This is a genomic window from Acinetobacter sp. XS-4 (assembly GCF_023920705.1).
In the GTDB taxonomy this organism is placed as follows: Bacteria; Pseudomonadota; Gammaproteobacteria; order Pseudomonadales; family Moraxellaceae; genus Acinetobacter.
The window spans coordinates 2017926-2075596 of sequence record NZ_CP094657.1 but is presented as its reverse complement, the minus strand read 5'-3'; the positions used below and the strand labels follow the sequence as shown (position 1 = coordinate 2075596).

48 protein-coding genes (2 of these 48 cut by a window edge) are annotated in these 57671 nt (G+C 38.8%); 26 read left to right on the top strand and 22 right to left on the bottom strand.

Annotated elements, in window-relative coordinates; translation table 11 throughout:
- The 4 genes from MMY79_RS09690 to MMY79_RS09670 all read left to right on the top strand — a co-directional run.
- Positions 1-554, top strand: the final stretch of a protein-coding gene (locus tag MMY79_RS09690; RefSeq protein ID WP_252613499.1) for an ABC transporter ATP-binding protein. It extends 1258 nt beyond the left edge of the window; the window shows 554 of its 1812 coding nt (coding positions 1259-1812); its start codon lies beyond the left edge, outside the window; it ends in the stop codon at positions 552-554.
- Positions 551-2383: an ABC transporter ATP-binding protein gene (locus tag MMY79_RS09685; protein WP_252613375.1), complete on the top strand. Its 1833-nt coding sequence runs from the start codon at positions 551-553 to the stop codon at positions 2381-2383. The genes MMY79_RS09690 and MMY79_RS09685 overlap by 4 nt, the downstream gene beginning before the upstream one ends.
- Positions 2384-2549: 166 nt before the next feature.
- Positions 2550-5042: a TonB-dependent receptor gene (locus tag MMY79_RS09675; protein ID WP_252613371.1), complete on the top strand. Its 2493-nt coding sequence runs from the start codon at positions 2550-2552 to the stop codon at positions 5040-5042.
- Between the two features lie 89 nt (positions 5043-5131).
- Positions 5132-6343, top strand: a complete 1212-nt coding sequence (locus MMY79_RS09670; RefSeq protein ID WP_252613497.1) for a lipase family protein — start codon at positions 5132-5134, stop codon at positions 6341-6343.
- Between the two features lie 94 nt (positions 6344-6437).
- Here MMY79_RS09670 and MMY79_RS09665 read toward each other — a convergent pair whose 3' ends face one another.
- Positions 6438-7526, bottom strand: a complete 1089-nt coding sequence (locus MMY79_RS09665) for an LLM class flavin-dependent oxidoreductase (RefSeq protein WP_252613369.1) — start codon at positions 7524-7526, stop codon at positions 6438-6440.
- A 316-nt stretch (positions 7527-7842) separates the two neighbouring features.
- On the opposite strand from MMY79_RS09665, the gene MMY79_RS09660 reads away from it, so the two are divergent.
- Positions 7843-8919: a sigma-54 dependent transcriptional regulator gene (locus MMY79_RS09660; protein WP_125542525.1), complete on the top strand. Its 1077-nt coding sequence runs from the start codon at positions 7843-7845 to the stop codon at positions 8917-8919.
- A 29-nt stretch (positions 8920-8948) separates the two neighbouring features.
- Here the strand turns inward: MMY79_RS09660 and tatC are convergent, their stop codons facing one another.
- From tatC to MMY79_RS09625, 7 genes are all read right to left on the bottom strand, one after another.
- Positions 8949-9695 (bottom strand): twin-arginine translocase subunit TatC, encoded by a 747-nt coding sequence (tatC, locus tag MMY79_RS09655; protein ID WP_252613367.1) that lies wholly within the window; start codon positions 9693-9695, stop codon positions 8949-8951.
- The gene (gene tatB / locus MMY79_RS09650) at positions 9692-10108 is read right to left on the bottom strand and encodes a Sec-independent protein translocase protein TatB (protein WP_252613365.1); all 417 of its coding nucleotides are present in this window, start codon (positions 10106-10108) and stop codon (positions 9692-9694) included. Before tatB ends, tatC begins: the two co-directional genes overlap by 4 nt.
- A gap of 13 nt (positions 10109-10121) precedes the next feature.
- On the bottom strand, positions 10122-10337 hold the full coding sequence (locus MMY79_RS09645) for a Sec-independent protein translocase subunit TatA (RefSeq protein WP_057076283.1): 216 nt from the start codon (positions 10335-10337) through the stop codon (positions 10122-10124).
- Positions 10338-10433: 96 nt separating this feature from the next.
- Positions 10434-11204: an ABC transporter ATP-binding protein gene (locus MMY79_RS09640; RefSeq protein WP_252613363.1), complete on the bottom strand. Its 771-nt coding sequence runs from the start codon at positions 11202-11204 to the stop codon at positions 10434-10436.
- A gap of 19 nt (positions 11205-11223) precedes the next feature.
- On the bottom strand, positions 11224-12012 hold the full coding sequence (locus MMY79_RS09635) for an ABC transporter permease (RefSeq protein ID WP_032028785.1): 789 nt from the start codon (positions 12010-12012) through the stop codon (positions 11224-11226).
- 3 nt (positions 12013-12015) lie between these two features.
- Positions 12016-12855, bottom strand: coding sequence for an ABC transporter permease (locus MMY79_RS09630; protein WP_252613361.1), 840 nt, complete (start codon positions 12853-12855; stop codon positions 12016-12018).
- A 3-nt stretch (positions 12856-12858) separates the two neighbouring features.
- The gene (locus MMY79_RS09625; RefSeq protein ID WP_252613359.1) at positions 12859-13932 is read right to left on the bottom strand and encodes an ABC transporter substrate-binding protein; all 1074 of its coding nucleotides are present in this window, start codon (positions 13930-13932) and stop codon (positions 12859-12861) included.
- A gap of 315 nt (positions 13933-14247) precedes the next feature.
- On the opposite strand from MMY79_RS09625, the gene MMY79_RS09620 reads away from it, so the two are divergent.
- From MMY79_RS09620 to MMY79_RS09605, 4 genes are all read left to right on the top strand, one after another.
- Positions 14248-15381, top strand: coding sequence for an LLM class flavin-dependent oxidoreductase (locus MMY79_RS09620; RefSeq protein ID WP_252613357.1), 1134 nt, complete (start codon positions 14248-14250; stop codon positions 15379-15381).
- A 190-nt stretch (positions 15382-15571) separates the two neighbouring features.
- Positions 15572-16399 (top strand): energy transducer TonB, encoded by an 828-nt coding sequence (locus tag MMY79_RS09615; protein ID WP_252613355.1) that lies wholly within the window; start codon positions 15572-15574, stop codon positions 16397-16399.
- Between the two features lie 24 nt (positions 16400-16423).
- Positions 16424-17158, top strand: a complete 735-nt coding sequence (locus MMY79_RS09610; RefSeq protein WP_004701581.1) for a MotA/TolQ/ExbB proton channel family protein — start codon at positions 16424-16426, stop codon at positions 17156-17158.
- On the top strand, positions 17158-17562 hold the full coding sequence (locus tag MMY79_RS09605) for a biopolymer transporter ExbD (RefSeq protein ID WP_001018517.1): 405 nt from the start codon (positions 17158-17160) through the stop codon (positions 17560-17562). The genes MMY79_RS09610 and MMY79_RS09605 overlap by 1 nt, the downstream gene beginning before the upstream one ends.
- A 62-nt stretch (positions 17563-17624) precedes the next feature.
- Here MMY79_RS09605 and MMY79_RS09600 read toward each other — a convergent pair whose 3' ends face one another.
- Positions 17625-19208: an ABC transporter substrate-binding protein gene (locus MMY79_RS09600; RefSeq protein ID WP_252613353.1), complete on the bottom strand. Its 1584-nt coding sequence runs from the start codon at positions 19206-19208 to the stop codon at positions 17625-17627.
- Positions 19209-19493: 285 nt separating this feature from the next.
- Here MMY79_RS09600 and MMY79_RS09595 point away from each other — a divergent pair, with 285 nt between their 5' ends.
- The 14 genes from MMY79_RS09595 (at position 19494) to mgrA (ending at position 38540) form a co-directional block, all read left to right on the top strand.
- A complete protein-coding gene (locus tag MMY79_RS09595) occupies positions 19494-22106 on the top strand; it encodes a TonB-dependent receptor plug domain-containing protein (protein ID WP_252613351.1) in 2613 nt (870 codons plus the stop codon).
- Positions 22107-22358: 252 nt separating this feature from the next.
- Positions 22359-24689 carry a TonB-dependent receptor gene (locus MMY79_RS09590; RefSeq protein WP_354669039.1) on the top strand — a complete coding sequence of 777 codons (2331 nt, stop codon included), beginning with the start codon at positions 22359-22361 and terminating at the stop codon, positions 24687-24689.
- A 22-nt stretch (positions 24690-24711) separates the two neighbouring features.
- Entirely contained in the window at positions 24712-25908 is a 1197-nt protein-coding gene (locus tag MMY79_RS09585; RefSeq protein WP_252613349.1) for an LLM class flavin-dependent oxidoreductase, read from the top strand.
- A 318-nt stretch (positions 25909-26226) separates the two neighbouring features.
- The gene (locus MMY79_RS09580; RefSeq protein ID WP_354669038.1) at positions 26227-27852 is read left to right on the top strand and encodes an ABC transporter permease; all 1626 of its coding nucleotides are present in this window, start codon (positions 26227-26229) and stop codon (positions 27850-27852) included.
- A gap of 9 nt (positions 27853-27861) precedes the next feature.
- Positions 27862-28677 carry an ABC transporter ATP-binding protein gene (locus MMY79_RS09575; RefSeq protein ID WP_200029177.1) on the top strand — a complete coding sequence of 272 codons (816 nt, stop codon included), beginning with the start codon at positions 27862-27864 and terminating at the stop codon, positions 28675-28677.
- 12 nt (positions 28678-28689) lie between these two features.
- On the top strand, positions 28690-29538 hold the full coding sequence (locus MMY79_RS09570; protein WP_252613345.1) for an energy transducer TonB: 849 nt from the start codon (positions 28690-28692) through the stop codon (positions 29536-29538).
- 36 nt (positions 29539-29574) lie between these two features.
- A complete protein-coding gene (locus MMY79_RS09565; protein WP_252613343.1) occupies positions 29575-30309 on the top strand; it encodes a MotA/TolQ/ExbB proton channel family protein in 735 nt (244 codons plus the stop codon).
- Positions 30309-30716: a biopolymer transporter ExbD gene (locus MMY79_RS09560; RefSeq protein ID WP_086223723.1), complete on the top strand. Its 408-nt coding sequence runs from the start codon at positions 30309-30311 to the stop codon at positions 30714-30716. The genes MMY79_RS09565 and MMY79_RS09560 overlap by 1 nt, the downstream gene beginning before the upstream one ends.
- Positions 30717-30872: 156 nt before the next feature.
- Positions 30873-31670 (top strand): Crp/Fnr family transcriptional regulator, encoded by a 798-nt coding sequence (locus MMY79_RS09555; RefSeq protein ID WP_252613341.1) that lies wholly within the window; start codon positions 30873-30875, stop codon positions 31668-31670.
- Between the two features lie 119 nt (positions 31671-31789).
- Entirely contained in the window at positions 31790-32698 is a 909-nt protein-coding gene (locus MMY79_RS09550; RefSeq protein ID WP_252613340.1) for a TauD/TfdA family dioxygenase, read from the top strand.
- Positions 32699-32748: 50 nt separating this feature from the next.
- Positions 32749-33816 carry an ABC transporter substrate-binding protein gene (locus tag MMY79_RS09545; protein ID WP_252613339.1) on the top strand — a complete coding sequence of 356 codons (1068 nt, stop codon included), beginning with the start codon at positions 32749-32751 and terminating at the stop codon, positions 33814-33816.
- 128 nt (positions 33817-33944) lie between these two features.
- On the top strand, positions 33945-36140 hold the full coding sequence (locus tag MMY79_RS09540; protein ID WP_252613493.1) for a TonB-dependent receptor: 2196 nt from the start codon (positions 33945-33947) through the stop codon (positions 36138-36140).
- A gap of 61 nt (positions 36141-36201) precedes the next feature.
- Positions 36202-37530 carry an LLM class flavin-dependent oxidoreductase gene (locus MMY79_RS09535; RefSeq protein ID WP_252613338.1) on the top strand — a complete coding sequence of 443 codons (1329 nt, stop codon included), beginning with the start codon at positions 36202-36204 and terminating at the stop codon, positions 37528-37530.
- Between the two features lie 11 nt (positions 37531-37541).
- Positions 37542-38540 carry an L-glyceraldehyde 3-phosphate reductase gene (gene mgrA, locus MMY79_RS09530; protein ID WP_252613337.1) on the top strand — a complete coding sequence of 333 codons (999 nt, stop codon included), beginning with the start codon at positions 37542-37544 and terminating at the stop codon, positions 38538-38540.
- Between the two features lie 66 nt (positions 38541-38606).
- Here mgrA and MMY79_RS09525 read toward each other — a convergent pair whose 3' ends face one another.
- The 3 genes from MMY79_RS09525 to MMY79_RS09515 form a co-directional block, all read right to left on the bottom strand.
- The gene (locus tag MMY79_RS09525; protein WP_252613336.1) at positions 38607-41096 is read right to left on the bottom strand and encodes a TonB-dependent receptor; all 2490 of its coding nucleotides are present in this window, start codon (positions 41094-41096) and stop codon (positions 38607-38609) included.
- A 209-nt stretch (positions 41097-41305) separates the two neighbouring features.
- Positions 41306-42970, bottom strand: coding sequence for an arylsulfatase (locus tag MMY79_RS09520; protein ID WP_252613335.1), 1665 nt, complete (start codon positions 42968-42970; stop codon positions 41306-41308).
- 117 nt (positions 42971-43087) lie between these two features.
- Positions 43088-43909 carry a Crp/Fnr family transcriptional regulator gene (locus tag MMY79_RS09515; protein ID WP_199988069.1) on the bottom strand — a complete coding sequence of 274 codons (822 nt, stop codon included), beginning with the start codon at positions 43907-43909 and terminating at the stop codon, positions 43088-43090.
- 221 nt (positions 43910-44130) lie between these two features.
- On the opposite strand from MMY79_RS09515, the gene MMY79_RS09510 reads away from it, so the two are divergent.
- The gene (locus MMY79_RS09510; protein ID WP_252613334.1) at positions 44131-45084 is read left to right on the top strand and encodes a TauD/TfdA family dioxygenase; all 954 of its coding nucleotides are present in this window, start codon (positions 44131-44133) and stop codon (positions 45082-45084) included.
- Between the two features lie 72 nt (positions 45085-45156).
- Positions 45157-46257, top strand: coding sequence for an ABC transporter substrate-binding protein (locus tag MMY79_RS09505; protein ID WP_252613332.1), 1101 nt, complete (start codon positions 45157-45159; stop codon positions 46255-46257).
- A gap of 692 nt (positions 46258-46949) precedes the next feature.
- Here the strand turns inward: MMY79_RS09505 and MMY79_RS09500 are convergent.
- The 10 genes from MMY79_RS09500 to MMY79_RS09455 all read right to left on the bottom strand — a co-directional run bounded on the left by MMY79_RS09500 (position 46950) and on the right by MMY79_RS09455 (position 57071).
- A complete protein-coding gene (locus MMY79_RS09500) occupies positions 46950-47504 on the bottom strand; it encodes a TetR/AcrR family transcriptional regulator (protein ID WP_252613330.1) in 555 nt (184 codons plus the stop codon).
- 730 nt (positions 47505-48234) lie between these two features.
- On the bottom strand, positions 48235-48849 hold the full coding sequence (locus MMY79_RS09495) for a TetR/AcrR family transcriptional regulator (protein WP_252613328.1): 615 nt from the start codon (positions 48847-48849) through the stop codon (positions 48235-48237).
- A 66-nt stretch (positions 48850-48915) separates the two neighbouring features.
- A complete protein-coding gene (locus tag MMY79_RS09490) occupies positions 48916-49743 on the bottom strand; it encodes a lysophospholipid acyltransferase family protein (protein WP_252613326.1) in 828 nt (275 codons plus the stop codon).
- Positions 49744-49793: 50 nt separating this feature from the next.
- Positions 49794-50642: an SDR family oxidoreductase gene (locus tag MMY79_RS09485; RefSeq protein ID WP_252613324.1), complete on the bottom strand. Its 849-nt coding sequence runs from the start codon at positions 50640-50642 to the stop codon at positions 49794-49796.
- 4 nt (positions 50643-50646) lie between these two features.
- Positions 50647-51675 (bottom strand): 4-hydroxy-2-oxovalerate aldolase, encoded by a 1029-nt coding sequence (gene dmpG / locus MMY79_RS09480; RefSeq protein ID WP_252613322.1) that lies wholly within the window; start codon positions 51673-51675, stop codon positions 50647-50649.
- A 1-nt stretch (position 51676) separates the two neighbouring features.
- Positions 51677-52645, bottom strand: coding sequence for an acetaldehyde dehydrogenase (acetylating) (locus MMY79_RS09475; protein ID WP_252613320.1), 969 nt, complete (start codon positions 52643-52645; stop codon positions 51677-51679).
- A gap of 12 nt (positions 52646-52657) precedes the next feature.
- Positions 52658-53449 carry a fumarylacetoacetate hydrolase family protein gene (locus MMY79_RS09470; RefSeq protein ID WP_252613317.1) on the bottom strand — a complete coding sequence of 264 codons (792 nt, stop codon included), beginning with the start codon at positions 53447-53449 and terminating at the stop codon, positions 52658-52660.
- Positions 53446-55194: a bifunctional 3-(3-hydroxy-phenyl)propionate/3-hydroxycinnamic acid hydroxylase gene (locus MMY79_RS09465; RefSeq protein WP_252613315.1), complete on the bottom strand. Its 1749-nt coding sequence runs from the start codon at positions 55192-55194 to the stop codon at positions 53446-53448. Before MMY79_RS09465 ends, MMY79_RS09470 begins: the two co-directional genes overlap by 4 nt.
- Positions 55195-55211: 17 nt before the next feature.
- Positions 55212-56216, bottom strand: a complete 1005-nt coding sequence (locus tag MMY79_RS09460) for a VOC family protein (RefSeq protein WP_042077422.1) — start codon at positions 56214-56216, stop codon at positions 55212-55214.
- A gap of 12 nt (positions 56217-56228) precedes the next feature.
- Complete coding sequence (locus MMY79_RS09455; protein WP_252613313.1) at positions 56229-57071, bottom strand: alpha/beta fold hydrolase; 843 nt, start codon at positions 57069-57071, stop codon at positions 56229-56231.
- 281 nt (positions 57072-57352) lie between these two features.
- Between MMY79_RS09455 and MMY79_RS09450 the strand changes: the two genes are divergently transcribed.
- Positions 57353-57671, top strand: partial view of a DUF1302 family protein gene (locus tag MMY79_RS09450; RefSeq protein WP_252613312.1) — the beginning only. Its footprint extends 926 nt past the window's final position; 319 of the gene's 1245 nt are visible here — the first part of the coding sequence; its start codon is at positions 57353-57355; the stop codon falls past the right edge of the window.

Genomic DNA, 57671 nt, shown 5'->3' with positions numbered 1-57671 from the left:
AAGATTTAAGCCTATTTGAATTACGTCATTTGGTTCAGATCATTCCTCAAGAAAATTTCTTTTTCAGTGGCACACTGGCAGATAATTTAAGAGTTGCTAAGCAAGATGCAACTGAGCAAGAGATGAAAGAGACTTTACATTTAGCTTCTGCATCTGAACTATTACAACGACTTGATCATGGCTTAGACACATTGATTGGGGACAAGGGCGTTACCTTGTCTGGAGGACAAAAACAACGACTTGCTTTGGCCCGTTCTATTTTAAAAAATTCGCCAATTTTAGCGTTAGATGATTCTACCAGTGCTTTAGATGCGACTACAGAAAAACAAGTTTTACAGCGTCTATCAGCACTTTCTGATGATGGAAACCATTTTAAGAAAACAATCATTATTAACTCTAATAAGCAAACCACGATTGCTTTATCTGATCGAGTGATTGTGCTTGATCAGGGTCACATTATTGCCCAAGGCACACATGCTGAATTGGTTCAAGATTGTTTTTTTTATCGAGAGTTGATGGGTTTTCAGTTAGAGCAGCAGGAGATTGATGCATGACTACCAGTGTTAAAAATTTCCGCCCATTAGCAAAATCAGCTGATCTACAAATCGAAGAAAATTTGGCAAATACCTCAATTCATAGAGGAATGCTAAAAAAACTTATTCCTTTAATTTATCCCATCCGTTACTTGCTGCTTGCTTTAATTGCAGTAGAAATTTTACAAGTGATGAGCGTTTTTGTTCGGCCTTGGGTGGTGAAATATATTTTAGATTCGGGCTTTCAACAAATTGCTGGAAAAATGGTATTGAATCAGCCTGTTTTATTCATTGCGATTAGCATTTTAACCCTAAGTTGGATTTGTCGTTTTGCTTTAGCGGGCGTATCAAAATATCTTTCAGGCCGAGCAGCTTTGAAAGTAATTAATGGTTTAAGACGTTCGTTATTTCAGCATATCCAAAGTTTAAATATTGGCTATTTTGATCGTACCAAGGCTGGCAGAATTATTTCGCGGGCTGATCGTGATGTCGAAATACTAGAGCCTGTTTTAATACAAGGGCCACCAGAGTTACTTTCGGCAATTTTGCGTTGTGGATTAGCTTCAGTACTGCTTTGGCATATCTATCCACCTTTCTTTTGGTGCTTATTTGCGACGCTACCCATTTTATTTGGAATGACCGCTATTTTTAAAAAGTCATCACAAAAACATTGGGGACGAGTTGCGGAGGAACGCAGTCGATTTACTGCTCATTTGGTTGAAACAGTAAATGGAGCAAAAATCATTCAGCAGTTAAATTACACTGAAACCAATCAATCTCGTTATCAAAAATTATTAAAAGACTTTAATAACTCTATTATTTATGGCAGCAAGCGGACCAGTTGGTTTGCTCCCTTTACAGGTTTACTTTCAACTCTAGCTACTGCCGGATTCATTGTGATTGGTAGTTATGCTTATAGTGATGGCATGATTAGTATAGGGCAGTTTGCAGAAAGTATTTTCTATGTGTTTTTATTCTTAGCACCCTTACAGGAACTGACCGATTTATTTGAACGTTATGCCAATGGAGTGGCATGTGCACAACGTATATTTCTACTTTTAGACACTCAATCTACGATTCGGGAACAACCGAATGCGGTGAAGCTTGAACACTTGAACGGTTATATTCGATTTCAGTCGGTAGATTTTGCCTATACTCACAAACCTGTTTTACAAAACTTTAATTTGGACATTGAAGCTGGAAAAATAATTGCAATTGTAGGGCCAACGGGACATGGCAAAAGTACCATGGTTCAGTTGCTAACGCGATTTTATGAACCCCAGCAAGGTGGAGTTTTTCTAGACCGTTATCCAATACAAAGTATTCATCTTGCAAGTTTAAGACAGCATGTGAGTATCGTTTTACAAGATAATGTTTTATTTAGTGGATCTATTTTAGATAACTTACGTCTAGTTCAACCTAATGCTACAGACCAGAAACTTATCCAGGTTATTGAAGACTTAGGGGCAGACGAGATATTGCAACAACTGCCGCAAGGCTATTTCACCGAAGTGGGAGCGCTTGGTAAAAATCTTAGTCATGGACAAAGGCAACTTGTTTGTTTAGTTCGTGCTTATTTGGCAAACCCCAAAATATTAATTCTAGATGAAGCCACCTCTGCAATCGATATTTATACCGAGCAAAAAATACAATATGCGCTCAGACGCTTATGCCAAAATAGAACATGTATTGTCATTGCACATCGGCTGAGTACTATTCGTGAGGCCGACAAAATTGTTGTGATTGAAAATGGCCATGTCGTAGAAGAGGGTTCGCATGAGCAGTTAATACAGCAGCAGTCAGCTTACTTTCAGTTATATCAGTCATATTTACAAAACCAACTTGTTTAAACGTTCTGCAAATTTAACAACTGTAGTTTTATAAACATTTTTTTGAATCATTGTTTAAATTTAAACAATGATTCTTTTATTTAATCTTCTTAATACATTGATAACAAATAATAAAATATTTGGCATCGGCTTTGCTATATCGGTCTAGATCGTTAAGGAAGCCAATATGCGTACATATTTTTCTCAATTCATTCTTCACTCCTCAATTTTTGCACTGAGCACACTCACTGCCTCAATTACTTTGGCAAATGATCAAAAGAATTTGCCAGAGAAAGAGGATGCCATCACATTACAATCTGTGGTTGTCACAGGCTCTAGACGGGCAATTAGTAGCTCACTTGATGCACCTGCACCCGTTGATATTTTAACTGCCAAAGAGTTACAAGAGACTGGTGCGACTGATCTTGCAGCAGCGTTAACAAGGTTGTCTCCTTCGGTAACTTTACCGAGTTCTCCCGCAGGTGGGTTTGGGGCATCGGTTCCGCCAAGTATTGCACTTAGAGGATTATCTGCTGATCAAACTCTAATTTTAATTAATGGAAAACGTCGTCATACATCCGCTTATTTCACCCGCCAAGCCTATGCAGGTGGAAGAGGCGCAGCGGTAACTGACCTAAGTTTAATTCCAGTGAGTGCGATTGAGCGTATAGAGATCTTGCGGGATGGTGCTGCCGCACAATATGGGTCAGATGCAATTGCCGGTGTCGTTAATATTATTTTGAAATCACGAGATCATGGAGGTGGCGTAAGCTATCAAACGGGTGGCTATACTCAAGGAGATGGTGAACAACATAAAGTTAATCTTTGGAAAGGTTTTGCGCTCCCTAATGATGGTGCATTGACGGTTGCACTGGATTTAGGCAAACGTGAAGCGGCAAGTAACACAGCACCAGATACGCGAACTTTTTATGATGGTTCAACCAAGGCTCAATATACAGAACAAAATACACCCTATAGAACTTGGAAATTTGGCTCCCCCGAACAAAAAGATCAAATCAATGTGACTGCCAATCTAGATTTACCTTTGACAGATGACGTTGCACTTTATGGTTTTAGTAGCTATGGACACCGTAAAACAATAGGGGAAAATTTTTATGAGCCACCAACAACCAAAACAGTACTGAATCAATCAAGCTATTTTAAAGAACGTTATCCAGATGGACGCTCACCATTAAGCTTAGTCACTGTAGATGATTTTGCAACGACAGTTGGAGTTAAAAAAGGAGAGCAGAAGTCAGGTAAATATGATCTTTATGCGACCTATGGACAAAATAAAGTCAGCACAGAGCAAGGCAACGGCATTAACCCAAGCTACGGGCCAGATTCTCCTTCAAACTATGACTTGGGTGAAAATATTTTTTCGCAATTAAATACAGGGCTAGATTACAGCCGTGATATTGCTATTGACTGGTTCGCAAGCCCACTCACGTTGTCTACAGGGGTTTTATATCGTTGGGAGCAATATAAGCAAAATGCAGGTGATCCAATTGCCTATACCCGCGGCCCATATTTTAATCCAAGCACAACTTTGGGCGTTGGTGTTCCGGGAATATATGCCGGAATTACAGACCAAGATGAACGAAAAATTAGTCGCGATGTTTACGGTATCTATCTAGATTTAGAAGCAGATATTATTAAAGACTTGAATGTCGGAGCAGCAGTCCGGAGTGAAAAATATTCAGACTTTGGTTCGACCACAAACGGAAAATTATTTGCTAAATATGATGTATCACCTAAATTTACGGTACGTGGTTCAGTAAATACAGGCTATAGAGCGCCGTCATTGGCACAGCAGGGCTATTCGGCTTATAGCGTACAAACTGTGCAGACCCCTTCAGGTTGGCAAGATGTTCAACAAAGAACTTTAGTTGCAGGAAGTGAGGCGGCTTTACTCATTGGTGGAACTTCTCTTAAACCAGAGAAATCGACGAATTATTCTTTAGGTTTTGTTTGGAAGCCACTTGTTAATACATCGGCAACTTTAGACCTTTATCAAATCGATATTAAAAATCGTATTTTGCTTTCAGACAATATTACTGGAAGTGTAATTACCAATGCTTTTGCCAATACACCGTATTCAAATATTGCCAATGTGGCGTTCTTTAATAATTTATTAGATACACGTACTCAAGGCTTAGAGCTCGCGCTTAAGCATGATTTAAACCTTGAACAATATGGCAAGTTAAATCTAAACCTAGGTCTGGCATATAACAAAAATGAAATTACCGAAACTCGAGATTCTATTACCGCAAAAGGTGAGCGAATTCCTGTTTCAAGCATTGCAGGACGAAATACACAAAGCCTGATTGAGTCTGCTGCACCGAAAACAAAGCTAACGCTTGGCGCACTTTGGTCAAATCAAGCATGGAGCGTGAATACGGCAGTCCGTCGCTACGATAAGTGGACCACTTTAAATAACACCAATACTGCACTAGACCAAACCTTTGACCCTCAGTGGATTGCAGATTTGGATATTGGCTACAAAGCGGATGCATTTGTGAAAGGCCTGAAATTCAATTTAGGGGCGATCAATTTATTTAATAGCCATCCTGATCAAGCCAAAGATTCTTCGGTCGGCAACATTGTCAAATATAGTTTTAATGCGCCTGAAGGAGCATTTGGAACGTATTTATATGGCCGCGTAAGTTACGAATTTTAAATCAAAAATGATGAGACAGTTTTTTAAGGTAAATAACAATGCAACATACTTTTTTATCAACTTTATGCAAGTTTTCTTTAATCACAACGATGCTAACTTCAAGTTGTTTGGCGACCGCTCAACAAGCTCCAGCGCCAGAAGATAAATATGGAGATGGCCGAGTTTCCGAGTTTTATACATGGAAATCGGCTATTCCTGAACAGGCAGGAAAATTATTAAAAACAGAAGCGATTCATAATCCTTATATTCGTTTGGCAAATGACAGTCAGGCTATTCGGATTCTCTACAGTTCTACGAGTGGTAAAGATAGCAAAACACCTATTGTGGTTTCAGGAAGTATTCACTTACCGAAAGGAACTCCACCAAAAGAAGGTTGGCCAGTGGTGCTATGGGCACATGGTACGGTCGGTTTGGCCGATGCTTGTGCGCCGTCTTGGAGTGGAAGGTCATACCGAGATGTACAATATTTAAATCGTTGGCTTAAAGAAGGATTTGCGGTCGTTGCCACAGATTACGAAGGATTAGGTGTTGCAGGACCGCACTTGTTAATTAATAACCCAATGCTGGCTTATAGTATTTTAGATAGTGGTAGAGCTGCTTTAAAAACCAAGTTGCCACTTGCTAATAAGTTTGTGATTGTTGGTCAATCACAAGGAGGCGCAGGGGCTGTTGCGGCTTCTTCCTACTCGGCAACGTACGCACCTGACTTAAATATTAAAGGTTCAATTGGTACAGGCGTGATTTATCAAGATCCTGAAGCGACGCCTGAAAAAAATCAGTTAAAGTTAAATCCTTACGAAGTCAGCCCATCACTGGCTTATGGCATCTATAGTTTTTTAGTGACACAAAGTTTATATCCAGAAATTAAAACAGAGGATATTTTCACTCTTGAAGCTGCTCCTTTAGTTGAACAAGCAAGAAATGCCTGCTTAACAAGTTTTATGGGAGATATTCAAACCGCCGGGCTTTCGCCAGCACAAGCATATAAACCTAATCCGCCTGCAAGCTATAAAAAGCTGCAAGAGAAACAGTCAAATGATTATGGTTATTACCCTACATTAAAAATCAGTCATCCATTATTTATTGGAACAGGGGCAAATGACCGAACTCCAGATGCTCGTTCTCAAATGAAACTAGTGGCAGATGCTTGTAAAGCAGGTACAGTGGTCGAAGGTCATTTGTATCATGGCTTAGGACATAGCGAAACTGTGAATGCCTCCTTAAAAGATTCAATTCCGTTTGCTAAAAAGGTGATTGCGGGAGAGAAAATTCAGGCTATTTGTAAACCTGACTTGCAATAAAAGATGAACTAAAGATTTTCTCACTGAAGAAAATCTTTATTAAAAAAAGCCGCTCTTCAAAGATATTGAATAAGCGGCTTTTTTCTTTAAATGTTTAAGCGATTTGTTTTAATTTTTTGGCTGCTTCTTTTCGTACAGCGGGGATAATATAACGACCATAATCGACCGTATCATAGATCGGATCGTAGCCCCGATTTAAGAAAGTCGTCACCCCTAAATCTACATAATCAAGTAATGAGGCAATAATGGTGTCTGGCGTACCAACCAGGGCAGTCGTATCGCCATAAGCCCCTACAGCAGTTGCGGTTGGCATCCATAATGCGCGGTCATGTCGATCACCTTGCTGGGCTGCTGCCAATAAGCGCTGTGAACCGATGCCTTTGATTTTATGTCCTGATAATGTGCCGTTATTTTGAAAAGTCGGATTATTTTGAATATCTGCAAGAATCTGTTCTGCTCGTTGCCAAGCAAGTTCTTCAGTTGCACCAATAATAAGACGTACAGATAAGCTAACAGGAGGCTGCGGTTTATTGGCTTTTTCTGCGGCGAGCTTCAATTTAGTAATTTGCTCTTTTACTCCAGCCAGTGGTTCACCCCATAGTGAATAGAGATCTGCATGGCGAACTGCAATATCATAAGCGATGTCTGATGAGCCACCGAATGAAATCGGGATTGTACCGTTGACTGGCTTTAACGGGCAAAAAGCATTATCTAACTTAAAGTATTTACCTTCATAGCTAATCGGTTGATCGCTTTTCCAAAGTTTCTGGATGATATCTAGATATTCACCCGCCCGTTCATAGCGCTGAACTTTATCAACAATATAATCACCTTCTTGAGGCTCCGCTGTAATTCCCGTAATTGCATGTAAACGAATTCTTCCACCACCTGTAGTTTGGTCAAGCGTAGCAAAAGAACGCGCAGCTAGATTTGGAGTGAGGAGTGCAGGACGATGGGCAATCATAAATCCAAGACGTTCTGTATGTTGGGCAAGGTATGCCGCGATTTGTGTACTGTCTGGACTAGTTGGTCCGCTAGCAATTAAGACTTTATCAAAACCCGCATATTCATGTGCCCGTGCGTGGTAACGTAGATATTCGAGGTCAATTTTATGGCCAATTCGCGTTCCTTTTGTTTCAGACCATTGGTTAGGGAAAACCATACCTACAAATTCGATGCTCATTATTAAACCTATTTTATGGATTTTAAATGAATGAGCAAAATAAATGCCAAGCTTTATACCTATATAAATCAAATATAGGAATGGATTATAATTTTTTAGAGTGTTTGTATTTAATCAAAAAGACAACATTGTGTTTGAGAAGCAACATATCATAAAAAAAGAATTGTGTTTATTTTTAATTTATAAGAGAAAATATTTTCAGAATAAAATAGGTGAATTTTGGATTAAATATATTTATTTGTTATTTATTAAAAAACGCACTGAAATGTAATATAGCCTTTTAGAATGCTTATATCATAAGTTTTATGGGGTAATTATGAAGACCTTTTTAGATAATGATTATAAAGTAATTACTTTGCCTGATAATGGTGTTCCTGTAAAACCAATAAGAGCAAAAGCAATTATCTTTTCAGATCAAAACTCCCGTAAATTATTAAATCAAGTTGAAACGATTGCTCCAAGCTCTGCTAGTGTCATCATTCAAGGAGAGTCTGGGACAGGTAAAGAGTTAATTGCACGCGAAATTCATTTGAAAAGTGATCGTAAAAATAAGCCTTTTCTTGCAGTCAATTGTGGTGCTTTGGTCGAGACTCTTGCTGAGTCTGAATTGTTTGGCTATGAAGCTGGCGCTTTTACGGGTGCAAACAAAACTCGAGCTGGTATTTTTGAAACAGCCGATGGTGGTACTTTATTTTTAGATGAAGTAGGTGAGTTGCCTCTATCGTTACAAGTTAAGCTATTAAGGGTGTTGCAAGAAAAAGAAGTCGTACGTGTGGGTGGTCGAAAACCAATTCCCATTAATGTCCGTATTTTGTCGGGGACGCACGTCGATCTACGTAAAGCTGTAGCAGAAAATAAGTTTCGTCTAGATTTATATTATCGCTTGAACGTGGTTGTGCTTAATATTTTGCCACTGCGTGAACGTAAAGGAGATATTTTACCTCTGGTTGATTTCTTCTTAAGTTCATATTCTCAGAAGCTCATTACCACTAAGCCAAATATTAGTGATAGAGCAAGAAATGCGCTGCTGAACTATAGCTGGCCAGGCAACATTCGTGAGCTAGAAAACAATATTCACTATGCTTTGCTGGTGAGTGGCGGTAAAACAATTGATCTTGAGCATTTAAGATTTTCTGAGGAACCGGGTTCTGCCGTGTTACCAGACAATGATCTTATTCAAGAGTTTGAAAGTATCTTGAAGCGTTTGTTTCAAGAATATGATGGGGAAGCATGGCATATTATTGAAGATAAAATAGTAAATACTGCATTTTCAAGTTGCTGGAACAATCAGGTCAAGACAGCAAAAATGTTAGGCCTATCGCGTAATGTTTTACGTAATCTTTTATCAAGATATAACTTACTACCTAATAAGAATGAAAATGAAATTGCTTAAGGGTTTTACATAGAAAAAACATCCATTTTTTAATGGATGTTTTTTTGCGTTGTGAATTTTGTGACCCATAAACCCAATTCAAATAACAACCACATTGGGACTGCAAGAGCAAGCATGCTAAAAACATCAGGAGGGGTAATAAACATTGCAATAAAAAAGAAGAATACAATGATGTGCTTACGATGTGCTTCTAGCTGTTGAATAGAAATAAGACCAATAAAAATAAGAATATAAGTTAAAACTGGAATTTGAAATGCTAGACCAAAAGCAAGAAAAAGCTTTAAACAAAAATCTAGATAGCTATTGATATCCGTCATCGGTAACACATTATCAGGCGATGCCAAGACGAAAAACTTTAAAGCGAGAGGCAAAATTAAAGTGTAGGCAAACACAATTCCTAAATAAAATAGAAGGTTACTCGAAAGCACAAGTGCTATACCGAATCTTTTTTCTTTTTGATAAAGAGCTGGAGCAACAAATTGCCAAAATTGATAAAGAATAAAGGGAATGCTTAATAAAATCGCAAAATAAATATTGAGCTTAAATGGTGCTAAAAATGTACTCATTACATCTGTCGCAATCATGGTGGAATTGCTAGGAAGTAATGAAATTAAAGGATGAGCAAGAAAATAGTAGTTCTTCTGAGCAAGCGGAAGTAATAATAAAAAAATCGCTAAAACAATACTAATGCTATAGATCAGCCGTTTTCTTAATTCTTTTAAATGTTCGCTATATTTCATTTCAGTGAGGCTTTCACTGACAATATGTTCCGTCATGCAGCTTGATCCTCACTGAATTTATTGGCTGTTTTAAAATAAGCTAAAAATGGTGTCTTTAACTCATCTTGTGAACGGGTATAGATATAGTCGTTGATGCGCCGTGCTTTGGTTTTTTGTTCCGTAAAAACAGATGTTTGTACATTTTCAATTTCTTGTTGCATAAGAGCGAGTTGTTGTTTGAGCTGCTCTTCATTTTGTTTTATTTTTTGCAGCTCTTCTTGCATAACTCTCTTAAGTTCGATCAGGTCAAGTTCGTTTTCGATATCATTTTGAATTTTACTAATTTGGTTTTTAACTGCTCTGTATTTGAGGAGGACTGATCTTAACGTGTGAGGAAGTTTTTCAGGTCCTAAAATAATAAGCGCAATAATTGCAAAAGCTAATAACTCTCCAAAGCTGATATTAAACATAATAATAAATCACTCATATTTTATTTTGTTTTTCATTATGTGATTCAACTGGACTAATATCTTTGTATTGTTGGTTTTGCAATAATTTTTGATCTTCAGAATTAACGGAATCTTTAAAATCTTTAATTGCACCACCTAGGTCCTTACCTAGATTTTTTAATTTTGAAGTTCCAAATAATAAAATAACAATCACTGCAAACAGTAAAATATGCCAAATAGATAAACCCATTTTCTCTATCCTATATTAATTAAATGTAAACAACATTAATATCACGATATTATCTGTTTTCTAAATCATATTAATATCGATCAATATTCAAATTAATTATGCTGTGTGATCTAGCATATTAAGTGCCTGATTGCGAAAACCAAATAAAAGTTCACTTTCTTTATGTCGAGGATGTGTCAACGGAACTTGAATAATTTCTTTAATTTTTCCTGGTCGGGCTGACATCACAATGACACGGTCTCCAAGATAGACAGCTTCTTCAATATCATGAGTGACTAAAATCATAGTGATTTTTTCGTGTTGCCAGATACGCTGAAGTTCAGCTTGTAAGTGACCCCGTGTGATGGCATCTAAAGCGCCAAAAGGCTCATCCAAAAGTAAAATATCGGGTTTATTGACGAGTCCACGGGCAATTGCAACACGTTGTGCCATGCCACCAGAAAGCTCATGTGGATACGCCTTTTCAAAACCCTTCAGCCCGACAATTTCTATATGTTCATTTACCCGTAAATTTCTCTCTTCACGGGTGAGTGGAGTCTCCTCAAGTGCTAAATGGATATTTTCAAAAACAGTAAGCCATGGAAGTAATCGGTGTTCTTGAAAGATAAGACCACGTTTTAAATCTGTGCCTTTTATCTGGGTTTGATTCAGTAAAATTTCACCGTCATAGTCTTGATCCAATCCAGCAATAAGACGTAATAGTGTTGATTTTCCACAGCCACTACTACCAACAATCGAGATAAATTCACCTTGCTCAATGTTGAGATTAATACCATCTAAAACGGTCAAAGTATTTTGATCACGTTGAAAAGATTTATTGAGTTTTTTAATAGAAAGTAGTGAGAACGACATATAAATTCCTAACAATATTTTTTAAAAAGACAAATTAGGTACGCCATTGCAGCAGGCGTTTTGAAATAAGATGAATACCTGCTGTCATAAAGGCCCCACAAAGGGTAACCGTTATGGCGCAAACCAACAGAATATCCATTTCGGCATTAATCTCGGCTTTCATCATTAAGTTGCCAAGTCCAGCACCTGCATTGAATAGCAATTCACTTGCTGTAGTGGTGATCCAAGTAAAGGGCACCGCTAAATTTAGACCAGTTAAAATATGGGGTAGGGCTTGGGGAAGGCGTATTTTTTTAAATTTTCGCCAGAATGAAAATTGATAAATACGTGCGATTTCATCGTATTTTGCATCATTGTGGCTAAGGCCCTGAAATGTATTAATCACTAATGGAAAAAACGAGGCAAGCGCGATAATAAAGATTTTTGCTTCTTCTCCATTACCAAACCATAAGGCAATTAAAGGTGTTAAACCCAGTAACGGAACTTGTCGAATACTGTTAAATAGTGGAGAAACTAAAGCATTTAAAACTTTTGAATAGGCAAGCAAAGTACCTAAAATTAATCCGCTTATCGAACCTAAGATAAATCCTATTCCGGCTTTTTTAAGACTTCCCCATGTGTTTAGCCACAATTCACCTGTTTCAAGCAATTTGATAAATGCGAAATAAATGTTTTGCAAAGGAACAAATGCATAGGCATGACTAGCACCTAAGCTTGAGTTGTATTGCCATAAGCCTAATAACAATAATGGCAGTACTAAGCCTTGTACTAAAATAATTGGCCGTTGCCATGATTGTTTTAAAGTAAATGAACGCTGAGACATTATTTATTTCTCCCCCGAACTAAGCGCAGGTGAGATAAAGCGTTGTTCCACTAAACGTAAAACTTTATCTAAACCAAAGCCCACTAGGCCTGTGATAAACACACCAACCATTACAACATCTAAGCGTAACATTTGACGTCCCAGTTCCATCATTTGCCCAATACCCGTTCCAGCTGCCAGTAGTTCAACAGCAACTAAAATCAACCATGCGCGACCAAGTGCAATGCGTAATCCACCAATTAACGGCGGGAGTATGGATGGAAGAATAATAAGCCTGAGCCAAGCACGTGTTTTAAGCTGGTAGATTTGTCCTAGTTCAATATATTTTTTAGGAATATTCTTGACTGCATCGGCCGTTGCTAATGCAATTGGAAAAAAGCAGGCTTTGATAATCAGTAAAATTTTAAATAATTCACCAATCCCAAAAACTAAAATAAAAATAGGAATAAGGACAAAGATTGGAATTTGATAAAAAACGTTAAATAAAATATAGGTATAATTGCGAAATAGAGTATTTGCCCCGTAAGCAATACCAAAAGCAATTGCACTGATTGCTGCAATAGAAAATCCCAAAAACAAACGTGAAAGACTATCTTTGAGATGCATTTGAAGCTCACCGCTTTGTAACAACGCGATGAAAGTATTCCAGACAGTTTTAGGTGGCACCAAAATTTGGGTTGGGAAAATCTGTAAAGAACTAATCAAATGCCAAATGAGTAATACTAATAAGGGTGAAATCACAGAGAGCAGCCCATATACCTTTTTAGAAGAAAATTTCTTACGGAGTGGGGTTTTAAATAAAACGTTATTTTGCTCAATAAGTGGCTTTACTAGTATTTTCATTGTCTAGTTTCCCTGCTTATTTGAGGCATGATTGGCCTGTAAATTTTGAATCGCTTGACGGGTAAACTTCGGATTCAACAGTTCATCTGCTTTGATTGGGGTTTGAATAAGCTGATTTTTCACTGCGTGATTAATGACTTTTGAATAATGCTGTTTCAGAAAGTCGACTTGATAGTCTGGAGACCAGTCTTGTTGCCATGTGCTTGCCGTGTTCTGGCTTTCACGTTGAATCACACTAAGAGGTTGGCCAAACTTGGTTTGACTTTGCTGAAACTCATCTTGATGGTGTGCAATCCAATCCATTGCACGTACTGTCGCATCAGCGAGTAATTGTGTGGTGTCTGGGTGTTGCTCGATATAACTTTTACTGCCCCAGAGTTCAGCACGCATTTTCCAGTCTTGTGGCAAAGATTGTGACGACCAAATGATTTTACCCAGATGGCGATCTTGCAAAGTAAGCGCATCACTTAAGGTAAAAAAGGCATCTACACTTTTGGCAGATAAAGCAGCAGCCCCAGCTTGCGGGTTTAAATTCACAATTTGAAAGTCTTTTAAGCTTAGTCCTTTACTTTGTATGAGTTGCCCAAAGTTAATTTCCCACGGACGGCCACGATGTAATGCAATTTTTTTACCTTTTAATTCCTCAATGGATTTAATAGGTGAATTCGCTGGAACAATAAGGTAGACGTTATTACCTATACCTCCGGGTACAACAATTTGCGTTTTAACGCCTGTTGCATTGAGCACTACAGCAGGAAGGTTTCCGTAAAAAGCAAAATCGATTTTATTATTTATAAAACTTTCATTGACCAGAGTTGCCACGGCAGCAGTCGTCACAGGTTCCCACTTTAATTCAATGTGATTTTGCTTTAAGGCTTTTAGAAAAATTTGATCTTGTGAAATCAGTTGTGGCACACCAATAAAGTCCAAACTACCCGAAGTACCATTGGCAACGACTGCAATTCGGAGTTGTTGCTGTTCAGACTGTTTTTGGGTGGACTCTTCGGTTTTTTGTGCGCCACAAGCAACGAGACCCAAAAAACTGAAACCTAAAAGTAGACGTGGAAAAATACGCATATCATCATAAGAATTAAAAAAATATACTGGTATAGAGCAAGAACTAAGCCAATAAAATAATTACAAATAAATCAATTAATTATAAATTTTTAGAATTATTATTGAAGTTAAATACCATAGTTGTGTTGTGATTGAGACACTCGTTAGTGTTTAAGTGTTGAAATATCAACACAGCATTTAAACCCGATTTTATAATAGTTATATAAAACAGATGCATAGATGGAAATTAATTTAAAAAAATATCGGCATGATTCCTGCTCATAAGACTTTTAACGAATTAAATATCGTCAAATCTTTAAATTATCGAGATTCATTATGTCAGTTGAGTTTTTATGGAGAATCCCTGTTCATGGGGATGGTCGTCGAGCACATCAATTACACACACGCGGTGAATGGAATCAATTAACTCCAGCAGTTCAATCTCCACAACGTGTTGCGCCGCAACATGAGGATCAGTTATTTGCTTACTATGACTATGTCGAGCAAGTGGCGAAAGCAGCCGATATTGTTGGTTTTCATGGTGCACTCATTCCTGCTTTTCCACATACTGAAGAACCATGGGTGTTAGCGTCTGCACTGGCAAGAGAAACTAAAAGACTTCGTTTGCTCATCGCAATTCAGCCTTGGTTTATTCATCCTACTTATGCAAGTCAAATGGCTGCAAGTTTGCAGCGTTTAAGTCAGGGACGAGTAGAGTGGAATGTAATTTCAGGTGGAGGCGGTGCGCAGCAACGCGCATATGGGGACTTTATTGAACATGATCAACGCTATGCACGGACCAATGAGTTTTTAGAATTTGTGAAAGGTTATTCACACCATGCACCTTTCAATTACGATGGAAAGTTTTTCCATGTTGAACAAGGTGGCCTGAAATACCCAATGAATCAATATGACGTTCCACGTTTATGGTTAGCAGGTGCAAGCGATGCAGCTTTACAAGTCGCAGGACGTCACGCAGATATCCACTTAACTTGGGGCGAACCTGTAGACCAACAGAAGAAAGTGATCGAACAGGCTCAAAACTTCTTTGAGCAGAATTCGCCGGAACGCAAAGTTAAATTTGGCATGCGTATTGATATTTTAGCACGACCAACCCAAGAACAAGCCTTCCAAGAGCTTAAACAAATGTATGAAACCATTGCTGTCGATAGTAATGCTTTTGAACGTAAAGACACTGAATCTGTAGGAGCAAAGCGCCAGCAAGCCTTAGCACAAGGCAACCGTTTTGAAGACCTATTTGTGAGTCCGAATGTGTGGGCGGGAATGTCAAATGTACGAGGCGGCCCAAACTGTATTTTAGTCGGGAGCTATAAGCAAGTCGCAGAACGTTTGCAAGAATATATTGATATTGGGGTGGGACATTTTATTTTAGCCAGTAACCCGCATTTAGAAGAAGCATATCGAGTGGCTGAAGAAGTCTTACCCTTAGTAGGATATAAATTAAAATAATAAACTTAGATCCCTTTGCGATATCAAAGGGATCTTGTTGTTTGAACAGCATAACACTGTCTGAAAACCAACATCTTTTGTATCAACCATTTAAAAAATACAAATTAAATTAATAAAAAATAATAACTTATAGTTTTGGCATAGCTTGTGCAATTTACGACTTAATCTTTTATTTTTAGTTTAAATTTTTATGCGTGATCAAATCTTTAATCCCCATAAGCGGGCTTTGCTCTTTGAGCAATTTGCGACAGTTGCAGCCACAACTGAACTTGCAGATCCGTTTGCACGGCATGATCAAGATGTTATTCAACCTGCTCCAGTGAAGTTGAATAAAGTCTTAATCGCAATTATAGCTGTTGCTTCAGCACATCTTGGAATTTGGTATGTCGCAAAACAATTGCCAACACCAGCTTTAGATATTCATAAACCTGAACCTGTGGTGATTGAAATCGTAAAACTGGTTGAACCACCTAAAGTGATTGAACCCAAAATTCCACCGATTACTGAAAAACCAAAAGTTCCACCTGTGGTGGAAAAACCCAAGCCAATTCCTAAACAGGCTGAACAGCCCAAACCTATCCAAAAAAGCGTGGAGCAACCTAAGCCAGTTGCAAAAGCGGTAGCTGCACCAACTCCACAAAAAGTTGCAGAACCTGTGGTCACAAAAGAAGTAGTCGCGGAACCGGTTAAAAAAGTGGCTGAGCCTGTAAAAGCGTCAGATGACAATTTACCTGTGACTGAAGCCAAAGGTTATGCCGGATATCTCAGTAACCCTGCACCTGAATACCCTGAACAAGCTTTAGAACGTGGTTGGGAAGGCTCAGTCATTTTACGGGTCAAAGTATTAGCAAATGGCAGCCCGGATACAGTCAGTGTCAAGCAAAGTAGTGGCAAAAAACTTCTAGACAGTGCTGCCGTAAGAACAGTAAAGCAATGGAAATTTTCACCTGCGCTAAAAGGGAAAACCCCTGTAGAAGGCTGGGTCGATGTTCCAATTCATTATCAATTACCGAAATAAAATTTAAATTAAGAGGATATTTTCATGTCAGATATTAATTCATTGATCCATGACGGCACGATCTGGTTATTAGTTGCTTTCTCAATTGTGACTTGGGTGTTGATTGTGGTTAAAGTGGTCCAGACACAACGAGCGACAAAACAAAGTAAGCTTTTTGTAGAAGAGTTTTGGAAAGCAAAAAACTTATCAGATGCAGTAACTAAGTCTGAACTTGGTGAAGGCCCAGCAGCACGAGTGGCTAACACCGGTTTTCAGACTTTAATTGAAGCAGATGAAAAGACACATCAAGACTTACAAAACAGTTGGAGCCGTCAGGACTTATTAGAGCGCCATTTAAGTAAACAAGTTCTAACTGAGCGCCGCCAATTAGAAAAAGGTTCAGCTTTACTGGCTTCTATTGGAAATAACGCCCCATTTATTGGTCTATTCGGTACAGTATTTGGGATTATTCATGCATTACAAGCGATTGCTCATTCAGGTAATGCAAGTATGGATGTCGTGGCTGGACCAATTGGAGAGGCGCTGGTGGCAACAGGTATTGGTATTGCAGTTGCTGTACCTGCGGTGCTTGCCTACAACTACTTTGTGCGTAAAGTAAAAACAATTGGCGCAGATCTTGATGATTTTGCAACGGACTTCGTGAGTCTAAATCAAAAAGCAGGATTCCAGCTACCAACTGCTAAAAAAGGTACGACTGGTAATACGGCGCTTAAAGATAATTCTGCTAAAGAAGTGAAAGAGAAAGGAGTGTTTGCATAATGGCAATTTCTACCTCTCAAGAAGACGATGTCGTCAGTGAAATTAATATTACGCCGCTAGTCGATGTCATGTTGGTTTTACTCATCGTATTCATTGTGACAGCTCCTTTGTTAACAAATACGGTGAAAGTGAACTTACCAAAAGCGGCTCCAACTCAATCTACAGATCAAAACAAAGCTGTGGTGATTAGTGTAAATCCACAAGGTGAAATATTCCTTGATAAGGATAAAGTGACACTTGCGAACTTTGAACAAGAAATAAAGTCACGCAAAAGCAGTAACCCGAAATTAGCATTAAATTTAAATGCTGATGAAACTGTACCTTATGGAACAGTCGCAAAATTATTGGCAAGTATTGAACGTGTAGGTGTAGATAAACTTTCTGTGATTACAGTGCCTAAATAATTAGGCCTCCATAAAAAAAGCTGCTTCGGCAGCTTTTTTTATATTGTGAGTACAGATGAATATTAAGCTTTCCAGAGTTTTTCAAAACGCCATGTTGGAAAAATCGTATGTTCAGGAGTTAAACCACCAATATTTTTAGCTGCTGCGTCAATCGTATGGCTAAATCCCCAAATGAGCATTCCACCACGTTCATGTTGAATTTTTTGTGCTTGCGCTAAATGGATTTTGCGTTTGGCTAAATCAGGTTCTGCCAGTGCTTTAAAAAATAACTCACTATATTCAGGGTCTTTAAAATTCACACGATTCGTTGTAGAAATTGGAGCATCGTTAACAACGGCAGTCGATAAATAGGGCGTACCGACATTGGTCGCATTACTCGATAACTGCCACTTACTGCGGTCAGGGCCATTGAACGTTGCAAAATCCACTTGTTTAACTCGAATATTCACATTGGCTTGTTTTGCTTGCTCGGCAAAAATTAATGCAGGTTGAGCGCTACTCACTGGGGTAACAAGCTCTACACTCAAACCATCTTTAAAACCTGCTTGCGCTAATAGATTTTTTGCCTCGGTAATATTTTGTTGGCGCTGCGGCAAATTGAGAAAGGCAGGGTCTTGCGGTGAATAAAGATCGTTGGCGATTCGACCTTGTCCATTTAAGCCTCGTTGTACCAACTCCTCTCGGTTTGCAATCAAACGAAATGCCTGACGCACTCTAGGGTCATTAAACGGCGCTTGTTGAGTATTAAAGTCAAAACTATTATGCGTATTGGTCGCAGAGCGTATGGTTTGAATGTGTTTTGCTTGCTCCAAAATTTTAATATATTCGGGTGAAATCGCATTTGCGACATCAATTTGTCCAGCCAATAAAGCATTTAATCGAGAGACCTGATCTTTAAAATCAATCACTTCAAAACTATCTGCATAAGGTTTGTCTGCTTTAAAGTAATTATTAAAACGAGTAAAAACAGAACGCTGCCCCGGAATAAACTCTTTGACTTTATATGGACCAGCTCCGACTGGATTATGAATAGGGTCGAAGTCGGTTGGTACAATTCCTCCAAAATTTACCCAAGTTTCGGGCAGTGCAACAAAGCCGGGAATCGTACTAATAAAAGGAATACGAACCGTATATTCATCTAGTTTTTGAATACGATCTCGGTCAATCCACTGCACCAGATTACGAAATGGTGAGGCGAGTTTAGGATCTGTTAGACGTTTAACTGAAAAGATCACATCATCAGCAGTAATGGTTTTACCGTGATGAAATTCTAAGCCTTTACGTAACCGAATGGTCCATTCACTTGCATTGTGATTAGGTTCTGCAAACTCCGCTAAAGCAAGTCGGGGCAGCATATTTTCATCCCATTCCCATAACTTATTATAAATAGCGAAACCTCTTGTAATACCACTTCCCGATGCTGAAAGATGAGGATCTAGACTGCCTGATTGTTGTCCTCCAATTAGACCCAAGCGTATAACACCTCCATGCTTTGGCGTTGCTGAGGAGGTAGTTTTTGATTCGTTACTATTATCTGGAGAGGGGCCACAGCCTGATAAACTACCCAATAAAGAGACGCCACCTAGCGCCGTGAGACTTTGTGTTAAAAATTTTCGACGTGATAACTGAAATGTTTGATTTGTCATTATAAATACCTGATTAGATCTTCATCTTCTAAGGTATTGCAGAATAAATGCCAATATTTTTATATAGTTTTAATATATTTATCAATTACTTAAATAATTATTGTTTTTAGTGGGTGTCTCTATTCCAGCAGCTTTGTTGAAAAAATAAACATGAATAGAATTGATAAGTAAACAATGAGAAATTAAAAACAACTAAATCAAATGGTTAGGGCAAATTGTTTGGTCGTTTCTTGGTTGGCATAGGCTTTGCGTAACGCATTGTAAATTTACTTTACTGAGTGTGATATGAGACAGCCTTTTCAATTAAAACCTTTAGTTATTGCGCTTAGCGTATTAGGGGCGACTTTACCGTTATATGTTTTCGCCGAAGAAACACCTCAACAACTAGGCGATTCTGAAAGTGATGTAATTACTTTGTCCGATGTCGTCGTTACTGGAGCAACCAAGAAAACTACCATTGTTCCCAAACGCAAAGTTACCTCAATTTATGGAACTGATAGCTCTGTATTGGATACCCCGCGTGTAGTATCCCAAGTGTCAGAACAACAATTTAGAGAAGATGTTATTCGCAGTGCGGATGATCTCGTCAAATATGCACCTAGCATTACGCGAGGCGGGGGACAAAATGCTAATTTTGCTCCACAAATTCGTGGACAGAACTCGGAAGTTTTTCAAGATAGTCAACGCATTTACAGTACTCGCCATCCCACCAATCTCAATGCTTATGAAGGAGCCGATATTGTGGCAGGACCAACAGGTGTAATTTTTGCGCCGACTTCAGGTTCTGGCGGATATATTAACTACCTGACCAAAAAGCCTAATTTTAATAAAGCTGAAACCAATATCTCTGGCACTGTAGGTTCCATTTACTCAGGTAAAGGTGCAGAGCCTAATTTCTCTGTCAGTATTGATCATACAGCACCCATTTCAAAAGAATTAGCATTTCGCGTGAGTGCAACAGCACAAAAAACAGATGACTATTATGACAATGTGAAAAATAACTTTAATGCATTTTATGGGGCACTTGCTTGGCGTCCAAATGATCGTTTAAGGGTAGATTGGAATATCAGTTACGATGACTATTATGATTTTAACGTGACGCATGGCTGGAATAGAGCGTCGCAGCAATCTGTTGATAATGGCCTTTATTACAAAGGTAGAGCTACGCCTATTATTCAAAACGGTTCGACTTTTTGGTCTCCTGTATTTGAATCGGGTGCGGCAAATTCTAAAGTCATTGGTTGGCAAACTCGTCAGAAGAACGATAAAAACCAATATGTTGCTGTTGGTGGAGTTCAGACCACACCGTTACCGAACTCAACTGCTGATCAAGCAGGAACGATTAAAGGTTGGGTGTATGATCCATCAATCCCCGGTAATGAATTGGTCAAGCTAGATGATAATGTTTCAGGACGTAGTGAAGATAAAAATAGTGCCAAGCGATTTAGTACCCAATTAAAAGTAATTAAAGATTTAAATGACCATTGGTCTATTGCAAACAGTACGCTCTATCAAAATAACAAAGATTTAGGCGACTCTGTTGGGAGCTTCTTTACAGATTTAGATCATGAGTTAATTGATAACCGACTAGAATTTTTAGGGGACTATGATTTTGAAATAGGTGGCGTAAAAATTAATAATAAAAGCAGTACCGGAGGAACATATCGTCATGAGAAGTTTACGTCTTTAGCTGCAAATAATAGTTTTAATATTAATCCTTATGATTTAACCAATGATCCATCGCAGAAGAATCCTGGTGATTTACTGGGGTTAATTAACAATAGCGGTTCAACAGGAGGTTGGATTGGACAAGCCGGAGTGCCTCAATATTCTCAATATTTTGGCTATTTAAATTTGCCGCGCATGTACCCAATTGGAAATGGTTTATATGCTGAAAAAGGTGGCTTTCCACCGAATGGAGGAGGCGCTGTCTATACGGGCTCTGGTTTCTGGGATACGTTGAGTGTGTTCACTCAACAAAACTTTACCTTTAACGATGTATTCGGTATTAATTTAGGCATTAACCACAGTTCTGTAAGAGCAAAACTTGAAAACCCACTTGTTTTAACCCCAACAGATGTCCGTTCGTCGAGTGATAAATATAGTCTATTGAGCTATCAACTGAGTACGTTTATTAAGCCTACTGCGAAAAGCACACTCTATTTTACCTATGACAAAAGCACTGCATTAAATACGGGAGTATTTGGCCCTTTCTTGATTTGGGGTGCAGGAAATCAACTTAATCCTTTAGCTTTTGACAGTCAAAGTGAGCTAAAAGAAGTAGGATTTAAATATGAACCTATTACTGACCAGTTATTTTTAACCATAAGTGGATTTGAACAAAAACGAGATTTATCGCCAGATACGAACGGCAATATGGCTCGCTTTGAAGTAAAAGGTATTGAGTCATCATTAAGATGGCAACTTCAAAAAAATATAGCGATTGGGGGCAATTTCACTTATTTGGATGCCGAATACAGCTCTATTGTACCTGCTGGTTTTTCACCATTTGGCTTTCATGCGGACAATGCTACAGTTTGGGGAGACAATAATGCTTTAAACCAACGTAAAGCTGGACGTTATGATGCAGCAGGAATTCCCAAATACTCTGCAAGTGCTTATGTAGATTATCAACATCAGTCTGGTTTTGGGGTCAACCTTTCGGGATGGTGGACAAGCTACTGGTACACAAACTTAAGTCAAACCGTGAAAGTACCGAATAACTATAATCTGGACTTAGGTCTTTATTATCGCCAGCCACAGTGGACTGTGGGCCTTAACATTCTTAACTTAACCAATGAACGAAATTTTGTGAATGGTTTGGCAGGAGCGAATAGTGAGTTTTTACAACCAATGCGTCCTCTGACTGTACAAGGCCAATTTAGTTATAAATTTTAAAACCAATCAATCATTTCCAACAATCTTAAAAAGCCATACGTCTGTATGGCTTTATTATTAATACGGGATATGAAACACGTTAAATCGTGAATGTTGAAATAACAACAATAATACCTTTCAGACTGTCTATCTATCAGCAGCATTGAATCATTTTTATTTTTAAATTTTTATTAAGTATTTGAAATTATTTAAATAAATTAAATGGCATAGAAGTTGCCAATATAAGAATAGATTTATTTAAATGGAGTCACCATGTTTAAGGTTACAAAAATTAGGCAGAGTATTTTAACTGCTATGTGGGGAGTAACGGCGAGTGTTTCGACATTAGCTTTAGCGAACGATGATGCTGATGCAATTCCTGCTGAGCAACAAGCTCAAGTGGTAAATGCTAAAGATGTAAAAAAACTAGGCGATGTCATCGTTACTGCACAATATCGTGCACAAAACATTCAAAAAGTTCCGACTGCAATTACAGCGGTTTCAGGCAAAGATTTGGCCGCGAAAGGCTCAACATTTATTGGCGATGTTTTAACTTATACGCCCAATGCAGCAGCTGAAAACCCAGATGGTGATAGCCGTCCACGTTGGTATATTCGTGGTTTAGGAACTGGCGATGTTGCAGCCTCTACAGTTTTTCCAGTCGGTATTTATGCAGATGGGGTTTATTTAAATGCTCCTGTTGCTGGTGCTGGAGATTTATTTGATTTAGAACGTATTGAGGTTCTACGTGGTCCACAAGGCACGCTTTACGGTAAAAACACCACGGCTGGTGCGGTAAATTACATTTCACGAAAACCTGTTTTTACAGATAAACCGACTGGTTATGGAACAATAGGAATAGGTGACCATAATCTTCGTACTTTTGAAGGCGCCGTGAACGGGGCTATATCAGATAACGTTGCCGTACGAGGAGCATTCTATTCAGAAGACCGCGATGGCTATGCAAAAAATTTAGCCAATGGTGAAAACTACGGGGATGTAGATAAAAAATCATTCCGCTTCCAAATATTAGGAAAAATTAATGATGATTGGAATGCTTTAGTCAATCTACATAGCCAAACTTATAATGGTCTGGGCAATAATGGCTCTTTAAGTATTGGAAAATACTGGGGTGTTTACGAGAGACCAGAAGGCAGAGATACAAATTTAGATTTACCTGAAAGCAATAAAATTCAACATGATGGTACATCGCTCACCTTAACAGGAGATTTAGGCGGTGGTCATACTTTTACATCCATTACAGCATTTGATAAAACCACTCAAAAATCCATTTCTGATGGTGACTATACGCCATATGATGTAGCAAGAAGCTATAGTGATAATGAGTGGCGTCAATACAGCCAAGAGTTTCGAATTTCTTCTGATGCTGAAAAAAAGCTCAGTTGGATTGCAGGTTTTCACTACTTTAATGAAGATTTGGACTCTACAGGGGTAAGCGCACGAGTGAATAAAACACTACCGAATGGCGCTCCAGCTCAGACCGCGGGAACTCCAGCTTTCAGAGATATTACCTATAATCAGACTACACAAAGTTTTGCCCTGTTTGGGAATAGCACCTATAAATTTACCGACAAATTTAAAGTGACAGGTGGTCTACGTTGGACAAGTGAAGAAAAAGACATTGATTTAGACCTTGTTCAAATTACCACGGGCGATTACACCAAAGGCAGTTGGTGGCAAAAGGATGGGTACAATAATGCCGTTTATAACCCAGCACCTAATGCAAATGGTTCAACAAGTCGTAAAAAGAGATGGAATGAACTGACTTACGATATTACGCCAGAATATGAGATCACTCCTGATATCAATACATACTTCCGTTTTGCTAGAGGTTTCCGTTCAGGCGGTTTTAACACCGGACTTTCAAGTAGCCTGACGCAACTTGCAGATGTTAACCCTGAATATTTAAACAGCTACGAGCTAGGTTTGAAGTCTAGCTTGTTACAAGGCAATTTAACCGCCAATGCCAATATTTTCTATTATGACTACAAAGATATTCAAACAAATTTATTGGTTGCGACAGAAGGACAAGGTGGTGGGGTAACCTCAGTTCTGGCAAATGGTCCTAAAGCAGAAGTAAAAGGTGCCGAATTAGAATTAGATTATTTAGCGACCGATAACTTACGCCTACGTTTTGCAGGCGCTTATTTAGACAGTGAATACACCGACTTTGTTGATAAAAACCCAGTAACGAATGTCGTAAATGCTGACAATACAGGTAACAGCTTGGTTCGTTCTCCAAAGTACACCATCGGTTTAGGGGGTGAATATACCTTTAATCTTGATAGTGGAGCACGAGTTATTGTGGGCACAGATGCAAAATATCGTGACCGTGAGTTTTTCTTAGTAAATCGTCAAGATTATTCTGTTGACCCGATTTTGAGTCAAAAAGCATATACCTTATGGAACGCGAACGTTGGGTATATCAGCGCAAATAATAAATACCAAGTTAATGCTTACGTTAAAAACTTGCTAGACGAAGAATATCAAGTTCATGGGCGACCAAATGGTCCTGCTGGACAATATGTCTTAACCTATGGAAACCCACGTCAAGTTGGTGTTTCTCTCACTGCAAAATTCTAAGCTTTGCTTTAAGGAGAAAATAATGGGAATTGAATTTTTTACACGTTTACCGCTTCATGGCGAAACTGAATTTCTACCTGGTGACCCACGTAATCGTGGTGATTGGGCCAATATTGAAAATGTCGAAAATACCGGAGCGGTTTCGAACTATGAAGTAGGTGATGACTTTACCTATATTGATTACTTAAGTCAGGTAGCACGGGCAGCAGAAATTAATGGTTTTGCTGGTGCACTCATGGTAAACGCACCAACCGGTGAAGAGCCTTGGACAGTATGTTCATTGCTGGCAAGAGAAACCAAAAAACTTAACTTTGTGACTGCATTTCAGGCTTATCATTTTAGTCCATATAATGCTGTACAAACTGCGGCAACGTATCAACGTGCAACGGGTAATCGACTGGTTTGGAATATTATTAATGGCGGCTCGGAAGTGATCCAACGTCAGGTAGGCGATGACTTACCTCACGATGAACGTTATGCACGTGCTACAGAGTTTCTAGATGTTGTAAAAGGATATTGGAATAATCCTTCATTTTACTATAAAGGAAAGTACTATTCGGCAGAAGGCGGTGGTCTAAAATATCCACTGAATAAAGCAAGCCTTCCCATTATTTGCACAGCAGGTTCTTCGGAAGCTGCTCGTGAGTTTGGAGCAAAACATGCCGACTATTATTTAATGCGAGCTGAAAAACCAGAAGAAATTGCAGCATTGATTGCCGATGTACGTGCTCGTGCAAAAAAGTATGGTCGTGAAAATATAAAATTTGGTCTATCAATCGATACCATTGCTCGCCGTACTGAACAAGAAGCGTTGGCAGAGGCACAGCGCTTTCTCAATGAAGCTGCTGAAAAACAACGTTTACACGCAGCAGCAGCCCATGCGGGGTTACGTTCAGCGCGAGTATTAAGCTTCGAAAAAGAGTACGCCGAAAAAGATGGCAGTAAAAATGTCAGCGACTTTTTTATCCATCCAAATGTTTGGTCAGGGTTTGGATATATTGGTGTGCCACCCGGTGTTGCTTTGGTAGGGAGCTACCAACAGATTATTGAGCGTATTCAAGAATACAATAGCATTGGCATAGAATTATTCTTTCTTGCAGGCTATCCACATCTTGAAGAGTCATATCGTCTTGGTGAACACGTTCTTCCGCACTTTAAAAAGCAGCGTGCTCGATTGCAACCTACGGTAGCTAGCCCAGAGTTTGATATTGCGCTTTAAAGTTTAAATGTTCTTTGAATAAGCCTGATTAGTAAGCTAGTTGGGCTTTTTTAATTTTTGTTCCTAATATGCGTTTGATCTTTTATGAAAGGTCTATACAAGAATTCTTATCTTTATCTCTTATTTATAAATATAAATATTTTCTGATCTTTGTACCTGTGTAGACAGTTAAACAAAACATCTCTCTTTACACTCATCCAGAGCATAACACCAAAGATGATCACAACACATCTCACATTAAATCTGAATAACGTGGATAAATGATCATCAGTTATACGTTTAGTTAATCATTCTGAGAGATCTATAACAACAGAATGTATGGATATATATCGAGATATGAAAGAAATAATTTCGCAAAAAAATTCATCCGGCATTGTCTGGAAAAGTACCAAGAAACCAGGGTTCATTTCTGTTGGGTATTTTAACTCGCTTGCGATCTATTGGATTGTACCTCTTTGTTTATTCTTACTGTGGTGGGTAGCGTCAAACGAGCAATGGATGCCTGCCCAAATTTTACCTACCCCAAAAGACACATGGCATTCTTTCGTTGAAATCGCATATCAAGATCTATGGTCACAGCTTGCGATCAGTCTTGAGCGCTTTGGTCTTGGCTTATTGTCAGGTGTATTAGGCGGCGTATTTTTAGGTGTTTTACTTGGTTATAGCCGCATTGCAGAACAATACCTTTCTGCAACGTTTTATGCGTTGGTCATTATCCCAACATTGGCTTGGTTACCTTTGCTCATGATTTGGCTCGGCATCGAAAATAGTTTAAAAATCTTCATAATTTTTAAGGCCACGATGGTGCCGATTGCATTACATACTCAGGCAGGGGTACGTGACATTCAACCCAAACTCAAAGAAATGGCAGCAATTTTACAGTTTAATCGGCTAACCTTGCTCACAAAACTTGTACTGCCAGCCACGCTTCCATATTTCTTTACGGGTTTAAGACTAGCTGTTGCAGCAGGCTGGACAAGCTTAATTGCTGTTGAGTTGTTGGCTTCATCGGAAGGCATTGGATATTTGATGGTGACAGGTCGTCAGCTATTTCAGCTTGATATTGTTTTTGTCACGATTTTTGTTATTGCATCTGTAGGAATTATTTTCGATTTTATCCTGCATCGAATTGAACGTAAGTTTGTGTTCTGGCCACATGCTGCTTTGAGTGCTCATACTTTTCACAAAAAAAACAGATCCGATGTTTTCAAATCATGGGTTTTACCTTTGAGTTTAGTGATGCTTTGGGCAATGAGTAGTTGGTTTAACTTGATCTCGAGTCAAATTTTGCCCGCGCCGTGGAAAGTATTAGAAGCACTGTGGTCAGGCATTCAAGATTTCTCACTCACTACCGCCATGTATTACAGCCTTTATCGTGCAATTTTGGGTTTGATTATTGGCGGACTAATTGGGGCGTCTGTAGGAATTGTGGTAGGGCTATTTAAACCTATTGAAAATCTGTTGGCACCTACACTCAACACATTACGTCTCATTGCCATTTTCGCCTGGATTCCGCTACTGACAGCTTGGTTTGGGCTCGAAGATTTATCAAAAATTGTTTTCATTTCAATAGCGACATTTTTTCCGATGTTTATTGCGACTTGGAAAGGCATGTCGAGCATTCCAATGCAGCTTGTTGAAGTCTCAAGCACTTTAAGAATGACATTGCTTCAACGCTTAACGCTTTTGATTTTACCGAGCATTGCACCTTCAATGTTTGCTGGGTTTCGCTTGGCCTTGCTCTATTCGTGGATGGCATCTTTTGGAGCTGAATACTTGATGGGCTCTGGAATTGGCATAGGTAGCTACATGATGGCAGCACAGCAAAACTTTGAAATGGAACGTGTGATAGCAGCAACCGTTTTGGTGGCTGGTTTAGGGGCGATTCTGGCATGGCTGGGCAAAATAACTGAAAACTACGCAACATCTTGGCGAAAAAATTGAGGTCAGACCATGACAATTACCCTTAATACAAATACTGAAAAACATCACCAATCTTTTCAAGCTAATACTCAAACACGTGTGGCATTTCACCATGTTCATAAGTCTTTTGTCGTTAATCAACAACCTGTCAAAGTCATTCACGACTTTAATCTAGAAATTAAAGAAGGGGAGTTTATTGCGATTGTAGGTAGCAGTGGTTGCGGTAAATCTACGCTTTTACGTCTTTTGGCAGGACTAGATCAAGATTTTGATGGTCGAATTTTAATTGATGGTGCCGATGTAAGCGGGATTGGCGGCGATCGAGCAGTAGTTTTTCAAGAACACCGCTTATTTCCTTGGCTTACCGTTGAGCAAAACATTGAGCTGGGTTTATTAAATGAGGCGTTAACTTCACGTGATAAAGATATTCTGGTCCAGAAAGCAATTGAGTTAATTGGCTTAAATGGCTTTGAAAAGGCGTACCCACACCAACTATCTGGTGGGATGTCTCAACGTGTAGCCATTGCACGCAGTCTTGTTGTGCAACCACGCATTTTCCTGTTAGACGAACCGTTTGGTGCCTTGGACGCATTAACACGGCATCAAATGCAAAATGAATTACTACGCATTCAATCTCAACAAAAAATGACCACTGTTTTTATTACGCATGATGTGGAAGAGGCTGTAACTCTGGCAGATCGTGTGGTGATTTTAAAACCCAAACCTGGTCGTGTTGAACAGATTATTCCCGTCAACTTGCCGCGTCCTCGAAATCGTTCAAGTTTTGAATTGCATCAATTAAAAGAACAGATTTTTCGGATTTTGACCGAAGACAAAATTGGTTAATAGGAGTTATTGATGAGTGAATTTAGTCAAGGCTCGATTAGAAAAGCATTTTTATTTGAGCAATTATCCAATCAGGTCACCCATACAACGACGGTTAATGATCCTTTTAGCCATAACGTAAACGTAGATGCTGAAAATGATCCTGCTGGGCCAAAAAAGAATGCTTTGGCAATTGCGATTGTCGCCGTTGCTGCAGCACATTTGGGAATCTGGTATATCGCCAAACAGCTTCCTACACCTCAGCTTGATGTCAAAACACCTGACCCTGTGGTGATAGAGATTGTCAAACCGCCTGAACCACTTAAGGTGATTGAACCTAAAATCCCTCCAGTGGTGCAAAAGCCAAAAATACCGCCTGTTAGCCCAAAGCCTCAGCCTGTACAAAAGCAAATAGAGACACCAAAACCAGTACAGAAACACGTTGAGCAGCCTAAACCTGTTGAACAGCATAAGGCAGTAGAGCAACCACGGCCTGTAGCGGAACCCTTAAGTAAAAACGTGGTGGCGGCTCCTGTTCAGCAACCCGTTTCAAAACCCGCTGAAGCACCTGCGAAAGCTGCTGATGACAACTTGCCAGTTACAGAAGCAAAAGGCTATGCGGGTTATTTGAGTAATCCAGCGCCTGAATATCCTGAACAGGCTCTCGATCGAGGTTGGGAAGGTTCAGTCATCTTGAGGGTAAAAGTCTTGCCAAATGGCAGCCCTGATAGCGTGACAGTCAAACAAAGCAGCGGCAAAAAAATACTCGATAGTGCAGCGGTGAGAACCGTAAAACAATGGAAATTCTCACCAGCCTTAAAAGGAAAAACACCAGTCGAAGGATGGGTCGATGTTCCTATTCACTATCAACTCCCGAAATAATTTTTAACTTAATATTGATCTATAAGGAATTTTAACATGAGTGATATAAACTCCCTGATCCACGATGGGACTATCTGGTTATTGGTTGCTTTTTCAATTGTGACGTGGGGTTTGATTGTAATTAAACTGGTTCAAACCCAAAAAGCCAACCGCCAAAGTAAAGCCTTTGCAGAAGAATTCTGGAGCGCCAAAAATCTACAAGATGCGATTCAAAAATCGGAGGCAGGGCAAGGGCCAGTAGCACGCATTGCAAATACTGGTTTTAAAACACTTGCCGATGCAGACGATGATACACATCAAGATTTACAACATAGTTGGAGTCGTCAAGATTTACTTGAGCGTCATTTACGCAAACAAATTTTGTCAGAACGTCGCCAGCTAGAAAAAGGCTCTGCCTTGCTCGCATCAATTGGTAATAATGCACCTTTCATTGGGCTATTTGGTACCGTCTTTGGGATTATCCATGCTTTACAGGCCATTGCACATTCGGGTAATGCCAGTATGGATGTCGTCGCAGGGCCGATTGGTGAAGCGCTAGTTGCAACAGGCATCGGGATTGCAGTGGCTGTTCCAGCGGTACTAGCATATAACTATTTCGTGCGTAAAGTAAAAACTATCGGTGCAGAACTAGATGACTTTGCGACCGATTTCGTGAGCCTAAACCAAAAATCAGGTTTCCAGCTTAAGACAGTCAAGGCAAAAACAACAAATACAAGTATTCCAGCCAACGAGTTAAGCCATAACCACAATAAAGAAAAGGTATATGCATAATGGCAATTTCAACATCAGAACAAGATGATGTCGTCAGCGAGATCAACATTACCCCTCTAGTGGACGTGATGTTGGTTCTGTTAATTGTGTTTATCGTCACGGCGCCCTTACTGACCAATACTGTTAAGGTAAACTTACCCAAAGCGGCACCAACACAGGTGACAGATCAGACCAAGGCTGTGGTCATTAGTGTTAATCCAAAAGGGGAAATTTATCTGGATAAAGATAAAGTCACTCTTGAACACTTCGAACAGGCCATTCAAACGCGTAAGACGGCCAATCCTAAACTGGCTCTGAACCTGAATGCAGATGAGACGGTTCCTTATGGTACGGTTGCCAAGTTACTGGCCAGCATAGAACGGGTAGGCGTTGATAAACTATCAGTCATTACATCGCCTAAGTCTTAAGTTCTATCAAAATAAACAAGACGAAAGAAAATCAAGATCCAAATTTGAGATCTTGATTTTCATATAATTGTTTAATCTAAATTTATATTAAACTTGAATTTCACGATTAGGTTGTATGGTCTATTTTAGAGCTTCAATTTGATGGTGAGATGGCGAATGACAACACTTGTTTATAACGATAAAAGAAGAAATAACTATGATCATTTTTTAGATTTATTAGATCAAACTCATATCAATCGTTATCAAGATTTCAACATTACCTTTGAATATAAAAAACTGGCTGAACAAATGCTGTCAGAATGTGAATTCATGGACGCGTGTTCGCTTGAAGAAAAGCAGAAATTATTTAATGAAATTAAGATAAAACACCTTTATCAAGGGCAAGTGCTATATTCGAGAAATCAAAACTGTCGTGAACTCATCATTGTTTTAAGTGGTGTACTCAAATTAGGTTGGAATTCATACGATGGGAAATATCTTATTCATCGTTTTATCCCTACAGGCGCACTATTAAATATTGTCTATCTTATTTCTGAATCTGCGCTAGAGCATGAATATGTTGCACACGAAGCAACTGTGATTGCGACCATTCCTGAACATATCTTTAAGCACACCATACAGCACAATTCACACATGCTATATCAGGTTTTAAAATTGGTATGCCAGAGAACAAGGCTTTTAGACAATGATATCTATCACACATCTACACAACCTTTAAAGGTACAAATTGCACGACAGCTCATTTATTTAATCGAATTTTTTTCGACCCAAACTCAAAAAGGTATTGAGGTTTTATTAAAACTTTCACAAGAAAATTTGGCTGAACTTTTAAAAATATCGAGACAAAGTATCAGAAAGGAAATTCAGTGGTTTGTTGAAGAAGGCATTATAGAAACAAAATACAATCATATCTCTGTTAAAGACATCGACAAATTAAAAGCTTTACTGCACTAAAGAGATTATGACGAATTATGAATAATTTTTCATAAATGCAGAAATGCTATGTAATTTTTGTTGCAGAATTTAAAAGGTGTAATTTCTAAACTCATATCATCAATGATGAGAACGATGATATGGCAGATTTATTAATAAGAAAACCAGTGAATGAGTTAATCGATGTAATTCCTTTAGCAGGTCGTATCGGTGCACAAATTAATGGTGTTGAATTATCTTCAAACCTCAACCCGGAGGTCTTGAATCAAATTAGGCAATCATTGCTTGAACATAAAGTTATTTTTTTCCGTAATCAGGAACATTTAACAGATCAAGAGCAGGAAAAATTTGCCGAATTGCTTGGGCAACCTATTTCTCATCCTACTGTTCCAGTGGCAGAGGGTTCGACTTATATATTTGAGCTTGATTCCCGTCATGACGGTCGTGCAGACGTGTGGCATACCGATGTCACCTTTGTATCAAATTATCCAAAAATCAGCATTCTAAGAGCGGTAACTACGCCCAATCGAGGGGGAGATACCACATGGGCAAATACAGAAGCAGCCTATGATGAATTGCCAGAGCCGCTAAAGCTCCTTGCCAATCAGCTCCGTGCGATTCATACCAATGATTTTGATTATGGTGGTTTTCGGCCTTCCGCAAGTGATGAAGTCGTAAAACGCCATCAAAAAATCTTTGCTTCAACGGTCTATGAGGCAGAACACCCATTGGTCAGAGTACATCCTGAAACAGGTAAGCGAACCTTAATTTTAGGCCAATTTTTTAAACGTTTTGTAGGTCTGACTGCTAAAGAGTCCAACAAACTATTTGAAATTTTTCAAGATCGTATTACCAAACCAGAAAACACGATTCGCTGGACCTGGAAGGACGGAGATGTCGCTATTTGGGACAACCGTGCCACTCAGCATTTAGCCGTCAATGATTATGGTAATGCCTTGCGTATTATGCGACGCGTTACGTTGGCAGGCGATGTTCCTGTTGATATCGATGGCAAAGCGAGTAAGCAAGTTAAGCCATCTACGTCATAAGCGTCTAAACAATACAACGCTGATTTATCAATAAAAATGTGGAAGATATAATGAAACCATCAATTTTTAAAAAATTGATCTTGCTGAGCTTATTGGCTTTTGGACATGCAAGTTACGCTGAAAGCCTTAAAACAATCCGAATTGGTTCTCCTGATTTGACAGCTGGTCAAAAACACGCGGGTGGTGGAGTTGTTGATGTGCTTTACAACAAAAAATGGCTTGAGCAAGAACTTGCAAAAAACAATGTCAAAGTGGAGTGGCACTTTTTTAAAGGTGCTGGGCCAGCCATTAATGAAGCATTGGCCAACAATCAACTGGATTTCGCCTTTTTAGGTGATTTACCTCCAATCATTGGTAAAGCCAATGGATTAGATACCCAATTACTTGTTCCAACGGCGCGCGGCATCACCAATTATCTAGCGGTAAGATCTGATCTTTCGATCAAAAATTTTGCTGAATTAAAAGGAAAACGCGTTGGTTTGTTAAGAGGGACAGCAGATGAATTGTCATTTGTGAGTGCATTGAACAGCCAAGGTTTAAAGCTCAGCGATGTGCGGGTGGTCAATTTAGACTTTAACGCCGTCAATGCCGCTTTGGCCGCAAAAAAAATTGATGCGTCATGGGGACCTTCTCGATTTTTTGCGTTACGTGACAAACACATCGTTAACTTGCCTATAAGTAGTCGTCAGTTAAATGGTTCAGGATCTACTCAAGGTGTGTTTTTAGGTCGTCAATCGTTTATTCGACAACATCCAACTGAAACACAACAGGTGGTGACACAGGTTGTAAAAGGGCTCAACTGGCTCTCAAATGAGCAAAATCGAGTACCACAAGTCGCACTCTTTTTTACCCAATCGGGTTATCCAGCATCCATCTATGCTCAGGAACTTAATGGTGTAAATCTGAAGTTTTTATATTCACCGCTATTTGATGGCTATTACACCCAACAATTGCAGCAAAAAATCACTTTGGCTACGCAACAAGGGTTGATACGCAAAAATATTGACGTCAAAAGCTGGATTAATCCGTCTTTTGTAAATCAAGCACTTGAACAATCAAATTTAAAGACCTACTGGAAACCAACTCAGCAGTACGAATATTTGAAATCAGTGAAATAAGCACCGTCTTTTAAAACTTAATTATGGGGTAAATAATGTCGATACATTCGAAGAGTGTAGCGCGTGATCCGTTCACGTCAGCAACTAAACAAAAAATTTTAAATTTAAGTCTGCTTTCGCTGAGTATCTTGTCAGTTTGGGGACAAGCTCATGCAGAAACAGTCTCAAATACCGCACGTTCTTCTGAGGATGTGGCTCAGTTAGAAACCGTTGTAGTAACAGCAACACGTCGTGAAGAATCACTCCAAAAAGTACCTGTTGCCGTTTCAGTCATTAGTGGAAAGGAACTCGATAAGCAACAGCGAAACTCACTTGAAACATTGGTAACACAAGTACCGAGTGTTAACTTTCGGGCAGGAGCCTCTAATAAGGATACTTCTTTATTTGTTCGCGGTATTGGAACTGTTACCACTTCACCGGGTGTTGAGCCTTCAGTCTCAACAGTGATAGATGGCGTTGTGTACAGCCGACCGGGGCAAGCAACACTTGATTTGTTAGATGTGGAGCGTATTGAAGTCCTACGTGGTCCGCAAGGAACACTTTTTGGTAAAAATGCATCGGCAGGTGTAGTCAACATTGTGACCAAAAATCCAACCAGTGAAACCTCTGGTTATATTGATGCCTATGCCACTAGTGATAGTGAACAACGAATTAAACTAGGAGCATCTGGTACATTAATTCCTGAAAAATTAACTGCCAATGTCTCGGCGCTATTAGGTAATTTTGATGGTAATGTAGACAACCTTACAACCAATCAAGATGTTAATGGCTATAAAAATTATGGTTTTAGAACCAAATTTGAATATACGCCTACCGATAGTTTAGTGTTGGGGGTTACGGCCGATTATCTGCATAAAAAAGGAAGTGCTCCGACAGGCATTGTGGTTAAAAATACCGATGCCAACTATGCAGCAGCATTATCGCCTGTTGTGGCATCTCCAACCAATCGAAGTACAGTTGAAAATACTCAAGCGTCGACTGAGGATACCAATCAGGGTGTAGCACTTACCGCAGACTGGACATTAACAAATCATCAATTATCATCCATTACAGCCTTTCGCCAATGGAAAAACACACAGATTGGTGATAGTGATCAGCTTGCTGCTCCGACACCAAATTTTGCCGGAATTGCCGATTTAGGGCATGTTAACAGTAAGCAATTTTCTCAAGAAATTAGAATTAAACCGCTCGATCATGGTTTTTTTGATTATGTCGCGGGGCTATATTTTTCAAAGAACAAAAACGATGAGACTTATCAACGTGAGTCAACTTGGTACAACAATACCTCTAATGCTTATGTCGTAGATTTTGGTAAGGCAATCTATAACACAGACAGCACCAACTATGCTGCATTTGGTGAAGGTACCTTTCATTTCACAAATCGGTTGAGATGGATTGCAGGTTTACGTGTTACTCGAGATGAGTTGTCTTATGATCACAGCCGAGTTTCAACTGTTCCAAGCAGTGTAGGTGTCCGAAATGCCATTCGTTCTTCATTTAACAGTGATGGATCGACCAGTGAAACTGGAGTTTCAGGCCGCATTGGACCTCAATATGACTTTACACCGAATATATTGGGCTATTTTACCTATTCGAGAGGTTATAAAGGTCCTGCATATAACGTTTATTTTAATATGCAGCAAAATGATACGCCTGTCATTGATCCTGAAACGGCTAACTCTTACGAACTTGGTCTCAAATCTCAATGGCTGAATAATCGTCTGCGTGTCAATGTGGCGTTATTTAACACTGATTATGATAACTATCAGGCAAATTTTAGAACCCTCGACCCAAATGGTTTCCCGATAACCCGCTTGGTTAATGCAGGAAGTGTCTCTACATATGGGGCTGAAATTGACTCGGTATATAAGATTAATCCAAATTGGGCATTAAACTTTTCAGGTGCCTATACACATGCACGAATTGATGACTTCAAATGTCCGGCTGCCGATACTTCATGCCCAAATGTAAATGGTAAGCCGCTGCCATTTTCTCCAGATTGGAAGTTTAATACCCAGCTCGATCGCTATTTTACTCTGGCAAATAACAAGCAAATTGAACTTTCAACTCAATATGCGTGGCAAAGTAAAGTGCAGTTCAGTCTCGACCAAAACCAAAACACCATTCAAGGTGCATATGGACTTTTGAACGCGAGCATTGCTTTAGCTGATACTGCTTCTGACTGGCGATTGGCATTGAATGTACGAAATATAACGGATAAATCATATGCAACCTTACTGAGCACAAATGGTAGCCGTATTACTCGTCAAGTCCCTAGAGATGATGAACGCTATTTTGGCATTTCATTCCGTAAAAATTTCTAAAAAGTATGTCTAGTACGCCTCGTTTTTTCGAGGTGTACACCCATCAATTGGACTGATTAAAATGAGTAATCCTTCGCCTACAAGAAAGCTTCACCTTAATTTATTTTTAGACGGTTATGGCCATCATTTGGCCAGTTGGAGACATCCAGCGAGTCAATTAAATCTAAGTCCCTATGAACGCTACTTAAGTGCAGCAAAAATAGCTGAAGAGGGGAAATTTGATGCCATTTTTTTTGCCGATAGTTTAGCTGTTGATCCAGCAACTGCGACATCAGGCAAAATTCGCGGTAACGAGATTGAACCACTCACATTACTTTCAGCAATTGCGACACAAACCCGTCATATTGGGCTCATTGGGACAGCCACAACAACCTATAACGAACCATATCATCTCGCAAGAAAGTTTGCTTCTTTAGACCAGATTTCTGCTGGACGTGCAGGCTGGAACCTCGTCACCACCGATTTTGCCCTTGAGGCGAAAAATTTCAGCACAAAGGAACATATCAAACATCAAGACCGCTATGCACGTGCTGAAGAATTTCACGATGTCGTAAAAGGACTTTGGAAGAGTTGGGATGAAGATGCAGCTATTCATGATAAAGCCAGAGGTATTTTCTTTAATCCAGATAAGGTACACACGCTCAATCATTGCGGTGATATTTTTCAGGTAAAAGGTCCACTCAATATTAGCCCAAGCCCACAGTCTCACCCTGTGGTGGTTCAAGCAGGTAGCTCAGAACGAGGTAAAAATCTGGCAGCTCGTACAGCAGATGTCATTTTTACTGCGCAATCTAACTTAGCCGCTGCACAGCAATTTTATAGCGATGTAAAGCAACGTCTTAAAGACTTTGATCGCCAAGAACATGAGTTAGTGGTCATGCCCGGTGTATATGTGCTTGTTGCTCATACGAATGAAGAAGCCAAGAAACAGCAACAGCTTTTAGATGAACTCGTTGATGATGACATTGGCCTTGGGCTTTTAGGAAGAATGTTGGGCAATTTTGACTTAAGCGATGTTGATGTGAATCAACCTTTAGCTTCCTTAGATTTATCCGAGACCCAAACTGGGCAACAAAGTCGCCAGCAATTGATTCAAGCACTCGGACAAGAGCAGGGTCTAACCATTAAACAGCTCTATCAACGTATTGCTTCAGGACGAGGGCATTTTTGTTTGGTTGGTACGCCAGAATATATCGCCGATCAGCTTGAAGAATGGTTCGTTAGTGGTGCAGCAGATGGATTTAACATTATGCCTGCCGTCATATCAAACGGAATTAGAGACTTTGTCGATCTGGTTATTCCCATCCTTCAACAGCGCAATTTATTCCGCAAAGAATACGAAGGTCAAACATTAAGACAAAACCTTGGCCTCTTGGCTGCTACCGAATAAAAGGACAAAGTATGTATCTCGCAAATTCAGAACGATACCAATCATTCCAATATCGAAAAATTAAAAATAGTGGTTTGGTATTACCCCCATTGTCACTCGGTTGCTGGCATAACTTTGGAGATGACACTCCAATTCAGCAACAAAAATCAGTACTTTACACGGCGTTTGATCATGGAATTAATCATTTCGATCTAGCCAATAATTATGGAACACCGTATGGAAGTGCAGAGAAAAATATTGGGCACTTTTTAAAAACTGACTTCAAGCCATATCGAGATGAACTCATTATTTCGACAAAGGCTGGCTGGGACATGTGGCCTGGACCTTTTGGACAAGGTGGTAGCAGCCGAAAATATCTGATGGCTAGTCTTGATCAAAGCTTACAGCGACTAGGGCTTGATTATGTCGATATTTTTTATTCACATCGTTATGACCCAGAGACACCTCTTGAAGAAACAGCCAAAACACTTGCTGATATTGTGCAACAAGGTAAAGCTCTCTATGTGGGGATTTCTTCTGGATATACACCAGAGTTAACTTTACAGTTGATAGAATTGCTTCAGGACTATCACGTTCCACTTACTTTGCATCAACCGATTTACAATTTTTTTGAACGACAGATCGAGCAAGGTTTAACGGAGACTGCTAAACAAGAGGGTTTTGGTGTAATTACGTTCTCACCACTGGCCCAAGGCCTTTTGGCTGGACGATATCTGAATGGTGTACCTGAAGACTCACGTATCGGGCGTGGTAGCCGTTATTTACAGTCAGAGCATCTCGTTGCATTGAAGCTACAGCAAATACAGCAGTTAAATGAAATAGCAAAGCATCGAGACCAAACATTGGCTCAATTTTCATTGTCATGGGTTTTAAGAGATGAACGGATTACATCGACAATCATAGGGGCTAGTCGACCAGAGCAGATCATCGAAAACTTAAAAGCATTGCAAAATACGACGTTTAGTGCAGATGAGTTGACTCAGATTGATACTATTCTAAATACGCCATAACTCTATACAAAATTTGCAGCATGGCTTTCAAGGAGCCAATGCTGCAATGATTGAGCATTTTATTTGTTAAAAGCTAAGTTTCACGGTTGCACCAATAGTACGAGGCTGACCTAAACTAGCGAGAACAATACCATTAGAAGAATTCCATGTATTGGTTACATAGGTTTCATTGGTGAGGTTTTTTACCCATAGCGCAACATCCAGTTCATTTTCACCAATATGATGTCGAGCACCTAAACTCGCATTTGTTAATCCATAGGCTTTAATGACACTGTACGGGTTATTATCTAAAGAGCCATATGACCAATCTCGCCAAGTATAACTACCCGAAACATAGGGCTGCCAGTTATTGTGTTCAGCTAAGTCATAACGGAAATTGAAATTTGCAATCCACTTCGGTACGCCATATACACGTTCTCCAGACAGATCTTGTGTATTTACGCCTGTTGGAATGCTGATATTGGATGGAGCCGGGGCATTTTTGTATTCTGTATAAGTGGTATCGTTAAGAGAACCATTAAAGTTAAGTGTAAGGCGACGAATAGGTTGATAAGTTGCATCGAGTTCGATCCCTCGGCTGCGTACTTTACCTGCATTTGCCAATACACTCACGACAGAGTTACCGACTTGTTCATAGCTTGTGGTTTGATAGTCAGAAACATCAATCCAGAATATATTGCTATTGAGCTGTAAGGTATTATTAAGAAAATTCTGTTTTAATCCAATTTCATAGTTATCTGCTTTTTCAGGATCAACCTTTAACGAGTTAGCACCCGCTGCTGGTGCAGAACCAATGCTCAGGTTAAAGCCCCCTGATTTCTCGCCGTGCGAATACGTTGCATAGGCCAATGTGCTTGGATTTAAACGATAGCTGCCAGTCAGTAAGCCAGAGTAACTTAAACCATGTTGCTTGAGTTCACCTGAGTCATATGCACCAAGCTGGGCATTTAGTAAATTACGCTCTGCTACACTTAAACCCGAAACTGGAGTACCCCCAATAGGGTCAGTTCTGTAGATACTGGCAGATTTATCTTCATAGGTGACCCGTGCACCTGTAGTGATGTCTAGCTTCGGTGTCGCATGCCATGTACTTTGACCAAATAATGCTGAGCTTTTTGTCTCAGTTGTTCCATATGAATACGAATCTCGATTATTCAAAATATTCGATTGACCATTTGCAATTAAGGTTCTCACGCTTGGTACGTTATAAAGATAAAATGCGTCCGCCGTATCTCCATATAAAGAGAAAGTCGTATTGTCTAAATGTTGCTGAAAGTAATATAGGCCAGTTACCCAATCCACTTTTTGATTTCCAGCAGATGTTAGACGTAGCTCTTGAGAATACTGTTTATCTCGAACCGAAACACCACCATTAATCAATGCATTTGAGCTGATAAAATCACTGTTAGTTGGAGTGAAGTTCCAAAAGCGATATGCACTGATCGACGTAATTTTTTTACCGCTATCTAGCGACCAATTGGCTTCTGCCGATCCACCACCTTGTTCAACAGACATATGTTGTGGGGCATCTGAATGAATTTGTTTATCTTTCCAGTTGGTATAAAGATTTTTGGCACCTGACTGTGTGGCATTTTCTAAGTAGCGATTGTAGTTATTTCCATATACGGTACTGTTAAACGTTGGCCCAGCGTAGTACACCACCATCGCGCCTTGATCATCATCTTGTTTGTTGTAATCTGCAATTAGACGTAAATTAAAATTCTCTTGCGGTTTCCAGAGAATTTGACCGCGAACACCTTCACGATCTGTATTGTTATAATCTTTACCATTATAGGTGTTATGAATAAAACCATCCTGAGTTGTTTTATAAAAAGAGAGTCGGCCTGCTACATTTTCGGATAGAGCATCTGAAAACGTTCCTTTAGCTTGCAAATAATTGCGTGAACCAAAAGAAATTTCAGCAGAATGGTCTGGGTCGAAGGTTGGCTGTTTTGAGCTAATGTTTAATAAGCCTGCCGTAGTATTTTTACCAAATAATGTCCCTTGTGGCCCGCGTAATAATTCGAGTTGAGCAATATCTAATAAATCAAATACAGCCATGCCCGGGCGACCTAAGTAAACATTGTCCAGATAGACCCCAACACTAGCTTCCAAACCATCACTGGCTGGGTTATTACCCAAACCTCGAACTGCTACACTAGATTGACGTGGGTTCAAAAAAGCAACATTAAGACTGGGTAGGGCTTGTTGTAGATCTTCAAGTTTACTGAGTTTCTGTGTTTCCAGTGTTTTGGCACTTAAAATACTAATTGGTGTTGGAACATTTTGTGCTTTTTCTTCACGTCTTCGAGTAGTCACAATAACATCTGCAAGCTGAATGACATCATCTGCTTTACTGTTTGACTGTGAATTTGACGTACTGGCTTCCGTTACCGCTGTACCTGAAGTAGTGGGAGTATCTTCGGCATAGACAATAGATGAATATCCTGCACACCCTATAAGTGAAATAAACAGACTTTGCGTGATTTTATTTAAAACTAATCTTTTTCTCTTAAAATGAAAGGTGTGCTTTTGAACTGACATTAATGACTCCATTTGTGTTTTCTTTGTGTTGATTTTAATTTTTACGTAATTGAACACTGTCATTATCAGTACAAACTTAAGTTTATATTTTGATGATCTTATCTTTATATTTAATAGTAATTTTTAAACATAGCCTTTTAAAATATTGTTCAGGTGGCAAATGTAAAAGCCAGCATGAGGTGCTGGCTTAGTACAATCTAAAGACTAATCTCTTCGTTATTTTATGCTTCAAATGGTTCTAGCTGATCATTCTGTAATAATCTTCGTTGTTGCACATTTTCAATCACACCATTTTCTTTGACATAAGTTGCCCATTCTTTGAGTAATTCATCGAGCTTTTCTGGATATTGTTTTGCTAAATCCTGAGTTTCGCCTTTATCATCTTTAAGGTTATATAGCTGCCAGCGATTTGGACCATTTGGCGCAGGGATGAAGAGCGCTTTCCATTCTCCTTTGCGCAGAGCCTTTTGACCAAATAACTCCCAGCCTGTGACATGATCTTCACTGTGAATGTGATCTTGTTGTACTTGTAAATACGGTAAGATCGAACGACCACGGAGGGGTACCAATTGACGACCTTTATACACCTGACCAGGATGCTGAATATTTAAATAATCTAGTAGGGTTGGTAGTAAATCCATGACTGTCAGAAACTCGTGGCTGATCTGATTTTGGCGTTTAAACCCTGCGTAGTGAATGAACGAAACTGTTCTAATTCCACCTTCGCTAGTGTGTGCTTTATATAAGCGAGCAGGAGCGGTGGCTGCTTGTGCCCAATGTTCTCCGTACCAAACATATGAATTTGCTCGTCCAATATTATCAATACTGTTGTCGTAATATTGCTCGATAATTTCATTAAGTTGGCCGCCAAAGACGGGCAGAGCTTCAAGTTGAGCGCCTTCTGCACCATTGTCTGATAGAAAAATAACAATGGTATTGTCCAATTCCGCTCGATCTTTGAGGTATTCGACTACACGTCCAACGTTTTGGTCCATACGATCTACCATCGCCGCATAAACCTCCATAATTCTTGAAGACTTATCACGTTGCTCTTGAGTAAGATTTTCCCAGAATGGAGTTCTAGCTAAGACAGGGTGAATCGTTGTTTCTGCATCTACCAATTGAAGTTGCTTGAGTTTCTCAAGGCGTTGCTCACGCAATTTAACAGGGCCATCTGCATAACGTCCTTTATATCGATCGATATCTTCCTGAGGTGCTTGTAAGGGCCAGTGCGGTGCAGAGAAAGGTAAGTATGCAAAAAAAGGACGTCCTTGGCGTGCTTCACCATCTTGTAAAAAGTCTAAAAGGCGAGTGGTAAAATAATCTGATGAATAAAACCCTTGAGGTAGTTCTTCCGAAAACTTATCATCTTCTGCATAGAGTCCTTTTGTTGACTTAAGTAAGCGTGGAATTTGGTCTTCTGGAATATCCGCTTCAAATAGATAATGATTGGCTGCACCAGGTAATAGTGCAAAGGAACGTTCAAATCCTTTTTTAATTGGAAAATATTCTGGTTTTAGTCCCAAATGCCATTTTCCAGACATAATGGTGTAGTAACCCGCATCTTTTAACAACTCTGGTAATGCGGCCACTTTGTTATTCAATACACCTTCGTAGCCTTCTTTACCTTCGAGTTCTGGGGTAAGGGCCTCTGCCATGGTCCCTAAACCAGCTAAATGATGGTCAGTACCTGAAAGTAACATCGCACGAGTGGGGGAGCAGGTTGACGCCGTATGAAAATTAGTAAGTCTTAAGCCGTTTAATGCCAATTCATTCAAATGAGGTGTATTGATTTCTCCGCCAAAAGCACCTAAATCTGAAAAGCCTAAATCATCTGCCACAATCAATAAAATATTAGGTTGTTTTTTGATATTTACATCTGTCATGTTTTATCCAACAAATCGACTAAAACGCTTAGTGTAAATATGACAAATTTTTATTCTGTTTCTATTCTGACAGTTATCTCCTAATAAAATCATATCATTATGACAAAAGCAGATATATCAAAGGAACTTGGTGGTACTGTTGAACTGATGAGTCTGAGCAATATCGCTTAGCTTTTCAAAGTCCAAAATAAAGATTTGGTTATATTTAACCTCAATGATGTTTTGGTTCGAAAGTGCTGCTAGTTCTTTATTAATGCTTTGTCTTGAAGTCTGCAAAAGTTCTGCCAGATTTTCCTGACTCAATTTGAGATTCAGTAAAATTTTATCTTTATCCTGATAGGAATGATAATCCACTAGAAAAACTAGTTTTTTAGCGAGACGAGTTTGCAATGTTTCAGTTGAATAAATGAAGTTTTGTTCACGATTTAGCTGTGTTCTTACACAGATTAATTTCAACACCATAAACAAAGCATCTGCGTTATTTCTGATGACATCCATAAACAATTGGCCAGGAAGGTTGGCAATTACCGTTCTACCTTGTGCAATATGGTCGTGAAGTAGGGGTTGACCCGTTACGATCGGAACAATATTGATTAATGTACCTGAGGGCACAAAAATATCAGTGTGATATTTGCCTTGAGATGTGCTCCAGCCAAGTTTAAGCGCGCCTTCAAGCAAAATATTGATATCAGTACACGGATCATTTTGATTGTATATCGTTTGATTATGATAATACTTTCTTATTTTTAAATGCTGAATAAGCGTAGATTTTTCTGTATTAGATAAAGATTGAATAACCTGATAATTTTCTAAAATACGAATACTCTTGTGAATAAATTCATTCGTTATAATTTGATGATCCAAAGATTGTCCACCGTCAAAATCATTCTGATATTTTGAGATAGGATTCCTGAACTCGATAATTGATGATGCTTTCATAATAAATCAGAGATATAAACTAAGATTTTAAACAGCTTATCAGAGTTAAAATTTATTCAAATTTCAAAAAAATATAATTTCATATTTAATTTTCATATGTGCGTGTTATTAATTATTTAAATATCAAAATAATTTTTTACGTGATGGATTGTCTCTGAAATAACAGAATAAGCCGCCGTTTCTGATAAAAATTCAGTCATATATTATGACAGGAAATTAACATGACCACATTTATTCAGAAACCAGCACAACAACTACAAGTTAAAAAATTAACTGGTCGAATTGGGGCTGAAATATCAGGCATTTATTTAAGCTCTGAGCTTGATTCACCTACAGTTCAGTTTATACACGATGCGCTACTAGAGCATAAAGTACTCTTCTTTCGTGGCCAGCAACATTTGGGGGACACAGAACAAGAGAAATTTGCAGAATTGTTTGGTTCACCCGTTAAACACCCAACAGTACCTGCGGTGGATGGCACAGATTTTATTTTTGAACTTGACTCACAAAAAGGTGCACGCGCCAATTCTTGGCATACTGATGTAACTTTTGTTGATGCCTATCCTAAAATTAGTATCTTGAGAAGCCTAATCATCCCTGAAACAGGTGGTGATACAACTTGGGCAAATACTGAAACTGCATATGAAGATCTTCCTGAGCTTTTAAAGCAATTTGCGGAACAGTTGGTAGCTGTACATTCAAATGAATATGATTATGGTGGACCAAAACAAAATGTTGAGCCTGAACAACTAGAAAGACTGAAGAAAATTTTTGTATCTACCAAGTATGAGACAGAGCATCCAGTAGTCGTATTACATCCAGAAACGGGCAAGAAAAGCCTATTACTGGGGCATTTTTTCAAACGACTTGTGGGGTTTAGCCAAAGTGACTCACAGCTTTTATTTAATATTTTACAAGAAAAAGTAACGCGACCAGAAAATACAGTGCGTTGGCAATGGCAGGAAGGAGATGTGGTGATTTGGGATAATCGCTCTACACAGCACTATGCGGTTAACGATTATGGCGATCAACATCGCGTTGTACGCCGAATTACACTTGCAGGTGAAGTAACGACTGGTGTACATGGCTTAAAAGGTAAAACCACATTACCCAAAGATTTATCAGCAGAACAACTCGAAAAAGCCAAGCTTCACGCTGTTTTAAATGCCAACTAAATACCATTTTAAGCATGCAGAACGTCACTGTCGTTAAGCAGTGACGTTATATATGTTGTTGAGAAAAACGATATGGCCACACTATCAAAACGTAATCGATTTATCTGGATTATTCCTGCACTTATTTTCGTCGCTTTGCTATTATTTATTTTTAAACCATCTTCATCAGCACCATCAAAAACAACAAATCAGACTGAAAACATTGTAAAAATTAGAATTGCAGTACCTGATCTAAGCAGTAGTGAAAGACACAGCAGCGGTACTCCATTAGTTGATTATATATATTTAAATCAGTTACTTGAAAAAGAATTAGCAAAGAAAAATATTCAGGTTGAATGGCAATTTTTTAAAGGTGCAGGACCTGTAATTAATGAAGCCTTGGCTAATAAACAATTAGATTTTGCTTTTTTAGGTGACTTAGCCGCTATTATTGGTAAATCGAATCAAATCGATACCACATTATTGTTAGCGACTGGACGGCACATAGATGCTTATTTGGGGGTTTTGCCAAATAAAGGATATACCAGTCTCGAACAGTTAAAAGGTAAACGAATAGCAATTTTTCAAGGAACTGCTATGCAATTGTCGTTTGATCAATATATCGAGCGGTATGGCTTTACTGAAAAAGATTTCCGCATTATTAATTTGGATCCTGCTGCGGCCAATGCAGCACTTGCAGCTAAGCAAATTGATGCAAGCTGGGGTTTGATGTCAATTCTGGCGCTCAAACAGCAGAAAATTGTAGAGGTTCCGTTGAGTACTGGGCAGAGACAGGATGGAGCTGGAACAATTCAATCAGGTCTGGTGGGTCGTAGTGAGTTTATTAAACAACATCCTGAAATTGTCCAAACATTGGTCAATACAGTTTTACAATCAGCACATTGGGTTTCACAGCCTGAAAACCGCGATAATGCCATTCAACTTGTCACTAAAAATGCAGGATTACCAACAGAACTCTATGCATTAAGTCTACAAGACAAATCCTTAAAAACAGTTTTTTCACCACTTTTGGATGAATATTATCTAGGGCATCTACAAGAAGGTGTACAGACTGCATTAAAGGCCAAACTGATAAAACGCGATGTTAATGTAAAACAATGGCAAAATGCTGAGTTTGTCGAGCGAGGAATTCAACAGTTGAATTACGTCAATTATTGGAACTCTTCAAAATAAAATTATTAAATTAACTTAGCTGTGCAAAAAGACCTTAACAAAAGGTCTTTTTTATAAACTTCATAGTATGCCTCTAAAATAATTAATGATTCTTTGTAGAGGCAACAAGTATAGCTAAACGTACAACAACAGAATCAAGGACTTAATAGTGAATTATATAACTATTCGCATAATGTATATTATGTTAAATAGAAGATTTGGAAACCTACCATATATAAGGCTCTGGCTACTCTACGTTGCTGCTACGCCGTTGATTCTTTAATCCAGTAAATTCTTAGCTTGGTATCTACTGCTCAAGCAACTTACTAGGCCGTGGCACTCTTAACAACTTAAATTGACTAACCCTATTTCTAATCTTAGCCAGAAAAACACTCTAGGCAGCTTTTTATAAAATGACATTACATTTTAATTTGCCCTAGCTAGAACGCGTAAGCTACTTACCACCTTTACGGGCTTCATTTTTGGCTACTGGCTACTGCGATACAGATTTCTTTCCCTAAATTGCCTTTTGAGCATTAAAGTTATTAATTTGCTTAGGCTAAATTTCAACACACAGAATATTTTATATCTTACTGAAATTTATAAATATATTTTATAAATACCCTTTACAGGCTTAGAAAAACTGATATAGTACGTGCGTACAGCTATTCTTTAGATTTCCATCACCACAGTACATACTGTATTTCAAATACTCACACCAACTGTATTAAAAAATACTCAAGTAATCTCTTCCTTTCATCTGGTTTGTTCGGATCTAAAAGCTGAACCATTGCTCCATCAATCACAAACAAAAACATGTGCGCATCTTGTTTTGAAGCATTTTCATTGCTTTTTAAAAGCAAATTATAGATTTCATTAATCAGCCAATTTCGATAATCAACTACGGTCTGATAAGCCTTAGGATGTGTTTTAGCAATTTCAAAAATCGCTTTAAACGGCAAATGGTAAAGCCCATCTAAGTCGGCGTGTAAGTAATAAATTTTGCGGAGCTTTTCAATTAGCGTTAATTCTTTTTGAACATTGATAATCGATATGACTTCATGTTTAAGGCCGTCTTTTTGAAAGTTTAAGCTCATTTCAATGAGACGTTCTTTTGAGTGAAAGTAATTATAAAACGTGGCTTTTGGGATTTTTGCCGACTCTATAATTCGGTCTACTCCAACATTATGAAAGCCGTATTTATTAAAAAGATAGCGTGAGGTATGCAGTACACTTAAAGCACGAAATGGAAGATCTGAATGTGGCATAGTTTTACCGTTCTAAAATAAATTCTTGTTGTATATAAATGAGATATAAAAGCCTTCATTTTTTTAAAGGTCAAAAAAAGGCACAGCAAAGCCATAAAGACTGTGCTTGGCACATCTCAAGTTTTAGTTGTTGATGAAAGTTTTAAGTAATAACGAACTAAAGCCTGGAAAAGCCTTACGGCGATCAAGCTGCGTTAAATGTTTTAAGCTGTGTTGTTATAGCTTTTGGCAATGGTTGCCAAGAAATGATGAATGTACAAAGCCAACTCCTTTTTATTGGGAGTTCTGCCAGACATTTATAAAATTATGGTGGCAGAACGGAAGAGGGTTCGCAGACTTGGTAATACACAAGCACACCCGAAGGTGTCCCTCTCCCGTCCTACCGCTACGGGAGGAGACTAGGAGCTTACACACAAAACTATCCCTCAGACGGAATAATTCTGATGCGGTATTACAAACGGTCTGCGACGACCGGTTGGCAATGTAGGCCAACAGGCAAATGGTAATCTCCAATATTTAAGGTGTCAATGTGAAATTGGCTATAAATTATTTAAATAGTTATTATTTTTCATTTAATTACATAATTAAGGAAAATCTTAAGTAAAGATTAATAGTTAAAGATCAAAAGAATTTATTCTCTAGAAAGTCAAATATCTATTTTAGATTTGGCTATCGATAAAGAATTTACCGACAGCCATTTTTTATGGTTTACCCTAAAATCGACTCTGATTTATAGCTCTAGTAAAGGAGGCAATTCCATTCGGGCAATTTGAAAAGCTTCTTCTCGATTAATTCCAAGTGCGCAAAGTAATAATTCAGCTATCTCTGTACCAGAGTCTCTCCAAGTTTTATGACCCTCCAACACTAGAAAGATCGAGGTTAAAACTGAGCCAGCAATCAAAGAAATAATAGAAATCAACTGGTCTTCACGAAAGCTATAACGCTTACCTTCCAATCCAGCTATGACATCTGGTAACGGTGAATCACTACCAGTCCATAATGCCATTAAAGAAGTTGAACTAAATGCAAAACGACATATGAATCGTCCCCAGTCTGGTTCTTCATGTGCCCGACGAATATACATGCGAACACCTTGAGCTAGACGAATAGCTGGGTCTTCTTCGTTACCAAAACTTTTAATAATTCTGGCATTCATTTCAACTGAAAGTTGTGAGGCAATATCTTCAAATAAAGTTTCAGGCGATAACTTATTATTATAGATTGTGCCACGAGCCACACCTGAAGCTGCGGCTAATTCAGAAACACTAATGTTAGTTGATCCACTTTCAGCAAAAAGTTTCAAAGCTGTTTTATGGATTCTTTGCTGAGATGAAGATAAACTCACTGTATAAGACCCTTTAAACAAAATAATAATATTTGAACAGATTTGGCTATTATTATACAGTTTTTATTACCCATTAAAACTTTTTGTAAGCTTCTTTCTCAGCCATCCCCAATTTTGATTTTTATCAGACTCTCTATAATTCTTTAAATCAAGAATCTGTTTTTCGATTGAGTGAGCAACCTGTTCCCTTATTTTCCATATATCTTTTTCATTAAGGACAACCTCAGCTGTAGAAATTCTTTCTCCAAAGCTAAAATAAAATCTTTGGGGCTTAGGAATAGGTAAGTAACCTACACCTGTGGGTATAGGTGGCAAAATATCCCCACCTCTTAATTTTTCATTTAGCTTTAATTTTGAAAGTAGTTTCTGTGCCGTAGTATTATTCTGTATATCATTTGCATCAAGAACAATATCAAAACAATCATCTGCTCCTAAAGAAGCAAATGGGATAATGTCATAGCCATGCTCTATAGCTAGACGTGCAAAACCTGTACGCTTTTTCCAAATTAATTGATAGCTTTCTCCTTTACGGCGCATTACCTCACGTGCACCACCTGGAAAAACTAGAATAGACTGTCCACTTGACATAAGTGCATGACAATTTTCTGGTGTACCTAATACCATTCCACCTTTCTTTAAAATATCTCTCCAAATTGGGATATGAAAATGCATACGGTCACCTAATGACCGTAAGTGAACACCATGTTCTAATCTTAGATGTTCTAGAATAAGAGGAACATCTAATAGACCATACAACGTATGATTTCCTACAAATAATGCAGGTTTGGACATATCAAGTTGATCTGAATTAAAAAAAACTGGATCAAAATACCATCGTTCTAAATTACGTCCCCATTTACCATAATTTTCTTCTGGGGGCACAAAGTTATCCATTTTATTCTCCTGTTCATATTAAGAAGACGTCCCTGTATTCTTAACTTAAATTATTGTTTTACCCAATTTAGGCTTTGTTCCCACAGCTCGTTTGCTAAGTTTATATTTTGAGCAGCATGTGAAGAAACTTTGACTTTACAGTCTTCATAATAAAAACCTGTATCACCAGCTACTTGTGGTTGAGTTGCACAATAAAGTGTAGTTTTCGCGCCCTCTTCAGGACTAATCATGAAATGGCTAATGAGCTTAACAAACGGTTGTGGCATTGCCCTCCATACATTTGTTGAAACAACACCAGGATGTACTGCATAAACCGTAACGCCTGTACCATATAAACGGCGTCCCAGTTCTTTTGCAAAAAGAATATTTGCAAGTTTAGCCACCGCATATTCTTTTAAACCACCAAAACTGTGAGTAGGTTTTAATACCGCATTGAAATTAATACTCTGAACGTGTCGATGAGCTTTACTAGCAACCACAACGACACGTGCTGGTTTAGATTCAATTAATTTTTCAGTCAATAATTTAGTTAAAAGAAAGTGACCAACATGACAAACACCAAACGTTAATTCGAAGCCTGATTGCGTTAGACCTTTCTGGCCTGCTAATCCAGCATTTGCTATTAATAAATGCAATGGAAGATCACGAGAAAGAAAACTTTCGGCACAGCGACGTACAGAATCTAAATCAGCTAAATCTAACTCTATGAATTCAACTTTTGCCTGACCATGGGACAAACTTTGAATTTCTTGAATTACAGATTGCGCCTTGTTAATAGATCGGCATGCCAAAAAAACATGATAACCTTGGAGTGCCAATTCTCTGGCAGTGACTGCCCCAATACCTGAGTTTGCACCAGTTACTAAAGCAACTTTTCCATTTAATTTTAAATAAGACATGCTCTTATCCTTCTTGTTTTTGTTTTAATAGATCTAAGGCAACATCGACAATCATATCTTCTTGACCACCTACCATACGACGACGCCCCAACTCCACTAAGATATCAACTGTACTTAAACCATAGCGCTTAGAGGCAATTTCTGCATGGCGTAAGAAACTTGAATAGACGCCCGCATAGCCTAGCGCAAGTGTTTCTCGGTCAACTCGTACAGGACGATCCTGTAATGGTCTTACCAACTCATCAGCAGCATTCATCAACGTGAATAAATCAGTTCCATGATGCCAACCCAAGCGTTCAGCAGCAGCGATAAATACTTCCAACGGTGCATTACCAGCGCCTGCTCCCATACCAGCAAGACTTGCATCAATACGGTCACAGCCTTCTTCTACAGCAACAATTGAGTTTGCGACACCTAAGCTTAAGTTATGATGAGCATGTATACCTGTTTCTGTTGAAGGATCTAATATATCTTTCATGGCTCTAAAACGTGCACGAATATCATTCATAGACATAGCCCCACCAGAATCTACGACATAGATACATTGCGCACCGTAGGATTCCATGAGTTTGCCTTGTTGCGCCAATGCTTCAGGCGTGGTCATATGACTCATCATTAAGAAACCAACAGTATCCATTCCCAACTCTCTAGCATATTCAATATGCTGTTTGGAGATATCGGCTTCGGTACAGTGTGTTGCCACACGAACAACGCGGGCACCAGCGTTATAAGCAGCCTTAAGATCATGGATGGTACCTATACCAGGAAGTAGTAATGTCGCAATTTGTGAATGCGTGAGTACATCTGCTGCAGCTTCAATCCACTCTAAATCAGTGTGCGCCCCAAACCCATAATTAAAGCTTGACCCTTGCAACCCATCACCATGAGCAATCTCAATACTATCTACTTTTGCCTGATCTAAGGCTTTAGCAATTTCTTGTATATTCTGAATTGAATATTGATGACGGATTGCATGGCTACCATCACGTAACGTCACATCAGATATATATAGCTTTTTTAAAGATGCAATCATTTTAAACTCCAGCAGCTGTATTGTTCATTTGAATAAACTCTGCAATCTTTTCTCCTGTTGCCAAAGCAGCTGACGTCATAATGTCTAGATTCCCAGCATAAGCAGGTAAATAATGCGCAGCTCCTTCAACCTCTAGAAAAACACTGGTTTTAAGTCCTGAAAACTTTCCAAGCCCAGGTATATTTAAAGGTGACTCTTCGGGGATTACATCAAACTGAACTTTTTGTTTTAATCTATATCCGCTCACATATTTTTGAACTTGTTCAACGATTTGTTCAATTGACTCTTCAACTTCAGTTTGGCTCGCATTTTCAGAAAGAACATATACCGTGTCACGCATCAGTAATGGCGGTTCAGCTGGGTTTAGGACAATGATTGCTTTTCCTTTAGCTGCACCTCCTACTATCTCCAATGCTTTTGATGTTGTTTCAGTAAACTCATCAATATTTGCTCTAGTACCAGGACCTGCTGATTTACTTGAAATAGAGGCAACAATTTCAGCGTAATGAACTTTTGCAACTTTAGAAACGGCGGCAACAATAGGTATAGTCGCCTGCCCACCACAGGTCACCATATTTACGTTTGGCTGCTTAACATGTTGTTCGAGGTTCACAACAGGAACACAATATGGGCCTATTGCTGCTGGCGTTAAATCGATCATACGAATATTAGGTTTATAACTTCTTAGTAAAGCATCATTTTTAATATGTGCATTTGCTGAAGTTGCATCAAAAATGATTTCAATATCTTTAAACTCAGGCAAGTTAATAAGCCCTTGTACGCCTTCAAATGTTGTTGAAATTCCTAATCGTTTAGCTCGGGCTAACCCATCAGAATCAGGGTCGATTCCAACCATTGCAGTAATTTCTAGATGCTCGCCGTAACGTAACATCTTGATCATTAAGTCACTGCCAATATTGCCACTACCAATAATCGCAGCCTTAATTTTGTTTTTTGATTGTTCACTCATTTTATTATCTCCCTATATTAACGTGCAGCTAACCGAACCTAAGCGGTCAATATAGGCAGTCACATTATCGCCAGCTTGTACATTTACCATGGGCCCTAATGCGCCTGATAAAATAACTTCTCCCGCTTTTAAACCAATCCCCTTTTCACACATCGTACGAGCTAACCACCAAGCAGCCTTTAGAGGATGTCCTAAACAAGCAACACCACTACCTTCGGATGCAATTTTATGATTGTGCAAAAGTTCCATCTTTACTTCTGCAAGATTGAACGTTCCGATTTCAATGGGTTGATTACCTAAAACAAATAAACCACAAGAAGCATTATCTGCAACCGTATCTTCTAAAGTGATTTTCCAATTATGAATCGCACTATCAACAATTTCTAAAGCAGGTAATGCGTAATCTAATGTTGATAAAAACTCTCCCCATGATGGAATTGGCCCCTTTAAATCACGACCAACAATAAAAGCAATTTCCGCTTCAATTTTAGGTTGTAATAAATGGCTTACTGGAACCTCATCTCCATGAAGAAACTCCATATCATCAAATAAAATCCCGAAATCTGGCTGATCAACTCCTAACTGCTGCTGTACTGCTTTAGAGGTTAAACCAACTTTCTTACCGATAATTCTGACACCTTGGCTCAGTTTAAAATCGGTATTAATTTTGGCTACCGCATAGGCTTCATCTAAACCTGAAATTTTATATGACTGTGATATTTGCTCTATTGTCTGTCTGGAGTGTCTAGCATTTCGTAATGCAATTGCCGCAGTCTCTAAACGTACTTGATCATTCATGCTCATACGCTTGCCTCACTAACTACATGTAACTTACGCTGAGCCGTAGTTAAATCCAGCTGATGCTTAAGCTGTTGTATGGTTGAATTAATTTCATCTTGGTTCACAACAGCAAAGGTAAATTTATCTGGCCGTAACAAGGCAATAGGCTGAGATGCTTTACACGCTTTTCTAAGCCAGCAGACCATATCACCAGCAATATCTTCAACTTCAATCACTTCAGGATTTAAATTCCGGCTGATATGACCTTGTGGACGATCAGAATATGGATACAAAGTAATAAATTTACAGCCTATTTGCTTCAATACTTGTTTTGACGTATTTGATAAACCAATTGTTGGATCTACTGATAATCCAATCAAAGAATAGTGCTCACCTAATAGAGAATCTAAAAGTTCAGGTCGCCCATCGAAACCACGGACTATAGGTTGTGGAGATAAACCACCTTCAGGGCTTAAACGATGTTTACGTGCCAAACCAAAATATTGACCTTTGGTGTAAATGGGTTTTGGTTTGAAGCCCCCTTCTTGTCCCCACTCTTTTAGTTTTGGGGTCGCAAGTACGCCTTTGATTACACCATCTCGAATTTTCCCAATCACGGGATTGGTCATTGAAACAAGATCTTTTAATAAAACAGATCCTTGTATCATTGCCTTAGCATGGTCACGACGTTCACTTTCATAGCTATCTAATAACTTATCTCCAGCCTGACCATTTAATACAGCACTGAGTTTCCAACCTAGATTTCCCGCATCTCGTATACCTGAGCTCGCACCCTGTCCCATAAATTGCGGAGTCATATGGGCTGCATCACCTGCCAAAAGTACACGTTTATCACGCCATTGATTAGCTACTAAAGCATTAAAGGTATAAACCAATTTACGCTTTACTTCGAAATCATCAGGATTAACAAATTTGGATAGCAACATGCGTACTGTTTCTGGTTGCTCCATATATTCTTTGGTTTGTCCTTTTTTCAGCATAAACTCAAAACGATGAAATCCATCAGGCTGGACACAACTCACAACTGGCAAATCAGGATCAACAACAAAATTAAAATAAGGTAAATGGCGCAAACCTTTATTTCGGTCTTTCTGTTTTAAATCAACAACGAGCCATGGTTCTGGAAAGTTTTTACCAGACATTTCAATACCCAGCTTGGCACGCACTGTACTTCGACCACCATCTGCACCAACTAAATAACGGGCTGTGATCTGTTGAATATCAGTATCGTCCTGTACTTCGGTTTTAACATCTGATTCATCACTAAAACGATAGACCTGTGTTGCTTGATGGGTCACAGTGACACTATTTACATCCTGACTAAAATTAATCAGTTCTCGCCCACGTAAAATCTTAACGTTTGGATATTGTGCTAAACCATTTGTTAAAGAAGTTTCCAAATAAGGCTGATAATAGAAATTAACAACTGGCCAACCAAATGGACGCTTTAATGGTTTGTATTGAGCAATTACAGATCCATCTGGTCGAACTAACTGAACAGGTGTATCAATGAGCATATCCTTTTGTAATTCTTCAGCCATATCAATAGACTGAAAGATTCGCATACACTCATCATCGGTATAAACAGCCCGAGCATTACCATAAAATACGGGTTCACGTTCTAATACCAAAACTTGGTGTCCATATTTTCCTAAAACGTGTGCCAATACCAAACCAGTAGGTCCTAGACCTGCAATAATCACATCAACATTCAATGATGTAGATTTTTTTGTTTTTTGATCATTCATGTTTAGAGCCTCTAAAGCTAGATGGGAGAATATTCAGGGTGAATTGCCGTTGATATTCCCTGCTTAAAATTACTCAAATTTGTAGAGAACATATAAAGTTTGGTGGGGTTTTCAGGCTTGTGCCCCCAAGAACTGATCGCAAAATATTTGGTCGGTTTCCATGTTGTCTCGTTTACAACCAATGGAGCCCAACCTAGCTCAATTTCAAAGCCAGATGGACTAATGACATAAAATGACAGTTCTTTGTCATTTGGGTGTTGTCCAATTTCGTGAGCCATTTCATATCCAAGTTGCTTACAACGCTGAAAAGCACTAGATAAATCATCTAAAGACGCGCCTTGTAAATTCATATGCTGAACTTTGGTACGAATTGGGTCTAAAGGGATTTCTCTTGTGGTTGCAATCGCAATCGAATGATGGCGTTCATTAAGACGAAGAAAAGTAATATCTAGAGTGACACCACTGATCACCTGCTCAATATAATCACTAACTCTGGCATTAAATATTTCCTGCCAGAATCTTTGCATTTTCATAGGTTTTCTTGATGTAATGGCTACATGTCCCATACCAGCTTTGTCAGTAACAAAACTCGACGTCAGCATATTTAAGGATTCATCTGTCAACGTAGGTTCAACAAACAGCTCTATATTTTGTTTCTTAGGGCCTAAAATTCGCCAAAATTCCTTTACACCTCTTTGCTCAGCCTCAGCTAAGCTACTTTTTTCTATAGTAATTTCACGTTCAGTTAAACGTTTTAAAATAATATTCAGGGTTTCTTCATCTTCAACTTGCCACCCCAAAGCAACAAAGTCTTCTGCACTACCTTTTTGAATGATCAGACGTTTAGAATGCTTATCCATTCGAAAGCTTATTTCATTGATAGACTTTTCATCCGCATTGAAATGCAAACCTAAACCCTGCTGCAGAAAGGTTTTCCAATCTTTTAGTTTGTTTGATTCAATTACTGCGTAACCCATGCGTACTGAACCAAAAATATCTCGATCAATTGTTGAGGTGTTCATATCTCTTCCTCCTCAAACAACGTTCTGTCTGGCAAAAAAATCTAGACTAAGCTTGTTAAATTCATCAGCTCTTTCCCACTGTACCCAGTGCCCCGTATTAGCAAATAAGTAAACATCACAATTTGGCATTATTTTCTGCAAAGTTAATGCACCACTTGGACGATTAACCAAATCATTCGCGCCCCATACTACTAATGTAGGAACTTTGCATTTTTTTAGTCTTGAATCACGAGTGAAATCCATTCGGATTGCCCCTTTTAAACCCGTAGGTCTTCTTAATGGTGGGGCTGCAACGACGTCAGGATCGATACTTGCTTGAAAACGCTCTCGAATAACACTTTCTGGAACTTGACTTCCATCAAATACAAGATATTCGCGGATAAAAGTTCTTAGTTTATCGATAGTTGGTCCATTACCACTGTAGTAATTCAATAAACAATTCAAACCCTTGGTTGGTAAAGCTTTAGTCGTATTAATACCACCAGGACCCATAAGAACTAAGCTCGAAACTCGTTCAGGTTGTTCAAGAGCCATGCGTAATCCACAAGCTCCGCCAAGAGAATTGCCAATAATATGAACTTTCTTAATCTTTAACTGATCAAGTAGACCAAACATAGTATCAGCTAAGTCACCAAATGGATCATCACGATTCACGCCTTTTGTAGACTGACCATAACCCTTCATATCAGGTATGAGTACACGATATTTTTCCGCCAGCGCATCTATATTCTTTGAATAATTTGATAATCCAGAGGCGCCTGGGCCGCCACCATGCAACATAAGGACTGGGAAACCTTCACCTTGTTCATTAAGAAAAATTTGTCTATCACCAAATTTAACGGTTTGGGATATCAAGGTATTCGCTTTCATCATTTTATTTCTCAAATACTCCACAAAACCAATTTGAACACATGTGTTCAAATTATTCAACATTTGTTCATATTTTAAAAATTTTATAATTTACAGATAGATAAGTTTTTTAATTTTTAAAATAACCATTAAAAACATATATATAGTTAATTTTACAATAAATTTGATTTTTGAACACTTTTGTTTAATATTTTATATTCATGTTTATTTAAATGGATATAACTGTGATCGGATCACTTAGAACAAAATTAATATTTATGAGTTTAATGGCCCAAACTTCTTTAACTTATGCTTCTGGTATTTTTATAGATACACAGACTGCTGCAGGCGTGGGTTATGCCTTTGCAGGCTCATCAGCACTCGCACAAAATGCTAGCGTGGTTGCCTATAATCCTGCTGCTATGATGGGTTTAAGTTCGGGTAGTTATTTATCAGGTTCTGCATCTTACGTTCAGGCTACAACCGACTTTAAAGCAGAAAACACTTCATCAATTTCACCTATCGTTCCAGTAGGTAGCGTAGAAGCGAGTATTGATCGAGAATTTACAGTTCCAAGTGTTCAATATGTATATAGAAGTGATAAGC

Excerpts from the sequence above, each read along its gene's own strand:
- MMY79_RS09685 (WP_252613375.1), top strand. The coding sequence starts at position 551 with ATGACTACCAGTGTTAAAAATTTCCGCCCATTAGCAAAATCAGCTGAT.
- MMY79_RS09675 (WP_252613371.1), top strand. The coding sequence starts at position 2,550 with ATGCGTACATATTTTTCTCAATTCATTCTTCACTCCTCAATTTTTGCA.
- MMY79_RS09670 (WP_252613497.1), top strand. The coding sequence starts at position 5,132 with ATGCTAACTTCAAGTTGTTTGGCGACCGCTCAACAAGCTCCAGCGCCA.
- MMY79_RS09665 (WP_252613369.1), bottom strand. The coding sequence starts at position 7,526 with ATGAGCATCGAATTTGTAGGTATGGTTTTCCCTAACCAATGGTCTGAA.
- MMY79_RS09660 (WP_125542525.1), top strand. The coding sequence starts at position 7,843 with ATGAAGACCTTTTTAGATAATGATTATAAAGTAATTACTTTGCCTGAT.
- tatC (WP_252613367.1), bottom strand. The coding sequence starts at position 9,695 with ATGACGGAACATATTGTCAGTGAAAGCCTCACTGAAATGAAATATAGC.
- tatB (WP_252613365.1), bottom strand. The coding sequence starts at position 10,108 with ATGTTTAATATCAGCTTTGGAGAGTTATTAGCTTTTGCAATTATTGCG.
- MMY79_RS09645 (WP_057076283.1), bottom strand. The coding sequence starts at position 10,337 with ATGGGTTTATCTATTTGGCATATTTTACTGTTTGCAGTGATTGTTATT.
- MMY79_RS09635 (WP_032028785.1), bottom strand. The coding sequence starts at position 12,012 with ATGTCTCAGCGTTCATTTACTTTAAAACAATCATGGCAACGGCCAATT.
- MMY79_RS09630 (WP_252613361.1), bottom strand. The coding sequence starts at position 12,855 with ATGAAAATACTAGTAAAGCCACTTATTGAGCAAAATAACGTTTTATTT.
- MMY79_RS09625 (WP_252613359.1), bottom strand. The coding sequence starts at position 13,932 with ATGCGTATTTTTCCACGTCTACTTTTAGGTTTCAGTTTTTTGGGTCTC.
- MMY79_RS09620 (WP_252613357.1), top strand. The coding sequence starts at position 14,248 with ATGTCAGTTGAGTTTTTATGGAGAATCCCTGTTCATGGGGATGGTCGT.
- MMY79_RS09615 (WP_252613355.1), top strand. The coding sequence starts at position 15,572 with ATGCGTGATCAAATCTTTAATCCCCATAAGCGGGCTTTGCTCTTTGAG.
- MMY79_RS09610 (WP_004701581.1), top strand. The coding sequence starts at position 16,424 with ATGTCAGATATTAATTCATTGATCCATGACGGCACGATCTGGTTATTA.
- MMY79_RS09605 (WP_001018517.1), top strand. The coding sequence starts at position 17,158 with ATGGCAATTTCTACCTCTCAAGAAGACGATGTCGTCAGTGAAATTAAT.
- MMY79_RS09600 (WP_252613353.1), bottom strand. The coding sequence starts at position 19,208 with ATGACAAATCAAACATTTCAGTTATCACGTCGAAAATTTTTAACACAA.
- MMY79_RS09595 (WP_252613351.1), top strand. The coding sequence starts at position 19,494 with ATGAGACAGCCTTTTCAATTAAAACCTTTAGTTATTGCGCTTAGCGTA.
- MMY79_RS09590 (WP_354669039.1), top strand. The coding sequence starts at position 22,359 with ATGTTTAAGGTTACAAAAATTAGGCAGAGTATTTTAACTGCTATGTGG.
- MMY79_RS09585 (WP_252613349.1), top strand. The coding sequence starts at position 24,712 with ATGGGAATTGAATTTTTTACACGTTTACCGCTTCATGGCGAAACTGAA.
- MMY79_RS09580 (WP_354669038.1), top strand. The coding sequence starts at position 26,227 with ATGGATATATATCGAGATATGAAAGAAATAATTTCGCAAAAAAATTCA.
- MMY79_RS09575 (WP_200029177.1), top strand. The coding sequence starts at position 27,862 with ATGACAATTACCCTTAATACAAATACTGAAAAACATCACCAATCTTTT.
- MMY79_RS09570 (WP_252613345.1), top strand. The coding sequence starts at position 28,690 with ATGAGTGAATTTAGTCAAGGCTCGATTAGAAAAGCATTTTTATTTGAG.
- MMY79_RS09565 (WP_252613343.1), top strand. The coding sequence starts at position 29,575 with ATGAGTGATATAAACTCCCTGATCCACGATGGGACTATCTGGTTATTG.
- MMY79_RS09560 (WP_086223723.1), top strand. The coding sequence starts at position 30,309 with ATGGCAATTTCAACATCAGAACAAGATGATGTCGTCAGCGAGATCAAC.
- MMY79_RS09555 (WP_252613341.1), top strand. The coding sequence starts at position 30,873 with ATGACAACACTTGTTTATAACGATAAAAGAAGAAATAACTATGATCAT.
- MMY79_RS09550 (WP_252613340.1), top strand. The coding sequence starts at position 31,790 with ATGGCAGATTTATTAATAAGAAAACCAGTGAATGAGTTAATCGATGTA.
- MMY79_RS09545 (WP_252613339.1), top strand. The coding sequence starts at position 32,749 with ATGAAACCATCAATTTTTAAAAAATTGATCTTGCTGAGCTTATTGGCT.
- MMY79_RS09535 (WP_252613338.1), top strand. The coding sequence starts at position 36,202 with ATGAGTAATCCTTCGCCTACAAGAAAGCTTCACCTTAATTTATTTTTA.
- mgrA (WP_252613337.1), top strand. The coding sequence starts at position 37,542 with ATGTATCTCGCAAATTCAGAACGATACCAATCATTCCAATATCGAAAA.
- MMY79_RS09525 (WP_252613336.1), bottom strand. The coding sequence starts at position 41,096 with ATGGAGTCATTAATGTCAGTTCAAAAGCACACCTTTCATTTTAAGAGA.
- MMY79_RS09520 (WP_252613335.1), bottom strand. The coding sequence starts at position 42,970 with ATGACAGATGTAAATATCAAAAAACAACCTAATATTTTATTGATTGTG.
- MMY79_RS09515 (WP_199988069.1), bottom strand. The coding sequence starts at position 43,909 with ATGAAAGCATCATCAATTATCGAGTTCAGGAATCCTATCTCAAAATAT.
- MMY79_RS09510 (WP_252613334.1), top strand. The coding sequence starts at position 44,131 with ATGACCACATTTATTCAGAAACCAGCACAACAACTACAAGTTAAAAAA.
- MMY79_RS09505 (WP_252613332.1), top strand. The coding sequence starts at position 45,157 with ATGGCCACACTATCAAAACGTAATCGATTTATCTGGATTATTCCTGCA.
- MMY79_RS09500 (WP_252613330.1), bottom strand. The coding sequence starts at position 47,504 with ATGCCACATTCAGATCTTCCATTTCGTGCTTTAAGTGTACTGCATACC.
- MMY79_RS09490 (WP_252613326.1), bottom strand. The coding sequence starts at position 49,743 with ATGGATAACTTTGTGCCCCCAGAAGAAAATTATGGTAAATGGGGACGT.
- MMY79_RS09485 (WP_252613324.1), bottom strand. The coding sequence starts at position 50,642 with ATGTCTTATTTAAAATTAAATGGAAAAGTTGCTTTAGTAACTGGTGCA.
- dmpG (WP_252613322.1), bottom strand. The coding sequence starts at position 51,675 with ATGATTGCATCTTTAAAAAAGCTATATATATCTGATGTGACGTTACGT.
- MMY79_RS09475 (WP_252613320.1), bottom strand. The coding sequence starts at position 52,645 with ATGAGTGAACAATCAAAAAACAAAATTAAGGCTGCGATTATTGGTAGT.
- MMY79_RS09470 (WP_252613317.1), bottom strand. The coding sequence starts at position 53,449 with ATGAGCATGAATGATCAAGTACGTTTAGAGACTGCGGCAATTGCATTA.
- MMY79_RS09465 (WP_252613315.1), bottom strand. The coding sequence starts at position 55,194 with ATGAATGATCAAAAAACAAAAAAATCTACATCATTGAATGTTGATGTG.
- MMY79_RS09460 (WP_042077422.1), bottom strand. The coding sequence starts at position 56,216 with ATGAACACCTCAACAATTGATCGAGATATTTTTGGTTCAGTACGCATG.